Raw genomic sequence first — 57,257 nt, forward strand, 5'->3', positions numbered from 1 at the left:
GGCGCCCCAGTACGCGTCGGCTGGCACCTGTATCTCGCCGAGACTGTCCCGCTCGACGCGAAACTCGGAGTCGTCGCTCATGCGCGAGCGAACGACAGCCGGCTCGTAAAAGCTACCGCTACGCGTCCGACCCGTGTTCCGCGTACGCCTCCGGCGTGTACGTCTTCATCTCCATCGCGTGGATGTCGGTCGTCATGTGGCCTTCGAGCGCGTCGTACACCAGTTCGTGTTGCTCGACGAGCGACAGCCCCTCGAACGCCGGCGAGACGACTTCGGCGGCGAAGTGTGCGTCCTCGTGGTCCTCGTCCGGGACTCGGGGCTTGGTGACCGTCGCCTCGGCGTCCTCGATACCCTCCTCGATGAGTCGCTCGACGTCCGCAGTGTCCATACGCCTACGGGGGCGTCACGGCACAAAAACCGTCCGCTACCCGCGGCGCTCGAACGGCGAACATCGTGGGTCATATTGCAATCGGCGCCGACCACGCGTGTATGGCGACCGACGACCGAATCCGCACGACACACATCGGAAGTCTCCCCCGACCGCCGGAACTGCTCGACTACCTCCAGCGACGACAGAACGACGAGGACGTCGACGCCGACGACTGGAACCGAGCCGTCGTCGACGCCACGCACGACGTGGTCGAGCGCCAGACCGACGTGGGCCTCGACAGCATCAACAACGGCGAGCAGTCCCGCGTCTCGTTCAACTGGTACGTCGCGGACCGCCTCAGCGGTATCGACGGCACGCGCGAACAGGAACTCTGGGCGGACCTGCAGGAGTTCCCCGACTACGCCGAGGAGACGTTCAAGACAGACGTCATCGACCTCGCGGAACACCCCGTCGTCACCGGTCCCGTCGAGTACACGGGCCACGAACGGGCCACCGAGGAACTCGCGGAGTTCGAGGACGCACTCGATGCCGCCGATGCCGACGCGGAAGACACGTTCATGACCGCGGCGTCGCCGAGCGTCGTCACCGCCACCCACGTCAACGACTACTACGACTCCTACGACGAGTTCCTCTTTGCCGTCGCGGACGCGATGGCCGAGGAGTACGAACTCGTCGCCGACGCGGGACTGACCATCCAGATAGACGCGCCGGAACTGCTCACTATCGGGCACACGGCGGCCTACGCCGACGAACCGCTCGACGAAATCAAGGCCGCGACGCGGCTCCACGTCGACGCGCTCAACGAGGCGCTGTCGAACGTGCCGGCCGAACAGGTCCGGCTCCACACCTGCTGGGGGAGTTACGAGGGACCGCACCACCTCGACACCGACCTCGTGGAGATGCTGCCGGTGATTTACGAGGCCGACATCTCGGGGCTGAGCGTCGAGCAGGCGAATCCCCGCCACCAGCACGAGTATCGCGCGTTCGCCGAACAGCCGCTTCCCGACGGCTGGACGCTCATGCCCGGCGTCGTCGACGTGAAGACGAACATCATCGACCACCCGGAGACGATTGCGGACCGACTCGAACGCGTTGCGGAGGCCGTCGACGACGACACGACGCTCGTCGCCGCCCCCGACTGCGGGTTCAGCACGCAGGCCGGCCTCGGCATGGTCGACCCCGAGATTGCGTGGGCGAAGTTGGAGGCGCTGGTCGAGGGCGCCGAGCGCGCGACCGAGCGACTCAGCTAATCGAACCGTTACTGCTGATACCGCCGCTCGTCGGTCTGGTCCGTCTGTGACACGCTGTTGCCGCTCATCTCGTCGTAGGTCATCCCCGAGAGATACTCGTCGTAGGTCACGTCGTACCCCTGTCGGAGGTGGAAATCGAGGTCACCCGTGTCGACCGTCGAGCGATAGAGGGCGTGGATGGCCCGCCGGACGAGTTCGGACTCGTCGTCGGTTCCGAGCGCCGTCGACAGCATCGCGAGTTCGTTGCGCGTCTCGCGGTCCAGTTCGACGGACAGCTCGTCGCCGAGGCGGCTGTAAGTTGCGGTCACGTCCGCGGTCAGGTCGTCGAGACTCATGGGCGGGGCAACGCCCGGGCGCGGAATACGGCTTTCGACTCTACGACTCAGTAGTGTTCAGGTGAGTCGGTGTGACTGGAACCACCTCGAACGACCGGCCCTTTCAGTCCCGCCCAGCGATGGCCGGTTAGCCAGCCGGTACCGGCGGGACTGAAAGGGGCGACTCTCTGGAGGAAGGCGGCTGACGTAAGCACCGCAGGCCGAAGGCCGAGGAGCGCAGCGAGGGGCGCGCACGGCTTGCCGTGCGCGGCTCCGAGGCGGCTGTGCCGCCTCGCTACCCCCGACTCCAGAGAGTCGGGGCTTTCGAGGTATCCACAGTTCAGACGCACTCCTCTGGACAGTATCCCGCGGCTCGAACCCCACGCCTTAATCCGTCTCGGCCGTACCGATGGTCGATGACCGAGACTGGGACCGAGGACGCCCTCGAGGCGGCCGACCGCGACGCCGTCCGCGAGGCCCTCGTCGAGTGGTACGAGGCCGGCCACCGCGACTACCCGTGGCGTCGGACCGACGACGCCTACGAGATTCTCGTCTCCGAGGTGATGAGCCAGCAGACCCAACTCGACCGGGTGGTCAAGGCGTGGGACGCCTTCCTCGACCGCTGGCCGACCGTCGACGCCCTCGCCGACGCCGACCGGAGCGAGGTGGTCGGGTTCTGGTCCGACCAGCGCCTCGGTTACAACAACCGCGCCCGCTACCTCCACGAGGCCGCTGGGCAGGTCTTGGAGGAGTTCGACGGCGAGTTCCCCGAGACGCCCGACGAACTCGCGGAGCTGATGGGCGTCGGCCCCTACACCGCCAACGCCGTCGCGAGTTTCGCGTTCAACAACGGTGACGCCGTCGTCGACACCAACGTCAAGCGCGTGCTGTATCGGGCGTTCGACGTTCCCGACGACGACGCCGTGTTCGAACGCGTGGCCCAAGACCTGATGCCCGACGACGCCTCTCGCGTCTGGAACAACGCCATCATGGAACTCGGCGGCGTCGCCTGCCAGAAGACGCCGCGGTGCGACGAAGAGGGGTGTCCGTGGCGCGAGTGGTGTCACGCCTACGAGACGGGTGATTTCACCGCGCCCGACGTGCCCACCCAGCCGAGTTTCGAGGGGAGTCGCCGGCAGTTCCGCGGGCGGGTCGTCCGGACGCTGAAGGAGTACGACGAACTGGCGCTGGACGAACTCGGGCCGCGGATTCGCGTCGACTACGGCGGCGACCACGGCCAAGAGTGGCTTCGGGGCTTGCTGGCGGACTTGGCCGACGACGAACTCGTCGAAGTGGAGGGCGAGGGCGACGAGGCCGTGGTGCGCCTGCGAGCGTAGCGGGCGCGAATAATTAACATCCAGCGGCCACACGTAGTGTGCATGTCGCCGGACTCGACCGTCACGCTGGACCCACTCGACCCGCGCCCACTCGCCGACCGAACCTGCCTCGTCACCGGCGCGTCGCGTGGCATCGGCCGGTCCATCGCGCTCGAACTCGCGCGCTGTGGTGCGAGCGTGGTCGTGAACTACCGGAGCTCTGCCGCCGAGGCCGAGGCAGTCCGCGAGATAATCAAGGAGAACGGGGAGACAGCGATGTGTGCACAGGCGGACGTGTCGGAACCGGACGACGTGGCGGCGATGGCCGAGGCGGTACACGACGAACTCGGTGCCGTCGACGTACTGGTCAACAACGCCGGCATCACCATCGACCGCACGTTCTCGGAGATGTCACACGACGACTGGCAGACGGTCATCGACGTCAACCTCGGCGGGACGTTCAACTGCACCAAGGCCTTCTTCGACGACATTCGCGACTCCGACCACGGACGCCTCATCAACATCTCCAGCGTGGTGGGCCAGCAGGGCAACTACGGGCAGGCCAACTACGCCGCCTCGAAAGGGGGATTGTTCGCGTTCACGCGGACGCTCGCGCTCGAACTCGCGGCCCACGACACGACGGCCAACTGCGTCGCGCCCGGCTTCGTGACGACGGATATGCTGGAGAAGGTGCCCGAGCGGGTTCGGGAGCGGATTCGAGCCGAAATCCCGCTCGACCGGTTTGCCGACCCGGAAGATATCGTCGGCATCATCCGATTCCTCGCCAGCGACCACGCCAGCTACATGACCGGACAGGTGCTCGGCGTCAACGGTGGTCTAGAGTGGTGACTCCGACTGCCGCGGTCCGGGTGCCCGACGAATGACTACCATCGTCGCCGTGGCGGGGAGTCTGCGCGAGCGGAGTCACACGCGAGTCGCCCTTCGACACGCACTCGACGCCGCGGCCGAGAGGGGAGCCGAGACTGACTTTCTCGACCTTCGAGCGTTCGACCTGCCACCTTTGAATCCGGACGTAGCGGACCAAGGCGACAGCGCGGCGTTCACCCGGCAGGTCCGCCATGCCGACGCGATACTGCTCGGCACCCCCGTCTATCACGGCTCGTACTCCGGGGTGCTGAAGAACGCGCTCGATTACTGCGGGCGCGACGAGTTCGACGGGGCGACGGTCGGACTCCTCGCCGTCTCGGGCGGCGCGTTCCCCGTCTCGGCGCTCGACCACCTGCGAGTCGTGTGTCGGACACTCGACGCGTGGGTGGTCCCCCATCAGGCGGGCATCCCCCGAGCGTCGTCGGCCTTCGACGGCGACGACTTCGCCGACGAGCAACTCGCCGGCCGCGTCGAGACGCTGGGACGTCGAGTCGTCGAATTCGCACACATCGAGTCCCGAAGCGAATGAATCACAACGTCCATTATCGACGGCTGAGACAGGCTCACGCGTGACGACTTGGGTCGAGGACCCCCGCGGTGGTCGAGAACGCGGCCCGCGTGGCATCGCTCGCGCGTGGGTCGAAGTGCTCGGGCGGCCGAAACGCTTCTTCGAGAACGGCGTCGCCCCCGGTGACCAAGCGCCGGGACTGGTCTTTGCCGTCGTGATGGCCGTCGCGTACGCGCTCCTGTTGGCGCTGCTCGACCCGGCGGGGTTCCCGGCCTCGGGGCCGCTCCGGGCGGCAGTAATCGTGTTACTGGTCGCGCTCTTGGTCGCGCCCGCGCTCCTCCACCTCCTCGCGGCGCTGCAGACGCTGTGTCTGCTGGCCGTCGTCCGCGACCGGGCGGGGGTGAGCGAGACGGTGCAGGTGCTCGCCTACGCGGCGGCGCCCGGTCCGCTCGCGGCGGTGCCGATACCGGAGGTGCGGGTCGTCGCCTGTCTGTACGGGACGGCCCTCCTACTGGTCGGTATCGCGACGGTGCATCGGACGACGGGTGCGCGGGCCGCCATCGCCGGGGCGCTGCCGGCGGCGCTGCTCTTTGGGTATGGGTTCGGCGGCTTCGACGCGCTCGTTACCCTGCTCCGGGCGTGGTACATCATTTGACCTCCTCCCACGGCTAAAGCCGTGGGATTCCCCGAAGGGGTTGGCTTTCGCCTCGCTACCGCTGTAACGGCTCGTGGGGGGAGTCGGCCAGCCATCGAGTTGGGGCGTAGTCCCGTGTCGGTTTCCTCTCCGACCTACTCGCTCGCTACGCTCACTCCTCAAGGTCGGAGGCTCCACCTTGCATTACGCTGAGTCGATGTCGGATGCCGTATCGTTTCGACAATCGTTTTAGGATGGGGATGTTCGATTCGCTCAATGGATTGGATCACCCACGAAGAAGACGTTTGGTTTGATTTCCGCGGCTCCAGCCCGGATCAACTGGTCTCGGGCCGCTACTACAAGGGGACGGTCGACGGCTTCGCCGAATTCGGCGTGTTCGTCGACCTCTCGCCCGGCGTAACGGGACTGCTTCACCGGAGCGAACTCGACCAGCGACTCGAGAGTCTGGACTGGGACCCCGGCGACACCGTCTTCGTACAGGTAAAGAACGTCCGCGACAACGGCAACGTCGACCTCTCGTGGTCGATTCGACAGTCGGAGAGCGAGTTCCGCGGCGCCCGGATTCACGACCCCGAGGGCGACGCCGACGGCGAACCCATCGAAACCGAGGACGAGGAGGACGAAGAGTCCGGCCCCGTCCGAAAGACGCCGACGCCCGAGCGAAGCGAGAACGGCGAGGCCGAGGACGTGTCCGAAGAGGAGTCGACCGAGGAAACGTCCGCACCCGAGCCGACGACTGAGGAGACGGCGAGCGAGGAGTCGACCGAGGAAACGACGGCCGATGAGACGACCGCCGCTCCCGAAGCGACGGGTGAGGGGGAACGCGTCGACGTCGAAACGCTCGACGACCACGTCGGCGACACCGTCCGACTCGAAGGCGAAATCGTCAGCGTCCGTCAGACGAGCGGCCCGACCGTGTTCGAACTTCGCGACGCCACGGGCGTCGTCGACTGCGCCGCGTTCGTCGAGGCGGGCGTTCGCGCCTACCCCGACGTCGAAGTCGGTAGCGTCGTTCGCCTCGACGGCGAAGTCGAACTCCGCTACGACGAACTGCAGGTCGAGACGGAAGCGCTCTCGATTCTCGAAGGCGACGAGGCGGCGACGGTCGAGCGCCGACTGGCCGACGCGCTGACCGCCGAAGCCCGTCCCGACGACGTGACGCCGCTGGTCGACCACGACGCCATCGACGCGGTGGCCGACGACCTGCGCGACGCCGCAGAGACCATCCGCCGGGCCGTTCTCGAATCCCGACCCGTGGTCGTCCGCCACGCCGCGACGGCCGACGGCTACGTCGCCGGCGCGGCCATCGAGCGTGCCGTCCTCCCGCTCATCAACGAGGAACACGCGGCCGCCGACGCCGAGTATCACTACTTCACCCGCCGGCCGCTGGAGGAGTCCGTCTACGACATGGACGACGCGACCAACGACGTGACGCGGATGCTTCAGGACCGCGACCGACACGACGAGAAGCTCCCGCTGGTCCTGCTCGTCGGCACGGGCAGCACGGTCGAATCCAGCGACGGGCTGGGCCTGCTCGGCATCTACGGCGCGCGACGCGTCGTCGTCGACGCCGAGGTGGCCGACGCCGCCGTCGCCGACGACTGCGACGCCATCGTCAACCCCGGGCTGGCCGGCGCCGACGCCGCCGACCTCTCGACGGGCACGCTCGCCGCGACGCTCGCGGCGACGGTCAACGACGACGTCCAGTCCGACCTCGCGCATCTCCCCGCCGTCTCCTACTGGAGCGACACCCCCGAAGCGTACGTCGACCTCGCCGCCGAGGCGGGCTACGACGCCGACCGGACGAGCGAACTCCGCGAGGCCATCGCGCTGGAGGCGTACTACCAGTCCTACGAGGACAAGCGCGAACTCATCACCGACCTCCTGTTCGAGGACGCGGGCGGCCTCGCTGGCCACATCAGCGAGCAGTTCCGCCAGAAACTCGACGCCGAAGTTCACACCGCGACGGCCAACATCGACACTCGCGAGGAAGGCGGCCTGACGGTCGAGGTGCTGGACACCGACGCCTACACCCACCGCTTCGACTTCCCGCCGACGAGCCTCCTCCTCGACGAACTCCAGCGTCGTCGCGGTGACGACGCGGACCTGATAGTCGGCATCGGCACCGACGACCTCTACGTTCGGACCGCGGCCGACCTCGACGTGCGTGGCGTGGCGGGCGACGCCGCCGAAGCCGTCGACGACGCGGGCATCACCGCCGCGAGCATCCGCGACGGCCGCATCGAGTTCCTGTCCGGGCGCCGCGACGCCGCCGTCGACGCCGTCATCGACGCTGCTGTCGACCGGCTGGCCTGAGCCGTCCGACACCCTTAACCCCGCGACCCGCCGACGTGAGAGCGAGACGATGACCGGCACCGGGAGTGAGGTTCCATGAGCACGGACACGCCGACAGAGGAGTCCGACGCCTTCCAGCGGACCTGCGAAACCCTCGTCGAGCAGATTCTCGCGGGCGACATCGAGCGCGACGACCTCGAATCCGCGAAACTCGACGCCTGTTCGACCCACTCCTCGCCGAAGGTGCCCAAAAACGCAGACATCCTGCAGTACGCCCCCGACGATAGACGCGACGAGGTAGAAGCGGTCGTCCGGCGCAAGCCCGTCCGCACCGCCTCTGGCGTGTCGCCGGTGGCCATCATGACCTCGCCGCACATGTGCCCACACGGGAAGTGTCTCTACTGTCCCGGCGGGCCGGCCTCGGAGTTCGGGAGCGCCCAGAGTTACACGGGTCACGAACCCGCCGCGGCACGCGGCGAGCAGAACGACTACGACCCCTACGGCCAAGTGACGCTTCGGCTCGAACAGCTCAGACACATCGGCCACCCGGTCGACAAGGTAGAACTCATCCTGATGGGCGGGACGATGACCGCCCGGAGTCACGACTATCAGGAGTGGTTCGTCAAGCGGGCGCTGGAGGCGCTCAACGACTACGACACGGACTCGACGCCGGACCCGGCGGAGGGTCAGAGCTTCGCGCCCGACGAGACGCCCCCCTTCCGCTATCTGGAGGACGTCATCACCGAGAACGAGACGGCAGACGTCCGCAACATCGGCACGACGTTCGAAACCAAGCCCGACTGGTGTGACCCCGAGCAGATAAACCGGATGCTCCGGCTGGGCGGGACGAAGGTGGAAGTGGGCGTCCAGACCACCTACGAGCGCATCAACCGAGAGATGCACCGCGGCCACGGCGTGCAGGCCTCAATCGACGCCAACCGCCGGCTCCGCGACGCCGCGTTCAAAGTCGGATTCCACATGATGCCCGGCCAGCCGGGGATGACCTACGAGATGTGTCTGGAGGACTTCGAACAGCTGTTTTCGGACCCGCGCTGGCGGCCCGACTACCTGAAGATTTACCCGACGCTCGTCGTCCGCGGCACCCGCACCTACGACATGTGGCGCCGGGACGACTTCGACCCGCTCGACAACGAGGCGGCCGCAGAACTCGTCGCGGAAGTGATGGACCGCATCCCGAAGTACACGCGGCTCCAGCGAGTGCAGCGAGACATCCCCGCCGACCACATCGACGCCGGCGTCTGGAAGTCGAACCTGCGACAACTGGCCAAACAGCGGGCCGAGGAGAAAGGCATCACGCCGCGTGACATCCGCGCCCGCGAGGTGGGCCACAACGACGCCGACCCGGACCCGGAGCGAATCGAACTCGACGTGCTCACCTACGAGGCGGGCGGCGGGACGGAACACTTCATCAGTTTCGAGGACCCCGTCGCCGACCTGCTCATCGGCTTCTGTCGGCTTCGCTTCCCGAACGACCCCGTGCGACGCGAACTCGACGGGGCCGCCTTGGTTCGCGAACTCCACGTCTACGGGAGCGAGGCGGGATTCGAGGAGGCGGGCGACGCCGACTGGCAACACCGGGGCTACGGGCGGCGCCTCCTCGAACGTGCCGAGGAGATGGCGGCCGACGCCGGCTACCGCAAGGTGAGCGTCATCAGCGGCATCGGTGCCCGGCAGTACTACCGGGAGAAACTCGGCTATCATCAGGACGGCCCGTACGTCTCGAAGCGACTGGACTGATGGTCTCGTCCGAGCGGTTGGTCTGGGCGCTCGTTCTCGCGGCGGTGCCGGCCACCGTCGCACTCCTCCTCAGTCCGCCGAACCTGTACGCGTGGGCCGTCGTCGGCGGCGCCACGTTCGTCGCCGCCTTTCCCGTGGCGTATCTCCTCGCGGGCCTGTTCTAAGCAGTTCCCCAACTCTTACAGGGATTCTCTCAAGAGCCACGGGTAGTGATTTAATCGATGTGGGGAGAGCGGTCCGATGTCATGGGAATCGAACTCGTAACGGTCCTCGTTGCGACAGTCGTCGTTCTCGGCAGTCTCGGCTCGCCGCTGGTCATGCCCGCGGCCGCGGCCACCGAGAACGTCTCGGTTCAGGACGGGAATGGAAACGTAATCGACACCGCGAGCGCCGGGCAGACGGTGTACATTCAGGCGAACGTCTCGGACGTGAACGGCACGACGGAGACGGCCGTCGTGTCGAACGAGAGCGGTGGCGAAATCAACGTCGAAGTGCAGGACAACGACAGCGACGGCGAGTACAGGGGGTCGTTCACCGTCTCCGCGTCGTCGACGAGCGACACCGACGACCGACTGCGGCTGAAAGACAATGAGACGGCCACCGTGTCCGTCGACCTCGACGGCCAAGGCGACAACGGCACGGCGACGGTCACGGCCGACTACGGCCCCAGTCCGACCGCAGCGACGACGCTCGACACCGACGAGAACGGCACCGTCGACGCCGTGAACGTCACGTTCGACGAGCAGGTGAACGGCTCGGTGGCGTACTCGACGGGTGATTTCACCGTCGACAACGCGACGGTGTCGGGCATCGCCAGCAACGACGGCGACGACACACTCCGTCTCGAACTCGGTTCGGCACCGGTGAACGACACCGGGGTCACGCCCGACGTGACGGTGGCGCAGAACGCGGTCCAAGACACGAACGGCAACGCCGGTCCTGCTGGGAGTTCGGAGACGGTCACGGCGAGTGACGGCGCGGCGCCCATCGCGCTGAACGCCTCGTATCGGGATGCGAACGCCGACGGGACGGTCGACCGAGTCGACGTGCGCTACTCGGAGGACGTGTCGGCGTCGTCCTACGCCGACGGCGACTGGTCGATACTCCAGAGCGGGAGCGTCGACATCGCCAAGGACAACAGCGGAACAATCTCGACCGACGAGGTGCGCATCGACGTCACCGGCGCGGCGAACACGACGGGCGGCGCCACGTCCCCGGAAGTCGACTACGCGGGGACGAGCGTCACCGACGGACAGAACGCCGCGCCCGCACAGACGCTCACAGTTGAGGACGGGGCCGCGCCGACGTTCGACGGCGTGACGACCATCGACGCCAATCAGGACGGCACCGTCGACAACCTGACCGTGACGTTCACCGAAGCGGTCGCGAGCGGGTCGGTCGACGCCGGCGACTTCTCCATCGGCACGGCCGACGGTCTCTCGGGGACCGTCTCGGGAGTCACCGGCGACGACGGCGACGCGACGGTGAACGTGACGCTGGACCACGGGGCGCTGGGCAAACAGGCTGATACGGGAGCGAATCCGACACTCGCGTACGCCTCGGGGACCGGTGGCGTGCAGGACGCCGCCGGAAACCAGATGGCCGACGTGACGTCCGACCCCGCTACTGACGGCGCGGCGCCGTACCCCGTCCAAATCACGATGACCGACGGCCCGACGCCGGACGGGACGGTCGACAGTATCGGGGTTCTCTACTCCGAGAACGTGTCGGCGAGTTCGCCGGAGGTCGGCGACTACTCGCTCGGCGGGAGCGACGCCGACGCGGTCACCATCGACAAGGCCTCCATCACCGACCAAGCCTCGTTGAACGACTCGGCGGTCGTCCTCAACGTCACCGCGCCGGCCAACGACACCGGTCTCAACCTGACGCTCTCGTACGACGCGTCGGCGGGAACGTCGGGGAGCATCACCGACGGCTCGAACCCGGCCATCTCCGTCTCGGACCTGTCGGTTACGGACAAAGCCTCGCCGCTGATGCAGTCGGTGACGACGGAGTCGCTCGGCGGTGGGACCGTGGACCTCCTGCAAGTGGTGTTCACCGAACCCGTCGACGACTCGTCCGTAGATACAGGGGACTTCTCCCTGTCGACCGGTCAAGTCGACTCTGTCCTGAAATCGCTCTCGGTAGATAACCAGACGACGCTCGAGGTGAGTGGCTTCCCCAACGACACGAGCGTCACGCCCGACGTGACTGTCGCTGACGGGGGGGTTTACGGCGCGTCCGGAGATTCGGAAGGCAGTCCGAAACAGACGCTGACGGCGTCCGACGGCGCACCGCCGGACATCATCGCGGCGACGACGGCCGACGGCAACGATGACGGGACCGTCGACCGCATCGACCTGACGGTCTCGGAACCCCTCGACGACAGCGCGTCGACGCTCGACGCGTCGGCGTTCTCGCTCTCGTCCGGCTCGGTCGATAGCGTCGACACCGGAACGGCGGACGACGACAGCCTCCAACTGACCGTCTCCGGGCTCTCGGGGAGCGACGCGACGCCCGACGTGACCGTCGCGGACGGGACGCTCGTCGACCCGCTCGGCAACGCCAACCTCGAATCGACGTTCACCGGGACGACCAGCGGCGCGGCGCCCGCAGTCGAGTCGGTGACGACGCTCGACCGTGACGGCGACGGCGACGTCGACGCCGCGAACGTGACGTTCTCCGGCGCTATCGACGACTCGACCGTCTCGGCCGGCGACTGGACCATCGGCGGCACGACCGTCGACTCGGTCGACACGCTGTCGGCGGCGGACGACGACCGAGTTCAGCTTCGACTCACGGGAACCGGGGTGTCGGGAACCGGCACGGCGGAGGTGACGTACACGCCGGGGTCGACGGCCGACGACAGCGGTAACCTCGTCGCCGCCGTCGACGCCGGCGACGTGTCCGAGGCGGACGGCGCGACGCCGGTCGTCACGAACGTCTCGGTCACGACCATCGACGGACCCACGCGCGTCCAAGTCGAAGTGACGGCCACGGAGTCGCTCGGCGACGTGAGCGTCGACCTGAGCGGCCCCGAGTCGGCGACGCTCTCCAGTTTCGCCGTCTCCGGGAACGGGCCGTACGTCCACACGCTAACCTACGACCCGTCCAGCGAGGGGCGGTACACGGCGACGCTCCAGACTGCCGCGGATGACGCTGGAAACGACGGTGCGTCGGGCCAGCAGAACTCGACTCGCGTCTCCTTCTCCGACGGCGGCGGCGGGAGTGCCGCCCCGTCGGCGCCGGGGTCGCTCACCTCGCGTGTCTCCTCCGAGACGGTCACCGTCTTCGGCGGCACCGGCGGCGTGACGTTCGACCTCGGGTCGGGAAGCGTCAGTCGCGTCGAGGTCAGCAGCGACGCCTCGGGGACCGGCTTCGCCCGCGCGACGACGCTCGATTCGCCCCCCGAGGGCGTCTCGGCGCCCGACGACCGGACCGTCGGCGTCGTCTCGATTCAGATGCCCGACGACTGGGCGACGACGCCCGCGACGCTTCGGATGAGCGTCGACGCGTCGGCGACGGACGTCGACCCCGAGCGACTGCAGGTCGTTCACTACGACGAGTCGACCGACTCGTGGGACATCCTCGACACGAGCGTCGACAGTCAGAGCGGCACGACGACTGTTTTGAGCGCCGAGGCGCCCGGATTCTCGACGTTCGCTGTCGTCGAGACTGAGCCGTCAGCGTCGACCACCGTCGAAGTGACGACGGCGACGCCTGACGGGAGCGACGAACCGGCGACGACCGAGGACGACGCCGCGACGCCGGCCGAGGATGACTCGGCCGCGGCGGGCACGACTGCCGCCGCAGAGCCGGCGGGGACGACGACGACCGGTGACGGCGCCGGCTTCGGCGCCCTCGCGGGGCTGGTCGGTCTCGTGACGTTGCTCGCGCTCGCCCGTCGTCGGCAGTAACAAGGTATCGGGGCGCGAACCCCGACCGTGACCGATTCGGACGCCGACTGGCGACACGACCGACTCGACCGGCACCCGGCCGCCGGGCCGCGCAACTCGCTGTGGCACTGGATGCGCGCGCGGCACCCGATTCGGGTCGCCCTGAACTATCTCGCCGTCTGGCTGATTCGCGTCTCACCGAGCCTCCGGCTGAAAAACTGGCTGCTTCGCCGCCTCGGCGCGACGGTCGACTCCGGCGTCGCGTTCGGCCTCGAAGCCACCGTCGACGTGTTCTGGCCCGAACTGGTGACCCTGCGGAGCGACGCCATCGTCGGCTACGACGCCACCCTCCTCTGTCACGAGTTCCTGCAGGACGAGTACCGCACCGGCGAGGTGGTCATCGGCGAACGAGCGCTCGTGGGTGCGGGCGCCGTCGTCCTCCCCGGCGTCGAAATTGGGGCCGACGCGAAAGTGGCGGCCAACTCGCTAGTGACGGAGGACGTGCCACCGGAGACGACGGTGGCGGGCGTGCCGGCGCGACCGGTCGAAGGCGGCGTCGACCGGCGCGACTAGGAGCGGATGCGGACGAAGCCGTCGGAAAACACCTTGCTGTTCGGGAAGACGTACTCCTCGCCGTCAGTTTCGACGTGAGTGACGAACAGGTCCATCTCTTGGACGATGCCGCGAACGTCGCCGACGCGAATCTCGTCGCCGATTGTGTAGGGTTGGTTGAGGAGGAGGTAGGTGCCGACGGCGCCCGCCGAGAGCAGTTGTCGGAAGGCAAGGCCGCCGAGGAAGACGAGTGCGAAGACGTACGCCGCGAGGAGGACGATGAGCGCTGCGGTGGCGACACCAACCTGTCCGAGTGCGATGAGCGCGGCCAGATAGAAGATGCTGTACTTCGCCATCAGGGGGAGAATCCCGATTTGGGGGAGTTTCACGCCGCGGAACCGCTCCGAGACGAGCAGTTCCACCTTGTCACCGAGGAGGATGCCCACGATGAGGACGACGATGGCGAAAAACAACTGGGGGAGAAAGCCCGCGACGGCGTTCCAGAACTGCGCGACGTACTCGATTTCCGCGACGGCGACGGCGGCAAACACCGCGATGCCGAACACGAAGTAGCCCGCGATGGCCGCCAGAATCTCGACGGTCGAGGTGCCGAAATCGCGGGCGGTGCGCTCGAAGGCCGTCCCCTCGATGGCGTCGGGGACGCCGATGCGTTCGAGCGTTCGGCGTGCGGCGATGCGGGTCAACCACCCACAGAGGATGCCGACGAAAAGCGTCCCGAAGGCGAGCCAGAGCCGAACCGGGACGGCGTTGATGGCCCGGCCGAGCGTGCCGCCCTGCATCTCAGTACTCCTCCGGGTCTATCTCCAGAATCAAGTCGCCGCCTTTGAACGCCCGCACCATGCCGTCCGACTCCGAGAGGACGATGGCGATGGCGTTGGTGTCTCGCGTGATGGCGCCGCCGGCCATGTGGCGCGCGCCGAGTCCCTTCGGAATGTCGACGCCCTCGGCCGAGGGTTCGAGATAGCGGTACGCGGAGACGATTTTGCCCGCGTCGGAGACGATGAAGGCGCCGTCGAGTCGCGAGAACTCCTTGAGCATCACGTTCACGATGGGGTCGCCGACGTGGACGTGACTCTTCTCGAAGGGGTTGTAACTCAGCGGGCGCGACTTGTTCATCACCTTGCCAGCGTCGCCGACGACGAAGAGCGCGCCGACCGGCTTCCCCTTCTGCCCTTTCTTTCCGAGGTCGATAGCCACCTCGAACACGTCGCGAATGACGCCCGGTTCGGCCCGCGAGTCGGTGAACAGCGCGTAGATGCCGGAGCGAATCGACTCGTCGACGCGCACCCGAATCACCGAGTCGGCGTCGACGTCGTCGCCGAACATCGAGACGGTGCAGGCGACGACGTCGCCCTCTGTCACGTACTCGTTCTCCATCGCACCCTCGATGCCGAATTTGATTCGGTCGCGGACGTTGTCGAAATCCAAGGGGAGTTCGACGAAGGCGTCGGCGTCGACCGTGTTCTCGGCGGCAATCACGACCCGGTCTGCGTCGACATCTGCGAATCGCTCGTAGTACGCCGCCGACGGAGAGAACAGAAACAGTCCGTCGACGTCGTCGACGAGGTCGCCGAGGGAATCCCGTAGCGTCGCCATTAACGGACCGACGCGTCGCGGCGAAATAAAGGTTCGTGACCCGTCACACGCCCGTCATACGCGTCTGCTTCCGTAATCGAGCGCGCTACTCGCGCAGGTCGGCCATGTGGTCGATTCGGCGCTGGACCAAGTCGGGCGTGCCGATGTCGTGACGGACGCGCAACCCGTCGCCCGCCGCCGCAAGCGCCGCCTCCGCAATCTCCTCGGCGGCCGTGATAGTCTCGTCGACGCCGACGACGGCGAAGGCCCGCGACGTGGTGGTGTAGAGGCCGTCCTCGCGGGCGTCGACGCTCGCGTAGAAGAGGAGGGCGTCGCCCGTCTCCGTCGCCGCCGCCGCGACGCTCTCCTCGTCCACCGCGATGTGGGCGCCCGATTCGGGGTCCGTCGGGTAGCCCGCGGGCACCGCGTACTTACACACCGTCGCCCGGTCGTCGAAGGCGAGTTGCGGGAGAGATTCGCCGTCGCGCGCCGCCGTCAACACGTCGAGGAAGGGCGTGTCGAGAACCGGGAGCGTGTTCATCGCCTCGGGGTCGCCGAAGCGGGCGTTGAACTCCACGACCCGAACCCCGTCGGCGGTGAGCATGAACTGCCCGTAGAGGACGCCCTTGTAGTCGGGGAGGGCGTCGACCGTCGCCTCCAGAATCTCGACGGCGGCGTCGTAGTCCGCCGCGTCCATGAACGGGAGCGTCGGTCCCGCGTCGCTGTAACTCCCCATCCCACCGGTGTTCGGCCCCTCGTCGCCCTCGTAGGCGCGCTTGTGGTCCTGAACGGCGGGCGTCGGGCGTACCTCGCCGTTCGCGACGAAGGCCTGCACCGTGAACTCCTCGCCGACGAGTCGCTCCTCCAAGACGACGCGGTCGTAGTCTTCCTCGCGGAGATACGCCTTGGCTTCGGCCTTGGTCACTTGGTCGCCCGTGACGCGGACGCCCTTGCCGCCGGTGAGACCTGCAGGTTTGACCGCCAAATCGCCGTCGTAGGCGTCGATGTAGTCGCAGGCGGCGTCCATATCCTCGAACGTCTCGAAATCCGGACAGCCGGGGATGCCCTCGTCCTGCATGAAGCGTCGCTGATAGGCCTTGTCCGTCTCGATGCGAGCCGCATCGGATTCGGGTCCGAAAGTGTAGATACCGGCGTCGTCGAGGGCGTCGGCGACGCCCGCCGCGAGCGCCGACTCCGGGCCGACGACGGCGAGGGTCGCGTCGATTTCCTCCGCGAAGGCGACGATATCCTCGACGTCGCGTTCGTCGACGAGCCGAATCTCCTCGGCCAGCGCCGCGATGCCGGGATTGCGGTTACTCGCACAGGCATAGAGGGTTGCGTCCGGCGTGACCGCTCGCGCGATGGCGTGTTCCCGCCCGCCGCCACCGACGAGAAGGACTGTCTCTGACATAGTGGCACAACCCCGCGGAATCGGCCTAAACGTTGCCCTTTACTCCCGTTCCCGCAGTTGCTCGCGATGGAGCGAGAGTATCAGGTCGGCGAGCATCCCGAACATCAGGAGTTGGACGCCGACGAGGATGGCGAAGCCGGCGACGACGGCCAACACCTCGTGAGACACCTGTCGCGTGACCCACTCGACGGCGACGTAGATGGCGACGAGAACGCCCGCCACCGTCGACAGCGTGCCGAGGCTCCCGAAGTAAAACAGGGGGTTGTTCGTCTTCGCCCGCCGGTAGAGTTCGAGGAAAATGATTCCGCCGTCGCGAACGGGGTGGAGGTTGGTGTTCGACCCCGCGGGCCGGGGGTAGTACGTCACCGGCACCACCGCCGTCGGGATGTCGCGTTTGGCACACTCGACGGCCATCTCCGTCTCGATGCCGAAGCCGTCGGCGGTCAGGTGCATCTGGTCGAACGATTCGAGGGTGAACGCCCGGTATCCAGAGAGGATGTCGTCGAACGACTCGCCGTGGATGAAGCCGAAGGCGCGGTTGATGAGGCGATTGCCGATGCGGTTGAGTCGCGTCATCGCGCCCGAGCGCATGTCGGCGAATCGGTTGCCGATGACGTGTTCGGCCGTCCCCGACCGGAGCGGTTCGAGCATCGTCTCGGCGTCGTCGGCGCTGTACGTGCCGTCGCCGTCGAGCATGAGGACGTTCGGCGCGTCGACGTGTTCGGTCACTGCCTCTCGGACCGCCTGCCCCTTGCCCACACCCGTCTGCTCGACGACGCGCGCCCCCGCCTCGCGAGCGATGGACTGCGTGTCGTCTCTCGACCCACCGTCGACGACGAGGATGTTCTCGTACCCCGCGTCGCGGAAGTCTCGGACCACGTCGCCGATGGTTTCGGCCTCGTCGAGGGTCGGAATGAGGACGCAGACGGAGTCCATTGTTGGGATTGGGACCCGGCTCGATAAAAGTGGTTCCGGAACACTCTCGAACGAGAGAGTCGCTCGGAGCGTCGGCAGACGTGGCGAAAACTCCCGAACCGTCGGTGTTTTTATTCTGGTCATTGAAGGGGGAGGTATGCGAAGGCTCGTTCGGCGGCTCATCGCCGCTATTTCCGTACTTCTCTCTCTCACTGGCCTCCCCTACGCCGTGTATCTCCTCTTGGCAAAGGTGTGGAATCCGCAGGGGTCGCCCGCCGAGAAACGCCCGGCAGAGCCCGCCGTGAGTATCGTTCTCCCGACGTACAACGAGGAACGCATCATCGAGAACAAACTCGAAGACATCGTCGCCCTCGACTATCCGATGGACCGAGTCGAAGTCGTCATCGTCGATTCGAGCGACGACGGCACCCGCGAGACGATTCGGACGTTTTTCGCCGACCGTGAGACGCCCGAACTGACGCTCATCGAGGAAGACGAGCGGCGCGGGCTGGCGCCGGCGCTGAACGACGCGTACGCCGAAGCGTCGAACGAGATGGTCGTCAAAACGGACTGCGACTCGAAGCTCGCGCCCGACGCGCTCCGCGAGGCCGCCGCGAACCTCGCGGACCCGGACGTTGGCGCCGTGACTGGCCGGAACGTCGACGTACTCGGCGGCAGCGACGTGGAGGAGAGCTACCGCGACGTGCAGGCGACCATCCAGACGCTGGAGTCACACCTCGATTCGACGCTCATCTTTCACGGGCCGTTCTCCGCGTTCGAGAACGACGAGATAGTGCCGATAGACCCCGATTCAATCGCCGACGACACCGAACTCGCTCTGAAGATTCGAAAAGGGGGCAAACGCGCCGTCTTCGACCCGGCGATTCAGTACAAGGAAGCGTCGCACTCGGAGTTCGGGAAGCGCCGCACACAGAAAGACCGTCGGGCGATGGGACTGATACGCCTGCTGCTCCGAAATCGGGATATGCTCGGCGGCTATGGCCTGTACGGCCGAGTCGTGCTGCCGTTCAACTGGTGGTTCATGCTCGTCTCGCCGTGGCTGTTGGCCGGGGGCATCGCGCTGGCGACGGTGGCCGGCCTGCTCGCTGGCGGGGTGTTCGGCGTGGCCGTCCCGGCGGGGGTCGGTCTGTTCACGCTCTTGGGGTCGCGAGACCGGCTGGGACCGCTTCAGCCCATCTACGCCGTGTTCGATACGCAGGTGTCGCTGCTCTTTGCGGCGATAAAGCTGTGCCGCGGCGAGGGGTCGGCCATCTGGGACGTCGACGAGGAACTTCGCGACGCCTACGAGTGACTGCCGATGAAGATTCTGCAAGTGACGCCGCGGTATCCGCCACAGTCCGGCGGCGTGGAGACACACGTCGCGGAGATATCCGAGGACCTCGTCGAACGCGGCCACGAGGTGGTCGTCGTCACGGCCGACGCGGGGCAAGACGGCAAACGGCGGGAACGCCGTAACGGGGTTTCGGTCCGCCGATATCGGGGTGTCGCACCGGGTGGGGCGATGCACGTCTGTCCACAGATTTCGGCCGCGGTCCGCCGGTCGGACGCCGACGTCGTCCACGCGCACAACTACCACTCGTTCCCGCTGTTTTTCGCCGCGCTGGGCGCGGGCACGAGTCGCTTCGTCGTGACGACACACTACCACGGCGGGAGTGCGAACTCGCTTCTGGACCGGCTACTGTCGCTGTACCGGCCAGTCGGTCGGTGGGCAGTCCGACGCGCGGACGAGGTCGTCGCCGTCAGCGAGTGGGAGCGCGACCAGTTGGCGTCGGATTTCGGCGTGGACGCCACGGTGATTCCGAACGGGATAGACGTCGAGCGATTCGCCGACGCCGACCCCGTCGAGCGAGAGCGGCCGTATCTACTGAGCGTCGGCCGTCTGGAGGCGTACAAGGGCGTCCAGCATCTGCTCAGAGCGATGCCCGAACTCCCGGAGTACGAGTTGTTGGTCGCCGGGAGCGGACCGTATCGAGGGGAACTGGAACGAATCGCTCACGAGGAAGACATCGAGGACCGAGTCGAGTTCTTGGGCTACGTTGACGAGGAAGCGTTGCCCGGGTTGTACGCGGGGGCCGACGTGTACGTGACGTTGAGCGAATTCGAGGCCTACGGGATGACGGTTGCAGAGGCGTTGGCCGCCGGAACGCCGTGTGTCGTTCGAGATGCCGGTGCGCTGAGCGATTGGGTGGCGGCCGAGGGCGTGCGTGGCCTCGGCGAGACGGACCCACTGACAGTGGCACGGGCGATTGGTTCGATAGACGGTACTCAGCCGTCGCCGACCAGACTCGTTTCGTGGCAGGAAGTGACGAATCAGCTTCGTCGGGTGTACGAGTCACCGTGACGTGCGGCCCGAGGCGACGCGATTGCGAGAGCGGCTGACGGACAGGAATTGGTGTGTCAACCTCAAACCGGGGTTCGGCTGGCGACGACTACCTGCTTCTCCGGTGGCGCCCCCGGTTTGTGCTGTCTGGTCTCGACATTCGAATACTCAGGGGTGAGTCGGTCCACGACGGCATCCGTCGGAGCGCCGTGAGCAGGATGTGTCTCGACGATGACGGTCGTCGGCCACGTCCCAAGACCATCTAATATTTGCAGCTCTGCACCCTCAGCATCCAGAATCAGAACATCTCCCGTGGCCAGATCAGCTGGAGAGATTCGTTTCGCCCCCTCAGCAGACCCGAAGACGTTGACAGCTTCCCCGACAAGGGCGTGTTCGACCGAAATTCGAGACCTGTCACACTTGTTCACCTCCAGTGTTGTTTCTGCCTCCCGAATCATCTCGCTAGCTGCTTCGTATCCGGTGACGTGTGTTGCACCGGCCCAGACCGCATGGATTGCGCTGACCCCACGGCCGAGTCCGACGATTTCGACTTCCTGTCCCTCCACATGTTCGTGGATTGCATCGAGTAAACCCTGTTTGTAGTCCGGGTCTCGTGCTTCGAGGTCAAGGAGACGAGCGTTTTTGACAGAAACTCCTCGATATATTGCCCACGTTCGGGGTAAATAATCTCGAATGGTCCGGTTGTAGATGTCTTGAACTAACCGATAGAAGGCAGACATACTTCGAATCACCTCGCTCAGGAAAATAACTGTTTCCCAAAGGTACGAACCTCAGGAAGTACGTGTTCGGTCAGGAGTCGGTCGACGAGCCTGACTCGTCATCGAGGGTGTCCGCCATCTCGTCAGCGAGGCGTTGCTCAGCCTGTTCGCGGTCCTCGGGATAGCCGACGTCGATGCGCCAGCCGTCGAGTCGGATGGCGTCGATGGTGCGTCCGGACTGGATGAGGAGGTCGATGGCGTCGGGGAGTTCGTACTCGCCGCGGTCGGAGGGCTGGACGAGATGACACGCGTGGAAGATGGCCGGCGAAAACGTGTAGAAGCCCGTCATCACGAGATTCGACGGCGGGTCGTCGGGCTTTTCGAGGACCTCGATAATCTCGCCGTACTTGTTGGTGTTGCACACGCCGTATCGCGAGGCTTCCTCCATCGGGACCTCCTCGACGAGAAAGGCGGCGTCCGCGCGGTCTTCCTGCTGGCGATTGACGACGTCGCCCAGATTTCCCTCGAAGATGTTGTCGCCGAGCATCAGCATGAAGTCGTCGTCGACGTACGGCTCGGCGGTGAGGAGGGCGTGAGCGAGTCCCTTCTGCTCGCGCTGATGGGCGTACGTGATTGGGACGCCCCGGTACTCGTCCCCGTAGCGCTCCATAATCTGCTCTTTGAGGTAGCCGACGACGACGATGAACTCCTCGACGTCGAGGTCGATGAGGTCGTCGAAGACGTGTTCGACGAGCGGCGTGCCGTCGACTTCGACGAGGGCTTTCGGCGTGTCGTCCGTGAGTGGGCGGAGACGAGTCCCTTTGCCGGCAGCGAGAACGACTGCTTGCATATCCCCCTAGAGCAGTTTGGAGGGGTAAAAAGGGTCGAAACGGTGACGCGGACCTGATAGTTATATCCGTTCGGGCGAACTCCGTGCGACAAATGCCATCGGTAACCGGGTCGAACGGCTCGTCTGCGACGCGAGAGACACGGAATGGAAGGGCCACGTTCTGCCTCGGGGTTCGATACGATGGGTGAGCCCCACGTCGCGCTCGTCACTTCGTGGAACCGGAAAGGCGGCATCGCCGACTACAGCGAGCGGTTCGCCGGCGCGTTACGCAGAGCCGGCGCGGAGGTGACGCCGGTCCCTATCGAGCACTCCGACACCGCGAATCCCCGCCGGTTCAACCGCATTCTCGACCAGATTCCGTCGGACGCAGACGTCATCCACGTCCAGTTCGAGGCGGGCCTGTTCGGACGACTCGGAATGAGCGGCGTCTGCGCGCCCTCGTTCTTCCGGGCCGCCGCGTCCATGACACCACCGGTCGTCACGACGCTTCACGAAGTCCACCGCACCCACTCCCATCAGAATCCGATTGGGGACCGGCTGTTGCGAGCCCGGGATTTCGTCATCGAGCGCGCCGCTATCCGGGCCTCGGAGCGGACCGTCGTCCACACGAAGACGGCGAAAGACATTCTGACGGACCGCCACGGCCGGGCGGAGCGAATCGTACAGATGCACCACCCCGTCGAAGTCGACGCGACGCCGGTCGACCAGTCGACGGCGCGGTCGGAACTCGGATTCGACGGGCCGCTACTGCTCACGTTCGGCTGGATAGAGGAGAAGAAAGATTACGAGCAGGTGGTCGACGTGCTTCCGGACCTCCCGGAGGCGCAGTATCTGATTGCCGGTGAGCCGAGAGACGAAGCCGCTGGCGCCGTACTCGAACGGACGCTGGACTTGGCGGAGCGGCGGGGCGTCGCCGACCGGGTCCATCACCTCGGCTACGTCGACGACGACGACGTGCAAACGCTGTTCAGCGCCGTCGACGTCGTCGTGCTTCCCTACAACCGGGTGAGTCAGAGCGGGACTCTCAACATGGCGCTCGGCTACGAGCGTCCGGTCCTGACCACGGCGCTCGACCCGTTCGAGGAGCTACGGGCGGAGTTCGGCTGTCCCGAGACGTACGAAGGAACGGACGAGTTAGAGCGAACACTGGCCACACTTCTCTCCGACAGCGAGAAGCGAGCCAACCTCTCGGAGCGGGCCGCGGCGTACGCGCGGGAACTCACTTGGGACCGGTTCGGCGAGGAATCGGTCGCCCTGTACCGTCCCATTTTCGACGCCGACTGACCCCGATTACTGCCGCTTGAGCGCCTGAATCGTGACCGCCCCCGTCACGAACGGGACCTGTGTTAGTGCGTGGGATAGGGCGGCGTTGCTGACGGTGAACGAGATGCGCCGCGAGCCGGCGACGATGGTCGGCGCGCTCAGTTCGGCCCACGTCTCGACGTCCCACTCGAGGTCCGGCCAGTACTGCTGGCTCCCGCCGTCGAAGTACCGACGAACAGCCGGGGTCGTGCCCCCGGTGCCTCGGTGTGTGAGGTCGGTCTGTGCGGATATCGTCCCGGCGTGTGGCAGTTCGATGTGCAGCAGTCCTCCAGCGCGGAGCACCCGGTCGCACTCCCGGAACAGGAATCCGACGCGGTCCGGGGGGATGTGTTCGAGAACCTGAAACATCACGACGACGTCGAAGGATTCGTCGTCGACCGGAATCCGGTCGCGTCCCACGTCGACGCCGCCGACGTCGATGCCGTCTACGTCCTCTCTGATGTCCATGGTCGTGTCCGCTTGGGGGTACGGCGACTCGCCGGCCCCCAGTTCGAGGACCTGCCCCTGACGCGCACGTTGGTGTAGATTCGCCATCGCTTGCTGGTGTCCTCTCTCCCCGGTGCTAAAACATCACCGTCGCGGACCGAACGTCATTCCATGTATCCGAGTTCTCGGAGCCGGTCCTGTACGTCCGCACCCGTCTCGCCCTCGAAGTCGAACGAGCGGTCCGCATCGGTGCGCCGATACCGGTCGTGATTGTCGGCTGGCGTCCCGACTAGCTCGGTGATGCGGGTCTGGAGCTGTTCGACCCGCTCACGATTGTCGTCGGCGATGTCCTCCGTCTCCGCCTCGTCGGACACCATATCGTACAGTTCCACGCCCGACACGGCGTTCCAGAGCAGCTTCGTTCCGTCCGTCACGAGCGCGCACTCGTACGCCCCCCACTCCGCTTGGTCGACGTTCGGATACTCCTCCCACGGCACGAACGAAAGCTGTGTGTCGAGCCCGTAGTACTCGACGAGCGCCTCGCCGCGCGGGTCGAGTTCCGTCTGCTGTCCGTTTCCGAGGTCCGTCAGATGCTGGCACAACTGTTTGAGTTCGGCGACGCCCGTCTCCGTTCGCCCCGTCTCCCACGGGTAATTTATCACGAGCGGGACGTGACAGACTTCGTTGTACACGCGACCCTGATGCCCCCAGAGGCCGTGTTCGCCGAAGAAGTCGCCGTGGTCCGAGATGATGACGAAGACGGTGTTCTCGGCGGAGCCGTCACGCTCCAGAAACTCGTAGAACGACCGAATCAGGTCGTCGACGTAGGCGATTTCGGCGTCGTAGAGACCCTTGAGTATGTCGCGCCGGGCCGGCGAAATCTCGTCGAGGCCGAGCGTCGCGCGCACCGAGGAGTATTCGAGCGCCGCCTTGATTTCGTCGAACGACACGTCATCGGGGAGGAACCGGCGGATGTAGTCCCGTGGCGGCCGATACGGGTCGTGGGTTTCGACGAAGTTGAGAAAGAGGAAAAATGGCTCGCTGGTGTCGCGAACGACGGACTTGGCCCGTTCGATGGCTTGCTCCCCGCCGTCGTCGTCCCACCATCCCCAGTCGCGTCTCTTTTTCCGGTAGAGCTGTGCGCCGCCGTTGACGATGCTCTTGTAGGACGGATGCCGGAGCAATAGTCGCAGAAAGTAGGTGTATTTCTCGCGCTCGGAGTCCCACCCCTCTTTGTTCCCGTATTCGGACATCTTCTCGGTGACGGGGTCGTCCTCAAAGACGAGGTCACGCGAACCGACCGACACCATGTCCACCTCGTCGAAAGCCTCCCCGATGCCGAACTGGTCCGAGACGAGATGCGTCGACACCGCACGGGTCGCGTAGCCCGCGTCGTTCAGGTTCGAGACGAGCGTGTTCTCGTCGATACGCTGTGACCAGTCGACAGCGCCGTGTTCCGAGGGGTACTCGCCGGAGAAGATAGACCCGTACGACGGCAGGCTGAAAATCGAGTTCGAGAACGTCCGCGAATACCGGACGCCATCGGCCGCGAGACTGTCGATAAAGGGCGTCGTCGAGTTCTCGTGACCGTAACAGGAGAAGTGGTCCGCTCTCGCGGCGTCGAGAAGGAGAAAGACGATATTCGGTGGCATAAGCCCGCATACTTGACGTGCGAAGTTGTATATTCCGGTTGCCTCACTGCCGGTCAGAAAAACCCAAACACTCACTTCCGCACTGTCACAATGGCCCGTAAGATGGCCCGGGATTCTCTCTCGATTCTCGTTATCAACGACTACTGTGACGTTCGAGGTGGGGCAGAGGAGATACTTCACTTCCAGACGGAGCTTCTCGAATCGGCCGGACACGACGTGACGACGGTCGGATTCCGCCGCCCCGGTGGGGACTGCGAAGAAGTGACCGACCACGTGCTGACCGAGTCGTCGAACCGCGTCCGCCGCATCGCCGAGAAAGTCGTGTTGCAACCGGGGATATATCGTGACCTCCGGCACCTCCTCGATTCCGTCTCGCCGGACGTCGTCCACGTTCACAAGAACGTCAACTACCCGACGACGGTCCTCTTGGCCTGTCGAAACTACCCGGTCCTCAAAACCCATCACGACTTCACGAACGTCTGTCCCTCGGGGTGGGCGGTGTATCAGGACACGAACGAAATTTGTCCCGGCGGACCGGGGCCGAAATGCGTGCGTCACGGCTGTAAATCCGCGGCCGAGATGGCGATGTACCACGGCCCACGCCACGCCGCGCGGCTGCCGTTGCAACGGCGAGTCATCGATAAACACGCCGCACCGAGCCGCGCACTCGGGGAGTATCTGAACCGGTTCGGCCTCGACACGCAGACGCTTCCCAATCCCCGCTCCCGGAAGTTCGACCTCGACCCGTCGTTCGAGGCCGGCGAGGAGTACTTCGCGTACGTCGGGACCCACGCCGAGAAGAAGGGGATTCAAAACCTCGTGCGGGCCGCGGAGTGGGTGGCCGAGGAGCGCGACCGGTCGCTCCGGGTCCGGATTGCGGGGGACGGCCCCCTCAGGGAACAGTTGGCGACTCGAATCGAGGACGCGGGTCTGGGCGACCACGTCACCCTCGAAGGCTATCTCTCGGAGGCAGAACTCCGGTCGCTGGTCGCGAACGCCCGCGCGGTGGTCGTCCCCTCGATATGGATGGAGAACTTCCCGACCGTGATTTCGGAGGCGTTCTCGCTGGGTCGGCCGGTGATTGGAAGCGACCGTGGCGGCATTCCGGAGATGCTCGACTTCGGGGAGCGCGGCATCGTGTACCCGGCAACCGATATCGAGCAACTGGGGACCGCGATGCTCGAACTCCTCGATGACCCCGACCGGGCGGCCGCACTCGGGCGCGCGGGCTACGAGTACGCCGCGTCGGACCTCGACCCAGAGCGCCACCGGGAGGGACTCGTCGACCTGTTGCGCTCCGTGGCCGGCGACCGCACGTGACCCTCAGTCGCCCCGGTCGAGCGGTCGGGACCAGCCGTCCAGAAACGACTGCGCCACGCTGTCGATGTGGAACCGCTCCTCGACGTTCTCCCGGCCGTTCGCCCCCATCTCTCGCCGCCGGTCGGGAGAGTCGGCCAGTTCGCGAAGCGCCTCGGTAACGTCGTCGACCGACCCCTCGGGCGCTAACATCCCGTCGACGTCGTCTCGGACGACCCACGGAATCGCGCCGGAGTCGCTACCGACAACGGGGAGTCCGGAGCTCATCGCCTCCGCATACGCCACCCCGAAGTACTCCTCCCACGTCGGCGTTTCCAGCGAGTGGAGGGCGAAGACATCAGCCGATGCGTACGCCTCGTGTATCTCCTCGTGTGGAATCTGCCCGTGCAACGTGACCGTATCTTCGAGCCCGTGTTGGCTGACGAACGTCTGCAGCCACGACTCCAGTTCGCCGCTGCCGACGATGTCCCACTGGACGGCGACGTTCGTCTCGTGGAGCCGCTGCATCGCTTCCGCGAGCACCTTGTACCCCTTCCGTTCTTCGAGCACGCCGACGCTGAGAACGGTAACTGAGTCGCCGTCTGGGCGCGGCTCCTCGTAGGAGAACAGGTCGGTGTCGACGGGGTGGCCCGTGTACACGGCGCGGTCGTCAGACGCGTCGAGATACCCCTGCTCGACGTAGCGGTCGTGAGTCATCGGGGAGACGAAGAGAAATCCGGATGCGTAGTCGACGACGGCCTCCGTTTTGGCGCGTGGCACGATGTTGGGGAGGTGTTTCGTCGCCGACGCGCGTGACACGAGCGGCGTCCCCGTTTCCCGACAGGCCGTGTACGCCGCGTGCGCGCCGGGGTACAGCGTCGGGTCGGCTGTCTCCACCACGTCGAAGTCGGCCGCCCGAATCACGGTCGCGAGTTCGGAGAACGCGGGCATCACGACGCGGTCCGCGCCGGTGAGTCGCTTCGTCCCCTGTCGCCACAGGTGACGGCCCCGTTCCAGATACGTCTGCGAACAGGTCGCTACCTCGACGTGGTCAGTGCGTAACGAGTGACCCTCCTGAGCGATGACGGTGATGTCGACGTCTCGCTCGCGGACGAGTTGCTCGTAACACCGCAACTCGCCTTCGAACGCGGTGTTCGCGCGAGCGTCGACGGGCCGGGCGATGGCCACATCCATGGTGGGTGCGATGGAACGGGCGGGCATTACAGTATCGACTCGGTCCGTCGACCGACGACGGCCCAAGTATCGGCCGACTCGCGAGTTGCTGTCAGGTGCGACAAGGAAAGAGTTAGGTTGGTATCGGACCTACGCGCAGCTAACGAGGGAGCTATGGACGACAGAACACTTCTGGTCACGGTCGATTCTCTCAGAGCCGACCATCTCGAGCATATGCCGGCCACCCGCTCATTTCTCGACAAGTTCCACGACCGGGCGTTTGCGGCCTGTACCGCGACGCTCGGGTCGTTTCCCAGCATCATCGGCGGCGAGTACGCCACCGACGGGGCGCTGACAGCCGGCACCAGCGTCGCCAACGAGTTCCAATGTCACACCGTCGGCATCACGACGAATCACCTCCTCTCGCCGCCCTACGGCTACGACGAGGGGTTCGACGCGTTCACGTCGCCTCACAACGACGAGACGACCAGCGTGCTGAAGGAGACGCTGGCAAAGCGGTTCACGATTGGCAGTCGCCCGTATCGGCTCGCAAACCGACTCTGGGGAGAGATTCAGAACGTCCGCGAGTCGCTCGGCGGGGTCGAAAAGTCGTTCCGACCGGCCGACAGCGTGGTGTCCGAGTTTCTCGACAGCGTCGAGCCCCACGACGAGTGGTTCGGCTGGCTCCACCTGATGGAGCCACACTACCCTTACGACCCCGATGGAATGTCGTTGAGCCGCGCCAAAGCCCAACAGCTCACCAGAACAGTGATTTCGGGGGACGGAACGGACGAGGAGGAAGAGCGCGTCCGGGAGTTGTACCGACAGGAGGTCGAGGAACTCGACGAGCGCCTCGCGACGCTCTGGGAGTCGATTCCGGACGATACGCGCGTCGTGTTCTGTGCCGACCACGGGGAGATGCTCGGCGAGGACGGTCTGTGGGGGCATCCGGGCGAGCCGCGGTCGGAACTCCTCCGTATTCCCTTCGGAACGCGGAACGCGCCGTCCGTCGGGGAAGTCGTCTCTCACGTCGACATCCCGACGATACTTCTCGGCCGTGAACACGGTGCGGGAACGTTCGACCGCGCCACCGCCTTCGCGACGTACGCCGACATGAAAGCGGCGATGAACGCGGAGCACATCGCCACCACCGACGGCGTGTGGACCTTCGACGGTGACACCGCCGAGGACCCCGACCTAACCCGAGAGCTGGAGCGGTTCGAGAGCTCCGGTGTGATGAAAGAGGACGCCATCCGCGACGATCTGGAGGCGCTCGGCTACGTGTGACTCTGGTAGTGTTGGGGCTCGACGCGCTCGATGCCGGACTGATAGACCATTTCGGTCTCGACGGCTTCAAACTCGAAACGTCGGCCGAAATCGAGACGTACGCGTACAGCCGGGACGTGCCGTACACTCTGGAGGTCTGGCCCTCAGTCGCGACGGGCGTTGGCCCGGACGAACACGGCATCGTCGACGCCGGGACGAGCGAGTGGTCCAACCCCGTACTCGAACTCGGGTCGCGCGTCACCGGCCGTCTGGCCGAGGGGACCAGAGGAAAGCTCGGTCGCCTCGTCAGAAACTACACGGGCGAGCGCGAGCAGTTGGCGACCACCGACGTAGCGAGTATCTTCGACGAGGAGGGAGCCGTGGTCCGCAACTGGCCGGGCGTCCACGGGGGGTCGGACCTCCAGTACGCGTGGGACCTCATGTACGACGTCGCCGAGGACATGCCGAAAGACGAGTTCGAGCGGAAACTGCTCGGTCTCTGTGCCGAGCAGTTCGGCTGGGCACGGGAGATGCTCCACCACGAGGTCCGACTCGCCGGCGTGCACATTCACACGCTCGACGCCGCAGGACACGCCTACGCGGGGTCGGAGTCGGATTTGGAGGCCATGTATCGGCGGACGAGCGAGTTCGTCGCGGAACTGGTCGCGGCGCTCGGCCCGGACGACGACGTGCTCATCGTGAGCGACCACGGCATGCACACGCCCTTCTACGACGGCGAACGGGGACACTCGTGGCGGGCGTTCGCGAGCACTACGGCGGATTCGGTGCCGGAAGACGTCATGGACGTCGCCGACTGGGTGCGGACGCGGCTCCCGGAACACGACGTTCGACCGGACCGCGACGACGTCGACCTCCCGATGCAGGAACTCCGGGACTTGGGATACGTGGAGTAGCCACCCGTACGCGGCCCAACGCGTATCGAGAGTCGGAAGAAATAACATCGCCAGCGGACGATACCTCGGCATGATAATTCTCGGGTTGGACGGCGCCACGCTCTCGCTGTTGCGTCCGTGGGCCGAGGCGGGCGAACTGCCGACCTTCGAACGGCTGTTCGAGGAGAGTGTCCACGGCGAACTCGAGAGCACCGAGCCACCGGTCACGATTCCGGCGTGGCTGACCTTCGCCACGAGTCGGACTCCGGAAGACCTCGATATGTACGGGTTCACACATTTCAACCGCGAAACTCGTGAACTCGAACTCACCCACGACGAGTACGTGTCGGGAAAGCTGTGGGACGTGGTGAGCGACCAAGGGGGACGGTCGGTGGTCTTCAATATTCCGGGGTCGTACCCGTGGCAGGAGATAGACGGGACGATTATCGCCGCTGCGCCCGAGTACAAGGAATCGTACGCCTATCCGGAGGAGCGCTGGGACGAACTCGTCGACCTCGTGGACGGGTACAAACTCCGTATCGACGCCGAATCCGGAACCGACGAGTACGTCGAACAGGGACTCGACTTGGTCGAGAAGCGGTTCACGGCGTTCGAGCATTTCATCCAAGAGGAGGACCCCGACCTTGCCGTCGGCCTGATACGGGCGACCGACCGCATCGCACACCACTACTGGGACGAGGAGGTGTCCGAGGACAACGACCTGCTCGACGTGTACAGGGCCGTCGACCGTCGGCTCGGCGAATTCCTCGACCGTCACGAGGACGAGAACGTGGTCATCATGAGCGACCACGGCTTCGAAGCCATGGACACGTACTTCGCGGTCAATCACGTCCTCGAACAGCGTGGCTTCGCGACGCTCACCGAGAGCGGCAGTACCGGGCGCGCGGCCCTCGGAAAGTTGCGCGTCGCCGCGCGGCGAGCGCTCTCGAAAGTCGGACTGCTCACGTTCGTCCGGCGCCACGTGCCCGAGGAGACGGTCCGGAGCGTCCCCAGTGGGAGCACGCTCGGCCTCGACAACGCCCTCAGTCTGGGCCGCATCGACTGGGACGAGACCGTCGCGCTCGCCGACTCCGGGGGGAAGACCGCTCTCATCTACGCGTTCGAGGACGATGCAGACGAGCGTGGGCGCGTCCTCGACGAGATAGAGTCGGCACTCGGAGACGCCGCTGCCGCCGCAGGGATAGACGTGACGTTCACGCGCACGGAGCGGACGGGCGTACACACGCCCGACCTCAAGATGACCGTTCGAACGAGCGGCGTGTACACCTCCTCGCGATTCGACGTCGACGGCCCGGTCTTTCACGAGGATTCGAGCGGCCACGCGATGAACGGCATCTTCTTCGCTCAGGGTCCCGACTTCAGAGACGGCACCCTCGCCGACGCACGCCTCATCGACGTCGCGCCGACCGTACTCCACGGACTCGGGATGCGGATTCCGGAGTACATGTCCGGTACTGTTCTCGACGTGTTCGACTCCGAGAGCGACGCCGGACAGCGAGAGAGTGAACGATACGAGTTCACCGGCGAAGACGCCATCGCCGAAGGAGGGGTGTCGGGCGACGAAGAGCGCGAGACGGAGGTCAAAGACCGACTGCGGGACTTGGGGTATATCGACTGACGAGTCGACAGAGGGATGGAAGCAGTAGATTAATGCTCGTGCCGGCGTACCGGAGTATAAGAACTCCGATACATCCCGTATTTCACCGGCGTATCGGAAGATGAGGCATACATGAGCGTCAAATCACGCAACAACGAGCGAAAGATAGAGGCAAAATACTCCGTGATGGAACCACATCTTCACGGGAAAGTGCTACACATCGGCTGTATCGGACCGGGAGTGGATGAGAGCTTGGACTGGTTCCACCGCTGGCTCGGGACACAAGCCGAAGAGATCGTCGGTATCGACCTTGATGAAGAGGGCATCGAACGAGCCCGAGAGGAGGGGTATGACTGTCGGGTTGAGGACGCACAGGACTTCGACCTCGGCGAGGAGTTTGATACAGTCGTCGCGGCAAACGTTATCGAACACCTGAACTGCCCTGGAAATATGATCGATTCTGCGAAGGACCATCTCACGGATGAGGGGCAACTCGTCATTACGACGCCACGCACGTTCACGCCGCAGAATCTGCTCCGAGAGCTACACGGAGGCATCGACCCCAATCATGACCATGTCGCGTGGTATTGTAAAGAAACCCTTCGTCACCTGTTGAATCGATATGAGTTGGAGATGACAGCCTACGAAGCGTGGGGTTTCGACCGTGTCGGCGTGACACCCCTCGATAGGGCATGGCGGCAGGTAGAACGAATACTCGCTCGGGTTCCGGGACTTGAGAAGATAGACAAGTATCAACACTTGGTCGTGGCGCAGTAAGCCCTCTCCGACGACTGATTTCTCGCTCTCGTTCGAGAGTGGTAAGGCTCATTTAGATAGATGACAAGGGCAGTGATAGAATGACCACCGCAACGGCCGTCGGCGAAACGGGGGAGCCCCCAAGCGTCGCACTCGTCGTTCTCGACACGCTCCGGGCGGACACCTTCAGGGAACACTTCGACTGGATGCCCGGCGAGACAGTCGAGCACGCGTGGTCGACGAGTCACTGGACCGTTCCGGCGCACGCGTCGCTGTTCACCGGCCAGTATGCGGGCGAACTCGGCGTTCATAGCCTGAATCCCCGACTTCACGACGAGGTGCCGACGCTCGCAGAGCGGCTTCAGTCCAGCGGCTACGAAACCGCCGGATTCAGCTGTAACCCCCACCTGAGCCCCGAGTTCGGATTTACGCGGGGATTCGACGACCTGCGCCGAAACTGGGTCGGGCGCCGACTCGACAGCGACATCTACCCGTGGGGCGAGTTCGTCTCGAACAAGCGCTTCGACGGCCCGCTTCGGTATCCGGAGGCGCTGTATCGGCTGTTCACCTCCGACCATTCGGTGTGGAAATCGCTGGACGACGGCGTTCGGCGAAAGCTAAACCACACGTCGTTCGACCTTCCCGACCGATATCAGGACCACGGCGCGCAGGCGGTTCTGTCTGACGTTCGGAACCGAGACTGGGACGACGGACCGTCGTTCTACTTCGCGAATCTGATGGAGGCACACATTCCGTACAACCCACCCGTCGAGTACCGAACCGACGGCATCGACAACGGCGGATACTCGTTTGCCACGCTCATCGAACGGGAGAACTTCGACCCCGAGATAACTCGGCAGGCGTACGACGACTGCGCGCGCTATCTCTCGGACGTGTACCGAGAGATATTCTCGGAACTCCGGGCGGAGTTCGACTACGTCATAACGGTCAGCGACCACGGCGAACACCTCGGCGAGGACGGGATGTGGGGCCACAACTTCGGCGTCGCACCCCCACTCACGAACATCCCGCTTCACGTCGCCGGGGAGCGGGACCTCGCTATCGGCGACGCGCCAGTCAGTCTGCTCGACGTGCACGCGACGATACTGGACCTCGCCGGGTGCGACTCGGAGACCCGCGGAACGAGCCTGTTCGAACCGCGAGAGAGTGACGCGGCAGAGCGTCGGCTCGTGGAGTATCACGGAATCTGTAACGAGCCGACGTACGAGCGACTCCGGGACGCGGGGGTCCACGAGGAGACTATCAGAACGTACGACTCACGGTACTGTGGCGTCGCGCTTCCCGGCGGATACTACGGCTACGAAACCCCCGACGGGTTCGAGGAGCGGGGCACGACAGACAGGGACGCCGAGGCCGAACTGAAAGCGCTGAAAGAGGACGCACCGGTGACGCCGATTGGGGACAAAGGTGGCTACTCCGAGGAGATGACTTCGCAGCTAGAGGCACTTGGCTACGTGTAGCCACGTTTCAGTGCAGAGGGCGATACGCGTCTACTTTTCCGCGGTGATTTCGTCGATGATTCGCTCGTAGGCCATCGCGTTGTTCCGGATGTCGTCGGGCGTGACGGTCATCTGGTCGGGGTCGCCGCGAGCGAGTTCGGACAACTGTTGGTAGTGCCCGGAGGTAGCGTACGCGCCGTCAAGCGTGACGCCGAAGTCGGCCAGCTTTCGGAGCGCGACCGTTCGGGCGTGAATCCCCGCGCGTTTCGCGCTCTGAGAGAGGATTTCCATGACCTTCTCGATGTTCCCCTGAAGCAGTTCCGAGCCGCCGTCGGGCTTGTCGAGGGTGATGGCGATACGAGAGGACATGTCCATCAGGAGCGTGCGACGGCTTCCGATGATGAGAAACACGTTGGGACAGCTCGACCGGAAGCTCATGGTGAGATAGCCGGAAGCGTCCCCGGCCCGCACGAGCGCCGTCGCCTCGGCGGTGTCGTAAGGCAGGCCTTCGATTTCGGTCACCGAATCGACGAGCGAGGCGTCCGTGATGTTTCCGATGAAGTTCCGCGTGAGATAGATGCGGTGTTCCATGTCCTCGCCGAACCGCTCGCCGTCTATCTGTGTAATCCAGTCGGCCTTCACGGTGTCCGCGCCGGCAGCCTCGTTCACGCCCACGTAGGAGATGACGGCGTTGACGTCACCGACGTAGCCGTTCTGGACGCGCTCGGTCACCCACCGAACGAGCGGGCGGAACAGTTGGTTGTTTATCTCCGTGATAGCCGACCCCGACTGCTCGCAGGCAGCGAGCATCTCCTCGGCGTTGGCGAGCGTTCGGGCGAACGGTTTCTCGACGAGAATGTCCACACCGGTCGGCGCGATGTCGGTGACGACGCCGTGGTGAGTTCCCGGCGGCGTCGCGACGCTCACGGCGTCGAGTTTCTCTGACTCTATCATTTCGCGAGCGTCGGTGTACGCCGCGAGGCCGAACTCGGTGGCCGTGTCGCGAGCGACCGTTTCGTCGAGGTCACAGACAGCGCGAACGGACAGCTTCGGATGAGAAACCGCGTTGGAGAGATGGCGGTTGACACCGGCACCACCACAGCCGATCACGCCATACCGTCTTGCCATACGGGTATCTCAACCAAACCAAAGTTAACACTTTCTCTTGTCACCGGCAGGAACTGATTCCACAGGCCGGTAAACGGTGAATTAAGACGGGATACGCTTGACTGGCAGGTGTGTCGGGGCACGACCGCGTGTCTCCGGGACAGCCTACGTGACCGAAAGCGATGAGTGACACGGAAGCCAGCGACGTGAGCCTCGGGGGCGAGACGCTGAAGGCGACGCTCGCGAAGTTCACGATGGCGGTCGCCGGCCTCGTCGGAACGATAGTCTTCGCTCGCCTCCTCGGTCCGGTGGGTATCGGTGGCTACTATCTGCTCATGACGGTCATTCGGCTGAGTACGCGACCCGTCGGTGGGCTCAGCACCGCCGTCCAGAAGCGCCTCTCGGAATCCGGGTTTGCGGTCGGCGAGGCGATGACGATAACCACGTCCGCGGCGCTAGCGTGGACCGCACTCAACGTCGGCGTCGCGTATCTCCTCCGCGAACGGCTCAAGTCGTTCGTCGGCTTCGAGGACGCGGTGCTTGCCTTCGGCGTCTTGCTCGGAACGCTGAACCTGTTCATTCTCTATCAGGGGGCAATCTCGGCCACGGGTCGAATCGGCTGGTCCCGGTGGATAGACACGACCCGGTCCTATCTCACGCTCCCCGCACAACTCGCGCTGGTGTGGGTTGGGCTCGGTGCCGCGGGGATGGCGTACGGCGAGGCCATCGCGACGGCGATACTTCTGGTCCCCATCTTCAACGCCGCCGCCGCGTTCGAACGGCCAACGCTGGAGACAGCCAAGTCCATCTGGGAGTACGCCAAATACAGCATTCCGAACCGCTATCTGAGCCGGGCGTACTCGGAACTCGACATTCTCATCCTCGGCGTGTTGCTGACGGAGACGGCGGCGGGCCACTACGGAGTCGCTTTCCGACTCTCGATTCCGGCGATGTTCATCGCGATGGTGGCGAGTTCGGGGCTGTTCTCTCGGGTCAGCAACCTCCGCTCGAAAGACGAGCCGATTGCCGAGGACGTCCACAACACGCTGTCGTTCACCAGCCTGTTCGCGATTCCGATGCTGTTCGGCGGCGCAGTCCTCGACAGACAGCTCATCGTGACGCTGTACGGCAGCGAGTTCGGCCCCGCCGCACCGCTTCTCACCGGACTGCTCCTCTTCCAGCTTGTCAGGACTCAGTCCAGCCCGCTCGAGAAAGTCGTCGGCGCGCTCGACCGGCCGAACGTGATGACTCGCGTGTACGCGTTACTACTCGTCGTGAACACGATTATCGGGGTCGGGTTCACGCTCTGGCTCGGCGCCATCGGCGTCGTCATCGCGACGATACTGGCTGAGACGCTCCGATACGCGGTTCTGGCCGTGTATCTCCGGCGCGACCAGCCCGTGTTCTCCCTGTTTCCGCGAGCGCTCATCGCCCAACTGTTCAGTGGCGTGTTGATGGGGAGCGTCCTCGTCGGGGCAAAGACGGTCGTCCGGGTCGACTCGTGGCTGATTCTCGGTGGGATGATTGGCGGTGGGGCGGTGGTTTACTTCACGGTCCTGTTCGCCGTGAGCCGTCGGTTCCGAGAAACCGTCCTCGGGACGCTCGACGACCTGTATCCGGCGTGGCGCGACGTGCTGAACGTCGAGTGACGCCGGTGGGGGGGACCAGCCCCACTCTCACACCGCTACCGTGTCGACTTGGCCGTACTCGCGGCGATACTCGTGTCGCACACGAAACCGGTCTAGCGCCTCATTCCGCCCCAGATAACAAGGTTTATGCCCGTAATCCCAGACCGTTCGGCCAATGAGTGACGATAAGAGTCAGGGGTCCTCGTCAGTCGTAGACCTCTTTTTCGACTGGTATCACGTCCCCGCGCTCGTCCTCGTTATTGCGGGGATGCTCGCCATTCGACTCCAGACGTACGACAACTTCGTCCAGAGCGGCCAAGTGTATTTCTCCGGGAACGACGCCTGGTATCACCTCCGTCAGGTCGAGTACACGGTGCAGAACTGGCCCTTCACGATGCCGTTCGACCCGTGGTCGAACTTCCCGTACGGAACGAATCAAGGGCAGTTCGGCACGCTGTACGACCAGATTATCGCCACGGCGGCGCTGGTCGTCGGTCTCGGAAGCCCATCGAGTAGCCTGATATCGAAGACCCTCCTCGTCGCCCCCGCGGTGTTCGGCGCGCTCGTCGCCGTGCCGGTGTACGCCGTCGGGAAGCGCCTCTCCGGGCGTCTCGCCGCTCTGTTCGGCGCTTTCGTCCTTCTTCTCCTCCCGGGACAGTTCCTCCGGCGCGGCCTCGTCGGCTTCGCCGACCACAACGTCGCCGAGCCTCTCTTCCAGACGATTGCGGTGCTCGGACTGATGGTCGCACTCGCGGTTGCCACGCGCGAGAAACCCGTGTGGGAACTGGTGCTCGACCGAGATATCGATGCCCTCCGCCAGCCCCTCCTCTGGAGTGCCGGCGCCGGCGCCGCCGTCGCCGTCTACATGTGGGTGTGGCCGCCGGGCGTTCTGCTCGTCGGCATCTTCGGCGTCTATCTGCTCTATCAGTCGACCAGCAACTACGTCGCCGGCGACTCGCCAGAACCGGTCGCATTCGTCGGCGTCGTGTCGATGACCGTGGCGTCGGTCCTGATGCTTCTCCAGTTCGAGGAAGTGTCGTTCTCGCCGACGGACTTCGGCCTGCTACAGCCCAGCATCGCCATCGGCGTCGCCGCCGGAGCCGCCTTCCTCGCCGGGCTGGCGCGCCTGTTCGACGACCGAGACATCGACCGTCAGTACTACCCCGTCGCGGTGGTCGGGTCCGTCGTCGTCGCTATCGGCGTCGTCTCCATCGCGCTCCCGTCGCTGTTCGGGTCGATTCAATCGAACGTGCTTCGAATCGTCGGGTTCAGCGCCGGCGCGGCGACCCGGACCATCTCGGAGGCACAGCCGTACCTCTCGCCCGACGTACTCCAGCAGAACTACATGACTCCGACGGGGCGTATCCTCTCGAATTACGGATTCACGCTCTTTACTGGCGTGGCCGCCGTCATCTGGCTCCTCGCGAAACCGCTGGTTCGTGACGGCGAAACCGAGCGAGTCGGCTACGTCGTCGGTAGCCTGGCGCTGATTGGGCTGCTGTTCGCCGTGCCGGGGCCGTTCCGAGCTATCGGCGACGTGTTCGGTGTCGTCTCCGAAATCGTCGGCATCGCGCTGGTCGCAGCCATCCTCTTCGGCGCCGTCCTCCAGCACGACTACGACCCCGAGAAACTCCTCTTCGTCGTGTGGGCGGCCTTCATCACCTCGGCGGCGTTCACGCAGGTTCGGTTCAACTACTACCTCGCGCCCGTCGTCGCCATCGCCAACGCCTACCTCCTCGGACAGGTGCTCGCCTACCTCGATTTGGACACCGCGTCGCTCGACACCGTCCGGAACATCCAAGGATATCAGGTGTTTGCCGTGTTCGCGGCGGCGATGCTCATCGTGACGCCGGTGTTGCTCGTGCCGATGAGCGTTCGCAACACCGGCAACCCGTCGTTCGACCAGAGTAGCACGGCGTGGGAGTCGGCCCAGTCGAACCAACCAGACGCAGTCACGGAGTGGGACGGCTCGCTCCAGTGGATGGAGTCGAACACGCCCGCGCCCGGAACCTTCGGTGGGGCCGATAACGAGATGGAGTACTACGGCACCTACGACAAGACGAGTGACTTCGACTATCCGGCGGGGACCTACGGCGTGCAGTCGTGGTGGGACTACGGCCACTGGATAACCGTCCGCAGCGAGCGAATCCCGAACGCCAACCCGTTCCAGCAGGGGACGACCGACGCCGCGAACTTCCTGCTCGCACCGAACGAGACGGCGGCCCAGCAGGCCCTCGGCGAGCGCGACCGGGAAGCCGCAGGAACGCGCTACGTCATGGTCGACTGGCAGATGGTCAACCCGCAGGCGAAGTTCGGCGCTCCGGTCGTCTTCTACGACGCCGCGAACGTCTCGTCGTCGGACTTCTACAACCCGGTGTACACCAACAACTTCCGGGGGCAGTTCCTCGTCCGCGACCAGCGCTACTACGACAGCCTGATGGTCCGGCTCTACGCCTACCACGGGAGTTCGATGTCGCCCCAGTCAGTCGTCATCGACTGGGAGGAACAGCGAGCCCAGACCCAGAGCGGTGAGACGGTTACCGTCAACGCCGTTCCGGAGGGTGAGTCGCCGATACGGCAGTTCAACAACATGTCTGCCGCAGAGGCCTACGTCGCCAACGACAGCACGTCACAGATTGGTGGCATCGGGCCGTTCCCCTCCGAGCGAGTGCCCGCGCTCGAACACTACCGGCTCGTGAAGGTGAGCAATTCGTCGGCCACCTCGTCGTCGCAGTACCAGTCCACGACCCGTCGAACCTTCTCGTCGACGGGCGTGCCGCCGTCGAGTCAGCGGCTCTACGAGCCGTCGTGGGTGAAGACCTTCGAGAAGGTGCCCGGAGCGACGGTCACCGCCGACGACCTGCCACCGAACACCTCGGTTCGTGCCAGCGTCCCGATGCGGGTGCCGACGACGAACGAGACGTTTACCTACAGCCAAGAGACGACCACGAACGCGGACGGCGAACTGGAGATGACGCTGCCCTACGCCACGACGGGTTACGACGAGTACGGGCCGTCTAACGGCTACACGAACGTCAGCGTCCGCGCCACCGGGCCGTACACGTTCGAATCCGCACTCGCCACCCAGAACCAGTCGCTCGTCCAGTACCGCGGCGAGGTCCAGATTCAGGAGGGCCGCGTCAACGGCGACATCGACGGCGCCCGAGACGTGTCGCTGGACCAGACGAACCCGCTCCAGAATCTGAGCCTCGGCGGCGGCAACGAGTCCGCCGAATCGCTCCGGCCGGTCGAGCCGACGACGGGTGAGACGTCCGACTCGACGGACGGGTCCACCCCCGATTCGACATCGACCACCGCCGACCGCGCGGCAACCACGCAACTCGCCGCCGCCGTTCGAGAGTAGCGGATGCACCCGCTTCGCTCCCTGCTGGTCGTCTACTGCAAGGGCGTCTGCATGGGAGCGGCCGACGCCGTCCCCGGCGTCTCGGGCGGGACGATTGCGCTCATCACCGGCATCTACGAGCGCCTGCTCGGTGCGCTCACGGCCGTCACGCCCGGGCGGATTCTGTCCGTCCTCGCCGCGCCCGTTCCGGGGCGACGTGATGACGCCCGCACCGCCTTCTTCGCCGTCGACGGCCCCTTCCTCCTCGCGCTCGGGTGTGGCGTCCTCACCGCCGTCCTCGTCGCGACGCGCGTCCTCCACGTCGCGCTCGAATCGGCGCCAGTCCCCACCTTCGGGTTCTTCTTCGGCCTCATCGCCGCCTCGGCCGTCGTCCTCGCCGACCAAGCGTCGCTCGACACGCCCGGCCGCGTCGCCGCCGCCGTCGCCGGCTTTCTGCTCGCCTTCCTCTCGGCAGGACAGGCCGCCGCGGCGCTACCCTCCTCGCCACTCGTGACCGTCGCCGTCGGCGCCGTCGCCATCAGCGCCATGGTCCTGCCCGGCATCTCCGGCTCGCTCCTTCTCGTCATCCTCGGGCAGTACGCCTTCCTCGTCGAGCGGCTAACGGCCTTCGTCGACGCCCTGTTCGGTCTGCTCGTGGGCGGGTCGGTCGAAGCGGTCCTCGACCCCGCGACGACAGTCGGCGCCTTCCTCGTCGGCGCCGTCGTCGGCCTGTTCACCGTCGCGCACGTGGTCCGGTGGGCGCTCGTCAACTACCGGTACGCGACGCTCTCCTTTCTCGTGAGCCTCGTGGTCGGCGGGTTGCGAGCGCCGGTCGTGAAAGCGGCCGAAGACCTGCCCGCCGGGTGGACGACGGAGGCGCTCCTCGCCTTCGGCGTCGCCGCGCTCGTTGGCGCCGTACTCATCGCGGTGGTCGAACACTACACCGACAGCATCGCCGTCTCGGCGTAACTCACGTCTTCAGTCGACCCACCGTGACGAACGTCTCGGGGCGTTGCTCGCGCGCTGGAACGGCCAGTATGAGACAAAATTAAATCCCCGCCAGATGCTAGTCGGCGTATGGGCGTCACTATCAGGAAGCCGACTGAGCGGCAGTGTGAGCGCTGTGGTCGGCAGGAGGTCTGGAACGACACGACGAGTACGTGGCGGGTCGCGCGCGACGACGACGGCGAGCGACACACCGGGCGCGTGTACTGCATCCACGAGTGGGATATCAACGGCACGTTCGTCCCGCTAGAATCGAACACCGACGCCGCCGACGCGTAGGATGGCGGCCGACGCGCCGGTGACCGCGTACGTCACCGCGCCCCGCGACGCCGCGACCGACCTCGCGCGCCGCCTCGTCGACGAGCGACTCGCCGCCTGCGTCAACGTCGTCCCCTGTACCTCTACCTATCGCTGGGACGACGTGGTTCGGGAGGACGAGGAGTCGGTGTTGCTGGCCAAGACCACCGACGAGCGCTACCCCGAACTGGCCGAGCGACTGGTCGCGTGGCACCCCCACGACGTCCCCTGTGTCGAACGCATCGACGCCGACGACGCCACCGACGACTTCGCCGCGTGGTGTGCCGACGCCGTCGAAGATTAGTCGACGAGTCGCTCGAATCCAGCGATGACGACGTGGTGGACGACGACGAGAACGACCACGCTCGCGACGATAATTGCGACTTGTGCCGGCGTCGACAGCAGGCCGAGCGAGACGATGAGCGTCGTCGCACACGCCGGCGCGTGGTTCGTATCGGTGGCTATCAACCCCCAACTCGTGAGGACGATAGAGCAGACACCGCTCGCGACGAGATGCAACCCGGTCGCCGAGTGCGGCGGGGGCGTCGCCGTGAGCGCCGCACCAGCACCCAAAAGGGAGTACGCGAGGAGGCCGGCGACGCCACCGATACCGTGACTCGCGACGATACGCGCCAGTCGTCCCCGGTCGCCCGTCCGCTCGAACGCGAGGAGAAAGGCCGAGGGGCCGAGACTGGGGAACACGAACGGCTGGCCGCTGAGCCACGCGACAGCGCCGAGGACGGTAAACAGGACGCCCGCGTAGAGGCTGGTCCCGAGGCGACGGCGACTTAGCATCGGTCGAGCGTCGAGAGCGCGTCGAGCGTGCCGTCCATGTGCTCCCCGTCGGTGACGTGGTCGGCGGCGGCCCGCGCCCGGTCGTCGGCGTTGGCCACCGCGAAGGACTCGCCCACCACGTCGAACGTCGACACGTCGTTCTCGCTGTCGCCGACGGCGACGAAGTCGGCGGGGTCGATGCCGAGCGCCGCCGCCACCGCCTGCACGCCGTCACCTTTCTCGACGCCCGGCGTCTTGAGGTGGTAGGCGTAGCCGGTGTCGACCACGTCGAGGCCGAACTCGTCGGCGACGTCGCGAAGCAACCTCTCGTCGGCGTCGAGGCTGACCGCCACCTCCGTCTCCCGCCAGCGGTTGACGGTGTCGGCCCCGCCCCATCCGAGGTCGCCACCGCGCTCGACGAACGCCCGCGCCGCCGCCTCCGGGCGCTCCGAGTCGACCGTCACCCGCACCTCGTCGTTCGCGTAGACGACGCCGCCGTGTTCGGCGACGACGAGTTCCGGCATCGCGAGGAAGTGACAGAGCGCGACGGGGTAGGGAAAGGCCTTGCCCGTCGCGAGGACGATGGGGGCGTCCCACGCCGGCAACGCCTCGAACGCCCGCGGGTCCAGCCCGCCGGCCGGCGTCGTGAGCGTCCCGTCGATATCGAGTACGAGCGGCGGCACCATATCCGACCCTGTAGCGGGGGCGTGATAAACGACGCGTCACACGGCGAGCGACGCCGTGAAGTGCCGCGGCCACGCACGCCCCGCCATGCACACGACGGTCCTCGTCATCGGCGGCGGCGCGACGGGCGTCGGTATCGCCCGTGACCTCGCGCTCCGCGGGGTCGACACCACCCTCGTCGAGCGAGGCGCACTCGCCGCGGGGACGAGCGGCCGGTCACACGGCGTCCTCCACAGCGGCGCCCGGTACGCCGAGGCCGATGCCGACGACGCCGCGGCCTGTCTCGCCGAGAATCGCATCCTTCGAGAGATTGCTCCGGACTGCATCAGCGAGACGGGCGGCTACTTCCTCCATCTCGACAGCGACGACCCGGCGTACTTCGAGCGCAAGCGCGAGGCCTGCGAGGCGCTGGGGATGGCCGTCGAGACGCTGTCCGGCGACGAGATGCGAGCGCGCGAACCGACGGTGAGCGACCGCGTCGAGCGCGCACTCGCCGTGCCCGACGGCGTCGTCTCGCCGGCCCGTCTGCTCGTCGCCACCGCCGCCGCGGCCCGCGAGGCCGGCGCTCGGCTCTACACCCACTCGCCGGTCGAGAACATCCACGTCGCGGAGGGTGCGGTCACCGGCGCCACCGTCGGCGGCCGCCTCGATACGCGGGTCGACGCCGATATCGTCGTGAACGCGACCGGCCCGTGGGCCGAACGGTGTGCCGCGCTCGCGGGCGTGAGCGTCCCGATGGCGCCGACTCGCGGCGTGATGGTCGCCGTCGACAACCCCGGCGTCGACGCCGTCTTGAACCGGTGTCGACCGCCAGCCGACGGTGACATCGTCGTCCCGCGCGACGGGACGGCCGTCCTCGGGACGACCAGCGTCGCCGTCGACGACCCCGACGATTTCGAGCGGACGGAGGCAGAAGTCGAGCGCACCGTCACCGAGTGTGCCGCCATGTGTCCCGGCGTCGACGGGCCGGTCGAGCGGACGTACTGGGGCGTCCGCCCACTCTACGCGCCGGACGAGGCGGCCCGCGGCGACGCCCGCGCCATCTCGCGCGGCTTTGCCCTCCTCGACCACGCGGACGAGGGCGCGGCCGGACTGGTCACCGTCGTCGGCGGCAAACTCACCACGCACCGTCGGATGGCGGCAGTGACCGCCGACCGCGTGTGCGAACGGTTGGGCGTCGACGCGGCCTGTCACACCGTAGAGCGACCGCTTCCCAGTGCCGACGACCCCGTGGTCGACGCCGTTCGAGCGGACTTGGGCGTCGACGCGCCCGCGAACTGACGCTCGGCGGATGGATAGTGTTCAGATTAGCGCGCTCGAACTGAAGACACCTCGAAAGCCCCGACCCGCTGGAGTCGGGGGCCTCGCTGCGGTCCTCGGCCTACGGCCTGCGGTCCTTGTGTCGGCCGCCTTCCTCCAGCGGGTCGCCCCTTTCAGTCCCGCCCGGCGGCAGCCGGTCAGCCAGTCGACCCGGGCGGGACTGAAAGGGGCCGGTGTCTCGGCGTACCCGGACGTTCACGAGAGCGGAGCTCTCGTGAGCAAACCAGAACGCGGAGCGTTCTGGTGACGGTCGTCAGACCGAAGGTCTGACGAGCCAGACGGATCGCTTTGCGATCCGTCGACGACGCAAGCACCGCAACGGAGTGAGGAGCGTGGTTCGAGAGAGCGAAGCTCTCTCGTCATTACCAGAACCCGTCGGGTTCTGGTTAGCAGTCAGAACTCTACGAGTTCTGACGACATCACGAAAGAGTGCGTTGCACTCTTTCGAACGACAGCGAGTCCCGGGAGTCGAGACGCCGGGGGCTTTCGAGGTGGTTCCAAATTCATCCACTTATCTGAAGATTACCGGCAGACGCATCCGAACCCTCTTTGCCCCGGCAGGTCCCACCCGTACACGATGCAGATCGGTATCGTCGGGAGCGGCTACGTGGGAACGACCGTCGCGGCCTGTCTCGCGGATTTGGGCCACGACGTGATGAACGTCGACATCGACGAGTCAATCGTCAGGGCGCTGAACGATGGCGAGGCGCCCGTCTCGGAACCCGGCCTCGAATCCCTGCTCGAAAAACACGCCGGGTCGTCGCTGTTCGCGACGAGCGACTACGAGGACCTCGCCGACTTCGACCCTGACGTCGTTTTCCTCGCACTGCCGACGCCGGCGAACGAGGACGGCAGCATCGACACCAGCATCGTCGAGGCCGGCGCCGAAGCGCTCGGTGAAGTGCTCGCCGACATCGACGGCTTCCCCGTCGTCGTCGTCAAGAGTACGGTCGTTCCCGGCACGACGGAAGACGTCATCGGGCCGGCGCTCGAACTCGCGTCCGGCGGCCGAATCGGCGAGGACTTCGGCCTCGCCGTCAACCCCGAGTTCCTGAGCGAGGGCAACGCCGTCGAGGAGTTCTCGAACCCCGACAAACTCGTCTTCGGGACGGACGACGAGCGAGCGCGCGACGCCCTCGAAGGCGTCTACGCCTCGCTCATCGAGGACGGCGCGCCCGTCGTCGACACCGACCTCTCCACCGCCGAGATGGTCAAATACGCCAACAACGCCTTCCTCGCCGCGAAGGTGAGCCTCGTCAACGAACTCGGGAACATCTGCAAGGAGTTCGGCATCGACGCCTACGAGGTGACAGACGCCATCGGCCTCGACGCCCGCATCGGCGAGCAGTTCCTCCGCAGCGGCGCCGGCTGGGGCGGGAGTTGCTTCCCGAAGGACACGAACGCCATCGTCGCCGCCGCCCGCGAGCAGGGGTACGACCCCGCGCTCCTGCAGGCGGCCATCGACGTGAACGACCAACAGCCCCAACGGATGCTCGACCTGCTCGACAGCCATGTCGATGTCGAGGGCGAGCGCGTGGCCGTCCTCGGTCTGGCGTTCAAGCCCGGCACCGACGACGTGCGCTCCTCGCGCGCCATCCCCATCATCGAGGGGTTGCAAGCGCGGGGCGCGGAGGTCATCGCCTACGACCCCAACGCCGCCGCGCGTGACAACATGGCCGAGCGATTCCCGGACGTGGAGTATCTGGCCTCCGCGTCGCCGACGCTCTCGGGAGCAAAAGCGGCCCTCGTCGTCACCGACTGGCCGGAGTTCGCCGACCTCGACCGGGAGTTCGACCTCATGTCCAGCGACGTCGTCATCGACGGTCGACACATCATCGAACGCCGCGACGGCCTCACGTACGAAGGCCTGACCTGGTAACTCGCGGCGTCACTCGTTTTGGGCCGCCCGCTGCTCGGCCGCCAGTCGCTCGATGCCGATAGTGACCGTCGTGTCCTCGACGTCCCACGCCTCCACCAAGTCGTCGGCGTCGGCGTCGAACGCCTCGGTCCGCGTCTCCTCCGCGATTAGCTCGCGATGCTCGTCGACGAAGGCCGCGATTCGGTCGTCCTCGACGTCGATGCGGGTCCGGATGCCCTCCTCGACGTCGAGGTCGAGGCGCTTGCGCATCTCCTGAATCCGCCGAACCACGTCGCGGGCGTAGCCCTCCGACTCGATGTCGTCCGTCAGCGACGTGTCGACGTAGACGGTGCCGCCGGTGTCGGCGTCGACGTCGAAATCCGTCCCCGTGACGTTCTCGGGTGGCTCCGACCGGAACGACACCATCTCGTCCGTGAGTTCGTAGCGCTCGCCGTCGACGTCGACGGCGTAGCCGTCGGCCGTCTCCAGTTCGTCGCGACGGGTGCCCTCCACCGCCGCCATCACCTCCTGTGCGTCGCCGCCGAAGGCGGGGCCGATGGCGCCCATCTCCGGCTCTGCGTACTCGACCAGTTCGTCGAAGGTGTCGACCACCTCGATTCGCCGGGCGTTCACCCGCTCTGCGAGCAGGTCCGACAGCGACTCGACCGCCGACGCGACGCCGTCGTCCTCGGTGGCGACGACCACGCGCGGGACGGGCCAACGGAGTTTGCGCCCGCCCTGCTGGCGGGCGTTCGCCGCCGCCTCCTCCACCGACCGGAGGACGGCCACCTCCGACTCAAGGTCGGGGTCGTGCCACGACTCGTCGGCCGTCGGGTAGGCGAGTTGGTGGACCGTCGTCGCCTCGCCGTCGAGGGTCTGGTACATCTCCTCGGCGAGATACGGCGTGATGGGCGCGAGCAGTCGAATCACCTCGTCGAGGACCGTCGCGAGCGTCGCGTAGGCGCCGCGTTTCGACGCCGAGTCCGCGTCCTCCCACATCCGCTCGCGAGTCGCCTTCACGTAGAATCGGGAGACGTCCTCCGTGACGAACTCGAGGACGGCGTTGAGCGCGTCGTGGACGGCGTACTCGTCCCACGCCTCGGCGGCCTCCTGCTCGACGGACTGAAGCCGCGACAGCACCCACTCGTCGACGACGGTCAGTTCGCCATCAGTGAGGTCGGCGTCCGCGGGGTCGTAGTCGTCGAGGCGCATGTACTGGAGTGGGAACCGGAAGACGTTCCAGAAGATGTTGAGCGTCGACTGGGTCTCGCCGAGTCCCTCCCACTCGAAGGAGAGGTCGACGCCGTGTTGGTCGTGGCTCATGAGATACGCGCGGAGCGGGTCGCGCCCGAAGCGGTCGATGGCTTCCTCCGGCGTGACGATGTTGCCGAGCGACTTCGACATCTTCCGCCCCTCGCTGTCGTTGGCGAAGCCGTGCATGACGACTTCGTCGTACGGAATCTCGCCGAGCGCGGCGGTGCCCATGCCCAACTGCGACCAGAACCAGCCGCGGGTCTGGTCGTGCGCCTCGACGATGAGGTCCGCGGGCCAGAGGTCGTCGAACCGGGAGTCGTCGCTCGGGTAGTCGAGGGTGCCCCACGTCGCCACCGAGGAGTCAATCCAGACGTCGAAGACGTCGGGCACGCGCTCGTAGGTCGTGCCACCCTCCGTGATGGTGAGGGGGTCGACGCTCGGCCGGTGCAGGTCGATTGACTCGGGATCGACGTCTTGGTCGACGCGCTCGGCCAGTTCCTCGCGCGTCCCGACGACGAGGATGTCCTCGGCGCTCGGGTTCGGGTCGTCTTCCGGCACCCACACCGGGAGCGGGATGCCCCAGTAGCGCTGGCGGGAGACGTTCCAGTCCGGGGCGTCTTCGACGAAGTTGCGGAAGCGGTTGTCCCGCGCCCACTCCGGATGCCACTCGCTGTCGTCGATGTTGTCGAGGAGGTCCGCTTTGACGTCGGTGACGGTGATGAACCACTGGTCGGTCGCGAGATAGATGATGTCCGTATCACAGCGCCAACACTGCCCGTAGCGGTGGGAGTGGGTCCCCGACGCGAGCAGTCGGCCGTTCGCCTCCAAGTCGGCGATGATGTCGTCGTTGGCGTCGCGGACGAACTCGCCGGCGTACTTCCCGGCCGCGTCGGTGAACGTGCCGTCGCCGGCGACGGGCGAGAAGATGGGAAGGTCGAGTTCCTGCCCGCGGGCGAAGTCCTCCTGCCCGTGGCCGGGGGCGGAGTGGACGAGACCCGTGCGGTCGGCCTCGACGTACTCCGCGCTGTACACCTGCCCGACGCCCTCTCCGGTGGCGTGGTCCGGCACCTCGTCTGCAAGGGGGTGGTCGTACTCCCAGCCGACCAAGTCCGCGCCGCTCAACTCCTCGCGCACCTCGTAGTCGTCGTAGCGACCCTTCTTCAGGACGTCCTCGACGCAGGGTTCGGCGATGTAGAGTACCTCTCGCTCGCCGTCTCGCTCCGCGTCGACGGCCTGATAGGTCATGTCGGGGTCGACGGCGACGAACTCGTTGGCGGGGATGGTCCACGGCGTCGTCGTCCAGATGACGAGCGACCCCTCGCGGCCCCGCAGGGGGAAGGTGACGTAGATGGAGGGCGAGTCGATTTCGTGGTACTCGACCTCGTTGTCGGCGATGGCCGTCTCACACCGGGGACACTGGCTGATGGCGCGCTTTCCCTGCTCGACGAGGCCGTTCTCGTGGACCTGCTTGAACGCCCACCACGTCGCCTCCATGTACTCGGGCGAGACGGTGCGGTAGGGGTCGTCCCAGTCCATCCACGCGCCGATGGATTGGAAGTCCTCGTCCATCTTCTGCCGGTTCTCCTCCGCGAAGGACTTGCACTCCTCGATGAAGGCCTCCATCCCGTACTCCTCGATATCTTTCTTGGAGTCGAAGCCGAGTTCCTCCTCAACTTTCACCTCGATGGGGAGGCCGTGCATGTCGTAGCCGGGGCGGTCGGTCACGTCGTATCCCGACATCCGCTTGTGGCGGAGGATGGCGTCTTTGAGCGTCTTGTTCCACGCCGTGCCGAGGTGCATCTGGCCGCTCGTGTAGGGCGGCCCGTCGACGAAGAAAAACGTCGGGTCGTCCGCGTGGGCCTCCGTCGCCGCCTCGTAGGCGTCGTGTTCGTCCCAGTACGTGTTCACCGAGGATTCGACGTCCTCGGGGGTGTACTGGTCGCTGACGTCGTCGACATCGTCCATACCCGACCCAGTTTCCGCGCGTATATCAAAACGGTGGTCGCGCGCGGGCTTACATCTCCTGCTGGGTCGGCCGAATCAGCATCTCGTTGATGCTGACGTGTTGGGGCTGGCTGACGGCGAAGCGAATCGAGCGGGCGATGTCTTCGCCGGTGAGGGGGTCGATAGAGTCGACCCACTCCTCGGTCTGGGACTGAATCTCCTCGTCGGGGATGTGGTCGGCGAGTTCGGTGTCGACCAGTCCCGGCTCGATAATCGTCGTCCGAATGCCCTCGTCGGTCACTTCCTGCCGGAACGCCTCGGTGAAGCCGTTGACGCCGAACTTGGTGGCGTTGTAGCCGCTACCCGTCGCCATCGCCTTCCGCCCCGCGATGGAGGACACGTTGACGACGTGGCCGCCGCCCCGCTCTTTCATCGCCGGCAGGGCCGCCTTCGTCGCGCTCATGAGACCGGTGAGGTTGACCGCAATCATCTGCCGCCAGTTGTCGGTGTCCGCATCTTCGACGGCTTCGAGAAGCATCACGCCCGCGTTGTTGACGAGAATATCGAGGCCGCCGAACTCCGAGACGGTGGCGTCTATCATCGACTCGACCTGCTCTTCTTCGGTGACGTCCGTCGGCACCACGAGCGCCTCGCCGCCCGCCGATTCGATACCGTCGGCGACGGTTTGGAGTTCGGATTCGCGCCGCGCCGCGAGTGCGACGCTCGCGCCCGCGTCGGCGAGCGCTTCCGCCGTCGCTTCGCCGATACCGGAGGATGCGCCAGTTACGAGAGCGACCTGTCCGTCGAGTGGAGTTGCGTCGAGAACCATCGATTCGGGATGGGGTGCCGACGCCGAAAAGACTGTTCGAACCGGAACCCCCCGTCGCGCGGTGACACGCACCGAACGCCTTTACCGCCGCCGTCGCCCACTAGACGGTATGACACTCGACGTCGAGGTGCCACCTCCGCCAGAACTGGACCACATCGACCCGAACGAGTACGACGACGCCGACGTCGTCGGTGAGACGGACTACCGGCGCGACGAACTGGAGGCGTTCCTCAAGGAAGGAGCGTGGGAGGAGGCGTTCACCGAGTGGGCCGACGAGACTGACCTCGACGAACAGGAGTTCGACATCGTCACCGACCTCGGGATGCTCCGCCAGTTCGACTTCTTCTGGGACTCCTTCGCCGAACGCGTCGGCTACCACGCGCCGGGCATCCCCGAAGACTGGAAGGAGCGAGACTACCATCCGGACCTCGACTCGTGGGGCACCGTCTCCGCCATCAACGCGACGATGACCGAACTCGGCCAACTCGTCTGTGACGTCCTCCTTGACGAGTACATCGACTGGGAAGGCGACTACGAGGCGCCCGACGACCTGCCCGACTTCGAGTGATTAACTCACGTCGTGGCCGGGGACGGAGAGTTCGATGACGCTTCCCTCGGTTCCGGTGGTCGCGACGTTGAATCGGCCGCCCGCCTTCGTGATGACCCAGTAAATCATCCAGAGGCCGAGGCGTTCCGCGTGTTCGAGCGGCGTCTCTCCACCTTTCAACACCGCTATCTCGTGGTCCGGGATGCCCGGCCCGTCGTCTTCGATTTCGATGTCTATCCAGCCGTCGTCGCGTTTCGTCATCCGAACGGCCACCCACGGCGTCGGCGAATCGTTGTGTTTGATGCCGTTCTCGATTGCCTCCTCGATTGCGGCCACGATGCCCGGTAGCTCGACCAGACACTCCTCGTCGGGCAGGTCCGTCGAAATCGTCGCGTCGGGATAGTGGTCGCTGAGCATGTCCACGATGCGGAGGACGTCGGCCGTCAGGTCGATGGCGGCCGGCGACGACCCCTCGACGGAGATGATGCGCTCTATCTCCTGGACGGATTCGGCCAGCCCCATCAAATCGACCGCCGCGTCGGTGACGATATCGAGCGACCGGGGCTCCTCCCCGTCGGCGAACTCGTCGCGGAGCAGTTCCACGTGCCCCTCGATGACGTTCATCTTGTTTTTCAGGTTGTGGCTGAGGACGCGGTTCAATACGTCGAGACGGCGTTCCTTGAGCTTCCAGTCGGTGATTTCTGACTGAAAGCCGACGAAGTTCGTCACCTCGCCCTCGTCGTTGTGGACCGGCGAGATATCGATGTTCTGCCAGATGCGCTCGCCCGTCTTGCGGTAGTTCACGATGTCGACAGAGACTGGCTCCGCCGCGTCGATGTGCTCTCTGAGAACCCGCCGCGTCTCGGGGTCGGTGTCTTCACCCTGCAGGAAGCGACAGTTACGGCCGAACGCCTCCGTACTGTCGTAGCCCGTAATCTCCTCGAATCGCTCGTTCACGTAGACGATGGGGTTATCCTCCTGATGCGGGTCGGTGACGACGATACCTATCGTCGCCTCATCCATCGCCCGCTCTTTCAGTCGGAGGTCCTCGACCACCCGTTCGAGTTCTCCCGTTCGCGCGGCGAGTTCCGCGGCCGTCTGGCGCCGGTCGATTTGGTTGCCGATTCGGGTCCGCAGCGCCGCCTTCGCCACCGGGAGTTCGATGACGTCGTCGACGTACTTCCAGACTGACGACCCCATCGCGTCGGCGTCGCTTTCGGGCACCAACAGCACGAACGGGAGGACGTGGTCGGCGCTCTCCCGTTCCTGCTCGATGGCGCTCGCGATGCGGGAGAACTCGGTGTGGCCGACCAGACAGCAGTCGAAGGCGCTGCCGAGGTCCGAGGGGTCCGTCGTCGTCTCGATTCGATACCGGTCGCCGAGCGCGTCGAGCAACAGCTTGCGGTTCTGCCCCTCGCGCATGAACAGCAGGACCCGTGGCTTCTCGGCGGCCCCTGCACCGTCGTCGCCAGCGGTCGTCGGCTGGTCCGAGCGGTTCGACATGTGTGAGCTGGAACCGGTCCGTGTCCATCCAGACAGTCCGGACCCCTAACTGTTGTTGCTATACGAAATACATGAACGGTAGTTCGGTTCGAACGTGTTTCTCGCGCGGGTGTCTCACAGGTCTGCTGTCACCGTTCTAGATACATGGCCGACAAGTCAGTCCCTACTTTATGGCACTGGGTGCGAAAGGCACCGTCATGACCACAGCCCCGACTGAACGACTCTCGACCGGTATCGAGGGACTGGACGACATCCTGCGCGGTGGCTACCTCCCCGGTCGAAACTACATGCTCTGTGGCCCGCCGGGGTCCGGGAAGACGATGCTCGGCCTGCACTTTCTGGACGCCGGCCTCGACGCCGGTGAGACGGGGCTGTTCATCAACTTCGAGGAGCATCTGACCGACCTCATAGACAACGTCGACTCGCTCGGCTTCGACACCGACCGCATCGACTTCCTCGATTTGAGCCCGACGGCGGACGTCTTCGTCGAGGGCGGCGCCTACGACGTGTTCGACGCCGCGGAAGTGGAACAGGAACCGCTCCGCGAGGCAATCGTCGAGGCGGTGAGCGAACTCGACCCGGACCGGGTGGTCGTCGACCCGCTGACCCAACTCCGCTATCTCTCGCCCGACGACTACCAGTTCCGCAAGCAGGTCGTCGGCTTCATGCGGTATCTCAAGGCCGCGGGCGCGACCATCGCCTTCACTGTCCAAGAGACCGGCGACAACTCGACGCGGGACCTCGAGTTCATCGCCGACGGGACGATTCGACTGTCGACGGACGGCGACAGGCGACAGATATCCGTGCCCAAGTTCCGGGGGTCGGGCACTCAGAGCGGCGACCACGCCTATCGCATCACCGGTGAAGGGATGCACGTCTACCCCGCGCTCGCGCCGGGCGAGTACAGTCAGCCGTTCGAGGCCGAGCAGCTATCCGCCGGCGTCCCGGAAGTCGACTCCCTCCTTCACGGCGGACTCGAACGGGGGACGGTCAGCGTCATCAGCGGGCCGACGGGCGTCGGCAAGACCACCCTCGGCACGCAGTTCATGAGCGAAGCCGCCAACCGGGGCGAGCGCTCCGTCGTCTACCTGTTCGAGGAGAATCACGGCACCTTCCTCCGGCGGTCGGAGTCGATTGGCATCCCGGTGCGAGAGATGATAGACCGCGGGACCTTGGCGGTCCGGGAAATCGACGCGCTCGAACGCTCGCCACAGGAGTTCGCGCAGATGGTCCGAACCGACGTCGAGGCCGAGGACACCCGAATCGTCATGATTGACGGCATCGCGGGCTATCGCCTGACCCTCCAAGGCGCGTCGGAGACGGTGCTCGAACGACTCCACGCGCTCGGTCGCTATCTCAAGAACGTCGGCGTGACTGCTATCTTCATCGACGAGACGAAAAACATCACGGGCAGTTTCAACGCGACACAGGAAAACATCAGCTACCTCGCCGACAACATCGTCTTCCTGCGCCATCTCGAACTACAGGGCGAACTGCGGAAGGCCATCGGCGTGTTGAAAAAGCGAACCAGCGACTTCGAGCGCACGCTCCGCCGGTTCGAAATCACCGACGAAGGCATCGTCGTGGGCGAACCCCTCACGGGGATGCGGGGTATCCTCCACGGGATGCCGGAACTCGTCGACGATTAGCGGTCCAGCGACTCGACTTGCTCGACGAGGCGTTCGAGTTGGGCGGCCCGGTCGTCGAGCGCCGCGTCGCGAAGTCGGCGTTCGCCCTCGGTCGGACACTCGAGGTCCGGAACGGGCGTGGGGTTGCCGTCGTCGTCGACGGCGACGAACGTGAAAAACGAGGTGGTGGCGGTGTGTTCGGTGTCGGTCCGGGGGTTCTCCGCCTGCACTTCGACGGCGATGTCGATGCTCGTTCGGCCCGCGTCGTAGACGTAGGCCTCGACGACGACCACCTCGCCGAGGTCGATTGGGCGTTTGAAGTCGACGTGTTCCATCGACGCCGTGACGACGCCCTCGTTGGCGAAGCGCATCGCCGAAATCGCGCCACACACATCCATCCAGTGGAGGACGACGCCGCCGAGCGCTCGCCCGTGCGTGTTCGTGTCGTTGGGGAGGACCATCTCCGTCATCTCGGTGTGCGATTCCGCGAGGGTCGCGGTTTCGTCGGCCATGACTGACGGGTCGGTGTGGGCCGTGAAAAGTCCCGCCAATCGTCACCGCGGGTCGTCGTCGAAGTCGTCGACGCGCTCGGGTTCGAACTCGTCGGCCGGTCGGCCGGCGTGGTCGAGAATCTCGTCTGTGACGGTGATGGGACAGTCGACGCGGACGGCGAGGGCGATGGCGTCACTCGGGCGCGCGTCGAAGACGAACTTCTGGGGCTCGCCCCGGTCGTACTTCTCGACGTCGACCTTGGCGTAGAAGGTGCCGTCCGCGAGGTCATCGATGCGGATGCCGTCGATGGCGCCGCCGAATTCGGTGAGCATCTGCACCAGTAGGTCGTGTGTGAGCGGGCGCTCGAACGGTTCGCCGGAGAGACCGAGTTCGATGGCTCGCGCCTGATCGGCGGTGATGACGATAGGGAGATACTCATCGCGGGCGGCCAGCAAGACCGCCGGGACGTTCGACCCATCCTCGCTCGTGCCCACCCCGATTCCGGTCACTTCGGCGGTGTGCTCCATACCCTCCGCTTGGGCCGGGGAGTATGAATAGGTACGGGCGGCTATCGCGGAAGTGTTCAGATACGCGGATGAAATCGGGACCACCTCGAAAGCCCCGACTCGCTGGAGTCGGGAGTAGCGAGGCGGCAGAGCCCCTCGAAGCCGCGCACGGCACGCCGTGCGCGCCCCTCGCTGCGCTCCTCGGCCTTCGGCCTGCGGTGCTTGCGACGGCTTCCTTCCCCCAGCAGCGAGGGAGCGAAGCTCCCTCGGGCAATCGGGCGGCGAAGCCGCCCGATGACGAGTCGCCCCTTTCGAGGTGTCTTCAGTTCGAACGTACTACACTGAACCGTATCGCTATCGCCGGACGTACCACGCCACGCCGATGACGGCGAGGACGAGGAGGCCGCCGAGGAAAAAGACGAGTCCGGGCGGCGGGCCGGACGAAGCGGCGGCCGTCGTCGTCTCCACGCTCATCGTCGAAACCTCGCTGCCGCCGTCGGCGCTACCGGTCTGACCCAGCAGCGGGGGACCCTCAACGTACCACTGCACGAGGAGGCTCCCGATGCCGAGCAAGCCGATGGCGCCGAGGAGGTTGGTGAGCGCGCTCTGGAGGCCGCTGCTCTCCTCTTCGGGGCCGGCGAAGACGACCAGCGGGCGGTCGGCGGGCGCGTAGCGATTCATCTCGCGACCCTTCTCCGAGTAGACGGTGTCGACCACCTCGATGAGCCCCGCGTCTTCGAGGTTGCCGAGGTGATACTGGGCGTTCTGGAGGGAGGTGTCGACACGGTCGGCCACGTTCGACGGCGTGTCGGGCTCTTCGTGGAGGGTCGCGAGCACCTCGCGGGCGGTGTCGGAGGAGAGCGCCGAGAGCAAGTCGTCGGCGTCCTCGCTGTCGAGGCCGATGACGCGGGGGTCGGCCTCCTCCGCCGCGGCGGTGTCGGGACGTGAGGGCAGCAAGTCTGCCATACGTCCGGCTACACTCCCGGGGGGTACAAATCTTCCTCTCTGCGCTCGGACACGCCGCATGAGAGCGGGCCGTAGAGAACCTGAATGTGTCGAATACCGCCGCCTCAAACCGTGGCAAGCGCTCACAGCGAAAAAGGGTAAGTGGGTGGAGGTCCTACGTGAAGACGTAATGAGCACGCAAGAGTCCGTCCGACAGCAGGCCGGTACCGTCGAAGCCAGCGAAGCACTCCGACTCGACCAAGAGAAGACCGAACAGCTCGTCGAGGCACTCAACACCGACCTCGCCGCGACGTACGTCCTCTACCACCAGCTGAAAAAGCACCACTGGAACGTCGAGGGCGCGGAGTTCCGTGACCTCCACCTCTTCCTCGGCGACGCCGCGGAGGACGCCGAGGAGGCGGCGGACGAACTCGCAGAGCGCGCACAGGCGCTCGGCGGCGTCCCGCTCGCCGGCGGCAAGAACCTCGAGGAGAACGCCCCCGTCGAACCCGAAGGCGACGACGTCTACGACATCCGCACCTCGCTCCACAACGACATGGAGATGTACGGCGACATCATCGAGACGGTGCGCGACCACGTCGAACTCGCCGAGGGCCTCGGCGACCACGCGACGGCCGAGATGCTCCGCGAGCAACTCGTCGAACTCGAGGAACACGCTCACCACATCGAGCACTACCTCGAAGACGACACGCTAGTGTTGGAGTAATCGACCAACGGCTTGCAGACGAACGGGGCTCAGCTCGCTACCGATTTTTCGCGCTTACTCGACGACCAGCACTCGCAGGTCGTTGACGTTCGTCCCCGTCGCACCCGTCTCGATGACCGCGTCGCGACCGTCGAGATAGCCGTAGGCGTCGCTCTCGCCCAACGCCTCGCGCGCGTCGCGGGCGCCGTCGACGGTGTCGCCATCGACGACTGCGCCAGCGAAGTCACTGCTCCCGTCGTAGCCGTCGGTGTCGACGCAGGCGAGCGTCGACGATTCGGGGAGTTCGATGGCGGCGGCGAGGGCGAACTCGGCGTTCGGGCCGCCGACGCCGTCGCCGCGAACGGTCACCGTCGCCTCGCCGCCTGAGAGGACGACGGCCGGCGCGTCGAGCGGGTTCGCCGTCGAGCCGATTTCCTCCGCGACGGCGACGTGAGTGAGGGCGGCCTCGCGGGCCTCGCCCCGGACCGACGACGAGAGGACGCAGGTGTCGTAGCCCCGGTCGGCGGCCACCTCCCGCGCCGCCTCGATGGCCGTGAAGCCGTCGGCGAGGATGTGGTTCGTCACGCGGTCGAAGACGGGGTTGTCCGGGCCGGGCGTCTCGGACAGGTCGCCCGCGGCGCCCGCCTCCAGTCGCTCCCTGACCGCCGCCGGCGGGTCGACGTCGTAGCGCTCCAACACGTCGAGCGCGTCGGCAAAGGTCGATTCGTCCGGGGCGGTCGGGCCGCTGGCGATGACGCTCAGGTCGTTACCGACCACGTCGCTGAAGGCGAGGCTGACGACTGTCGCCGGCGCGGCGAGTTCGGCGAGGCCGCCGCCTTTCAGCGTCGAGAGGTGTTTGCGGACGGCGTTGAGCGCCCCAATCTCCGCGCCCGCATCGAGAAGCGCGTTGGTCGTCGTCTGCAGGTCGTCGAGCGAGATATCCTCGGCGGGCGCGGGCAGGAGGGCGCTCCCCCCGCCGGTGATGATGGCGATGACGAGCGTTCGCTCGTCCGCGTCGGCGACGAGTTCTCGGATGCGGTCGGTGCCGTCGACGCCCGCCTGACTCGGGACGGGGTGGTGGCCCTGCAAGCGCTCGATGTGCTCGCCGGTTCCGGGGTCGGGCGTGACGACGGCGCCGGCGCTGAGGCGGTCGCCGAGGGCGGTTTCGAGGGCGTCCGCGACGCCGTCGGCCGCCTTCCCGCCGCCGACGGCGATGATTCGGTCCACGTCCGTCAGGTCGTACGTCGCGTCCGCGACGTGCAGTTGGTCGCCGTCGAGACGGACTGACTCGGCGACGACGTGTCCCGGACGGGCGGCGTCGATGCCCGCGCGGACGCAGGCGAGGGCCGTCTCTCGCCCACGGGTCGAT

51 protein-coding genes (2 of these 51 only partly in view) are annotated in these 57,257 nt (G+C 65.9%); 29 read left to right on the plus strand and 22 right to left on the minus strand.

What is annotated here, in order from left to right:
* Together ACQUSQ_RS08685 and ACQUSQ_RS08690 are read right to left on the minus strand one after the other, a co-directional pair.
* Positions 1-81: the 5' end (the start) of a class II fumarate hydratase gene (locus ACQUSQ_RS08685; RefSeq protein ID WP_435068323.1), read on the minus strand. Its footprint begins 1,344 nt before the window's first position; the window shows 81 of its 1,425 coding nt (coding positions 1-81); it begins with the start codon at positions 79-81; its stop codon lies beyond the left edge, outside the window.
* A gap of 37 nt (positions 82-118) precedes the next feature.
* Positions 119-388: a BolA family protein gene (locus ACQUSQ_RS08690; RefSeq protein WP_435068324.1), complete on the minus strand. Its 270-nt coding sequence runs from the start codon at positions 386-388 to the stop codon at positions 119-121.
* 101 nt (positions 389-489) lie between these two features.
* Between ACQUSQ_RS08690 and ACQUSQ_RS08695 the strand changes: the two genes are divergently transcribed.
* On the plus strand, positions 490-1,641 hold the full coding sequence (locus ACQUSQ_RS08695; RefSeq protein WP_435068326.1) for a methionine synthase: 1,152 nt from the start codon (positions 490-492) through the stop codon (positions 1,639-1,641).
* Positions 1,642-1,649: 8 nt separating this feature from the next.
* On the opposite strand, the gene ACQUSQ_RS08700 is transcribed toward ACQUSQ_RS08695, so the two are convergent.
* Positions 1,650-1,976: a hypothetical protein gene (locus ACQUSQ_RS08700; protein WP_435068327.1), complete on the minus strand. Its 327-nt coding sequence runs from the start codon at positions 1,974-1,976 to the stop codon at positions 1,650-1,652.
* A gap of 395 nt (positions 1,977-2,371) precedes the next feature.
* Here ACQUSQ_RS08700 and ACQUSQ_RS08705 point away from each other — a divergent pair, with 395 nt between their 5' ends.
* The 9 genes from ACQUSQ_RS08705 (at position 2,372) to ACQUSQ_RS08745 (ending at position 13,844) form a co-directional block, all read left to right on the plus strand.
* The gene (locus ACQUSQ_RS08705) at positions 2,372-3,292 is read left to right on the plus strand and encodes an A/G-specific adenine glycosylase (protein WP_435068329.1); all 921 of its coding nucleotides are present in this window, start codon (positions 2,372-2,374) and stop codon (positions 3,290-3,292) included.
* A 42-nt stretch (positions 3,293-3,334) separates the two neighbouring features.
* Positions 3,335-4,120, plus strand: coding sequence for a beta-ketoacyl-ACP reductase (locus tag ACQUSQ_RS08710; RefSeq protein ID WP_435068331.1), 786 nt, complete (start codon positions 3,335-3,337; stop codon positions 4,118-4,120).
* Positions 4,121-4,151: 31 nt separating this feature from the next.
* On the plus strand, positions 4,152-4,688 hold the full coding sequence (locus tag ACQUSQ_RS08715) for an NADPH-dependent FMN reductase (protein WP_435068332.1): 537 nt from the start codon (positions 4,152-4,154) through the stop codon (positions 4,686-4,688).
* Between the two features lie 40 nt (positions 4,689-4,728).
* A complete protein-coding gene (locus ACQUSQ_RS08720; RefSeq protein ID WP_435068334.1) occupies positions 4,729-5,322 on the plus strand; it encodes a YIP1 family protein in 594 nt (197 codons plus the stop codon).
* 255 nt (positions 5,323-5,577) lie between these two features.
* Positions 5,578-7,638, plus strand: a complete 2,061-nt coding sequence (locus tag ACQUSQ_RS08725; protein WP_435068336.1) for a DHH family phosphoesterase — start codon at positions 5,578-5,580, stop codon at positions 7,636-7,638.
* 75 nt (positions 7,639-7,713) lie between these two features.
* Complete coding sequence (locus ACQUSQ_RS08730; RefSeq protein WP_435068338.1) at positions 7,714-9,375, plus strand: tRNA uridine(34) 5-carboxymethylaminomethyl modification radical SAM/GNAT enzyme Elp3; 1,662 nt, start codon at positions 7,714-7,716, stop codon at positions 9,373-9,375.
* Positions 9,375-9,539 (plus strand): hypothetical protein, encoded by a 165-nt coding sequence (locus ACQUSQ_RS08735; protein WP_435068340.1) that lies wholly within the window; start codon positions 9,375-9,377, stop codon positions 9,537-9,539. Before ACQUSQ_RS08730 ends, ACQUSQ_RS08735 begins: the two co-directional genes overlap by 1 nt.
* An 81-nt stretch (positions 9,540-9,620) precedes the next feature.
* Positions 9,621-13,292 (plus strand): beta strand repeat-containing protein, encoded by a 3,672-nt coding sequence (locus tag ACQUSQ_RS08740; protein ID WP_435068342.1) that lies wholly within the window; start codon positions 9,621-9,623, stop codon positions 13,290-13,292.
* 27 nt (positions 13,293-13,319) lie between these two features.
* Entirely contained in the window at positions 13,320-13,844 is a 525-nt protein-coding gene (locus ACQUSQ_RS08745) for an acyltransferase (RefSeq protein WP_435068344.1), read from the plus strand.
* Here ACQUSQ_RS08745 and ACQUSQ_RS08750 read toward each other — a convergent pair.
* The 4 genes from ACQUSQ_RS08750 to aglJ all read right to left on the minus strand — a co-directional run bounded on the left by ACQUSQ_RS08750 (position 13,841) and on the right by aglJ (position 17,766).
* Complete coding sequence (locus tag ACQUSQ_RS08750; protein ID WP_435068346.1) at positions 13,841-14,623, minus strand: mechanosensitive ion channel family protein; 783 nt, start codon at positions 14,621-14,623, stop codon at positions 13,841-13,843. The two genes, ACQUSQ_RS08745 and ACQUSQ_RS08750, sit on opposite strands and share 4 nt — an antisense overlap.
* Before the next feature lies 1 nt (position 14,624).
* Positions 14,625-15,440 carry a diadenylate cyclase DacZ gene (gene dacZ / locus ACQUSQ_RS08755; protein ID WP_435068348.1) on the minus strand — a complete coding sequence of 272 codons (816 nt, stop codon included), beginning with the start codon at positions 15,438-15,440 and terminating at the stop codon, positions 14,625-14,627.
* Between the two features lie 85 nt (positions 15,441-15,525).
* Positions 15,526-16,830 (minus strand): phosphoribosylamine--glycine ligase, encoded by a 1,305-nt coding sequence (gene purD / locus ACQUSQ_RS08760; protein WP_435068349.1) that lies wholly within the window; start codon positions 16,828-16,830, stop codon positions 15,526-15,528.
* 39 nt (positions 16,831-16,869) lie between these two features.
* Positions 16,870-17,766 (minus strand): S-layer glycoprotein N-glycosyltransferase AglJ, encoded by an 897-nt coding sequence (aglJ, locus tag ACQUSQ_RS08765; protein ID WP_435068351.1) that lies wholly within the window; start codon positions 17,764-17,766, stop codon positions 16,870-16,872.
* A gap of 136 nt (positions 17,767-17,902) precedes the next feature.
* On the opposite strand from aglJ, the gene ACQUSQ_RS08770 reads away from it, so the two are divergent.
* Entirely contained in the window at positions 17,903-19,057 is a 1,155-nt protein-coding gene (locus ACQUSQ_RS08770; RefSeq protein ID WP_435068353.1) for a glycosyltransferase, read from the plus strand.
* Between the two features lie 6 nt (positions 19,058-19,063).
* Complete coding sequence (locus ACQUSQ_RS08775; RefSeq protein WP_435068355.1) at positions 19,064-20,107, plus strand: glycosyltransferase family 4 protein; 1,044 nt, start codon at positions 19,064-19,066, stop codon at positions 20,105-20,107.
* 62 nt (positions 20,108-20,169) lie between these two features.
* On the opposite strand, the gene ACQUSQ_RS08780 is transcribed toward ACQUSQ_RS08775, so the two are convergent.
* Positions 20,170-20,826: a hypothetical protein gene (locus ACQUSQ_RS08780; protein ID WP_435068357.1), complete on the minus strand. Its 657-nt coding sequence runs from the start codon at positions 20,824-20,826 to the stop codon at positions 20,170-20,172.
* Positions 20,827-20,896: 70 nt separating this feature from the next.
* Positions 20,897-21,655: a UTP--glucose-1-phosphate uridylyltransferase AglF gene (gene aglF / locus ACQUSQ_RS08785; RefSeq protein ID WP_435068359.1), complete on the minus strand. Its 759-nt coding sequence runs from the start codon at positions 21,653-21,655 to the stop codon at positions 20,897-20,899.
* A gap of 180 nt (positions 21,656-21,835) precedes the next feature.
* Between aglF and ACQUSQ_RS08790 the strand changes: the two genes are divergently transcribed.
* On the plus strand, positions 21,836-22,939 hold the full coding sequence (locus ACQUSQ_RS08790) for a glycosyltransferase (protein ID WP_435068361.1): 1,104 nt from the start codon (positions 21,836-21,838) through the stop codon (positions 22,937-22,939).
* A 6-nt stretch (positions 22,940-22,945) separates the two neighbouring features.
* Here ACQUSQ_RS08790 and ACQUSQ_RS08795 read toward each other — a convergent pair whose 3' ends face one another.
* Entirely contained in the window at positions 22,946-23,512 is a 567-nt protein-coding gene (locus ACQUSQ_RS08795) for a methyltransferase domain-containing protein (protein ID WP_435068362.1), read from the minus strand.
* Between the two features lie 56 nt (positions 23,513-23,568).
* Entirely contained in the window at positions 23,569-25,056 is a 1,488-nt protein-coding gene (locus ACQUSQ_RS08800; RefSeq protein ID WP_435068364.1) for a sulfatase, read from the minus strand.
* 102 nt (positions 25,057-25,158) lie between these two features.
* On the opposite strand from ACQUSQ_RS08800, the gene ACQUSQ_RS08805 reads away from it, so the two are divergent.
* Positions 25,159-26,376 (plus strand): glycosyltransferase family 4 protein, encoded by a 1,218-nt coding sequence (locus ACQUSQ_RS08805; RefSeq protein WP_435068366.1) that lies wholly within the window; start codon positions 25,159-25,161, stop codon positions 26,374-26,376.
* 3 nt (positions 26,377-26,379) lie between these two features.
* Here the strand turns inward: ACQUSQ_RS08805 and ACQUSQ_RS08810 are convergent, their stop codons facing one another.
* Positions 26,380-27,573, minus strand: coding sequence for a glycosyltransferase family 4 protein (locus ACQUSQ_RS08810; RefSeq protein WP_435068368.1), 1,194 nt, complete (start codon positions 27,571-27,573; stop codon positions 26,380-26,382).
* Between the two features lie 126 nt (positions 27,574-27,699).
* Between ACQUSQ_RS08810 and ACQUSQ_RS08815 the strand changes: the two genes are divergently transcribed.
* The 5 genes from ACQUSQ_RS08815 (at position 27,700) to ACQUSQ_RS08835 (ending at position 33,539) form a co-directional block, all read left to right on the plus strand.
* A complete protein-coding gene (locus ACQUSQ_RS08815) occupies positions 27,700-28,812 on the plus strand; it encodes a sulfatase-like hydrolase/transferase (RefSeq protein ID WP_435068370.1) in 1,113 nt (370 codons plus the stop codon).
* On the plus strand, positions 28,809-29,705 hold the full coding sequence (locus ACQUSQ_RS08820; RefSeq protein ID WP_435068372.1) for an alkaline phosphatase family protein: 897 nt from the start codon (positions 28,809-28,811) through the stop codon (positions 29,703-29,705). Before ACQUSQ_RS08815 ends, ACQUSQ_RS08820 begins: the two co-directional genes overlap by 4 nt.
* A gap of 70 nt (positions 29,706-29,775) precedes the next feature.
* On the plus strand, positions 29,776-31,323 hold the full coding sequence (locus tag ACQUSQ_RS08825) for an alkaline phosphatase family protein (protein ID WP_435068374.1): 1,548 nt from the start codon (positions 29,776-29,778) through the stop codon (positions 31,321-31,323).
* A gap of 111 nt (positions 31,324-31,434) precedes the next feature.
* A complete protein-coding gene (locus ACQUSQ_RS08830) occupies positions 31,435-32,079 on the plus strand; it encodes a class I SAM-dependent methyltransferase (RefSeq protein WP_435068376.1) in 645 nt (214 codons plus the stop codon).
* 80 nt (positions 32,080-32,159) lie between these two features.
* Positions 32,160-33,539: a sulfatase-like hydrolase/transferase gene (locus tag ACQUSQ_RS08835; RefSeq protein ID WP_435068378.1), complete on the plus strand. Its 1,380-nt coding sequence runs from the start codon at positions 32,160-32,162 to the stop codon at positions 33,537-33,539.
* A gap of 30 nt (positions 33,540-33,569) precedes the next feature.
* Here the strand turns inward: ACQUSQ_RS08835 and ACQUSQ_RS08840 are convergent, their stop codons facing one another.
* Positions 33,570-34,646 (minus strand): Gfo/Idh/MocA family protein, encoded by a 1,077-nt coding sequence (locus tag ACQUSQ_RS08840; RefSeq protein ID WP_435068380.1) that lies wholly within the window; start codon positions 34,644-34,646, stop codon positions 33,570-33,572.
* Positions 34,647-34,807: 161 nt separating this feature from the next.
* On the opposite strand from ACQUSQ_RS08840, the gene ACQUSQ_RS08845 reads away from it, so the two are divergent.
* The 5 genes from ACQUSQ_RS08845 to cutA all read left to right on the plus strand — a co-directional run bounded on the left by ACQUSQ_RS08845 (position 34,808) and on the right by cutA (position 41,202).
* Positions 34,808-36,274, plus strand: coding sequence for an oligosaccharide flippase family protein (locus tag ACQUSQ_RS08845; protein ID WP_435068382.1), 1,467 nt, complete (start codon positions 34,808-34,810; stop codon positions 36,272-36,274).
* Between the two features lie 154 nt (positions 36,275-36,428).
* Positions 36,429-39,617 (plus strand): oligosaccharyl transferase, archaeosortase A system-associated, encoded by a 3,189-nt coding sequence (locus tag ACQUSQ_RS08850; RefSeq protein ID WP_435068384.1) that lies wholly within the window; start codon positions 36,429-36,431, stop codon positions 39,615-39,617.
* Between the two features lie 3 nt (positions 39,618-39,620).
* Complete coding sequence (locus tag ACQUSQ_RS08855) at positions 39,621-40,565, plus strand: DUF368 domain-containing protein (RefSeq protein WP_435068385.1); 945 nt, start codon at positions 39,621-39,623, stop codon at positions 40,563-40,565.
* A gap of 108 nt (positions 40,566-40,673) precedes the next feature.
* Positions 40,674-40,880 carry an HEWD family protein gene (locus ACQUSQ_RS08860; protein ID WP_435068387.1) on the plus strand — a complete coding sequence of 69 codons (207 nt, stop codon included), beginning with the start codon at positions 40,674-40,676 and terminating at the stop codon, positions 40,878-40,880.
* Position 40,881: 1 nt separating this feature from the next.
* On the plus strand, positions 40,882-41,202 hold the full coding sequence (gene cutA / locus ACQUSQ_RS08865; protein ID WP_435068388.1) for a divalent-cation tolerance protein CutA: 321 nt from the start codon (positions 40,882-40,884) through the stop codon (positions 41,200-41,202).
* On the opposite strand, the gene ACQUSQ_RS08870 is transcribed toward cutA, so the two are convergent.
* Positions 41,199-41,693: an HPP family protein gene (locus ACQUSQ_RS08870; protein ID WP_435068390.1), complete on the minus strand. Its 495-nt coding sequence runs from the start codon at positions 41,691-41,693 to the stop codon at positions 41,199-41,201. The two genes, cutA and ACQUSQ_RS08870, sit on opposite strands and share 4 nt — an antisense overlap.
* A complete protein-coding gene (locus tag ACQUSQ_RS08875; RefSeq protein WP_435068392.1) occupies positions 41,687-42,358 on the minus strand; it encodes a phosphoglycolate phosphatase in 672 nt (223 codons plus the stop codon). Before ACQUSQ_RS08875 ends, ACQUSQ_RS08870 begins: the two co-directional genes overlap by 7 nt.
* Before the next feature lie 85 nt (positions 42,359-42,443).
* Between ACQUSQ_RS08875 and ACQUSQ_RS08880 the strand changes: the two genes are divergently transcribed.
* Entirely contained in the window at positions 42,444-43,637 is a 1,194-nt protein-coding gene (locus ACQUSQ_RS08880; protein ID WP_435068394.1) for an FAD-dependent oxidoreductase, read from the plus strand.
* 616 nt (positions 43,638-44,253) lie between these two features.
* Positions 44,254-45,555: a UDP-glucose 6-dehydrogenase AglM gene (gene aglM, locus ACQUSQ_RS08885; RefSeq protein WP_435068396.1), complete on the plus strand. Its 1,302-nt coding sequence runs from the start codon at positions 44,254-44,256 to the stop codon at positions 45,553-45,555.
* Positions 45,556-45,564: 9 nt separating this feature from the next.
* On the opposite strand, the gene ileS is transcribed toward aglM, so the two are convergent.
* Complete coding sequence (ileS, locus tag ACQUSQ_RS08890; protein ID WP_435068397.1) at positions 45,565-48,753, minus strand: isoleucine--tRNA ligase; 3,189 nt, start codon at positions 48,751-48,753, stop codon at positions 45,565-45,567.
* A 49-nt stretch (positions 48,754-48,802) separates the two neighbouring features.
* On the minus strand, positions 48,803-49,561 hold the full coding sequence (locus ACQUSQ_RS08895; protein ID WP_435068399.1) for an SDR family NAD(P)-dependent oxidoreductase: 759 nt from the start codon (positions 49,559-49,561) through the stop codon (positions 48,803-48,805).
* A 109-nt stretch (positions 49,562-49,670) separates the two neighbouring features.
* On the opposite strand from ACQUSQ_RS08895, the gene ACQUSQ_RS08900 reads away from it, so the two are divergent.
* Positions 49,671-50,129: a hypothetical protein gene (locus ACQUSQ_RS08900; RefSeq protein WP_435068400.1), complete on the plus strand. Its 459-nt coding sequence runs from the start codon at positions 49,671-49,673 to the stop codon at positions 50,127-50,129.
* On the opposite strand, the gene ACQUSQ_RS08905 is transcribed toward ACQUSQ_RS08900, so the two are convergent.
* Entirely contained in the window at positions 50,130-51,611 is a 1,482-nt protein-coding gene (locus tag ACQUSQ_RS08905; protein WP_435068402.1) for a PAS domain-containing protein, read from the minus strand.
* Between the two features lie 197 nt (positions 51,612-51,808).
* Between ACQUSQ_RS08905 and ACQUSQ_RS08910 the strand changes: the two genes are divergently transcribed.
* Positions 51,809-53,260, plus strand: coding sequence for an ATPase domain-containing protein (locus ACQUSQ_RS08910; RefSeq protein ID WP_435068404.1), 1,452 nt, complete (start codon positions 51,809-51,811; stop codon positions 53,258-53,260).
* On the opposite strand, the gene ACQUSQ_RS08915 is transcribed toward ACQUSQ_RS08910, so the two are convergent.
* From ACQUSQ_RS08915 to ACQUSQ_RS08925, 3 genes are all read right to left on the minus strand, one after another.
* A complete protein-coding gene (locus tag ACQUSQ_RS08915; RefSeq protein WP_435068406.1) occupies positions 53,257-53,751 on the minus strand; it encodes an acyl-CoA thioesterase in 495 nt (164 codons plus the stop codon). The two genes, ACQUSQ_RS08910 and ACQUSQ_RS08915, sit on opposite strands and share 4 nt — an antisense overlap.
* Positions 53,752-53,793: 42 nt before the next feature.
* Positions 53,794-54,258, minus strand: coding sequence for a bifunctional nuclease family protein (locus ACQUSQ_RS08920; protein ID WP_435068408.1), 465 nt, complete (start codon positions 54,256-54,258; stop codon positions 53,794-53,796).
* Positions 54,259-54,591: 333 nt separating this feature from the next.
* Positions 54,592-55,203: an ArsR/SmtB family transcription factor gene (locus ACQUSQ_RS08925; RefSeq protein WP_435068409.1), complete on the minus strand. Its 612-nt coding sequence runs from the start codon at positions 55,201-55,203 to the stop codon at positions 54,592-54,594.
* Positions 55,204-55,372: 169 nt separating this feature from the next.
* Here ACQUSQ_RS08925 and dpsA point away from each other — a divergent pair, with 169 nt between their 5' ends.
* A complete protein-coding gene (gene dpsA, locus ACQUSQ_RS08930) occupies positions 55,373-55,909 on the plus strand; it encodes a DNA starvation/stationary phase protection protein DpsA (protein ID WP_435068410.1) in 537 nt (178 codons plus the stop codon).
* Between the two features lie 54 nt (positions 55,910-55,963).
* Here the strand turns inward: dpsA and ACQUSQ_RS08935 are convergent, their stop codons facing one another.
* Positions 55,964-57,257, minus strand: partial view of a glycerate kinase type-2 family protein gene (locus ACQUSQ_RS08935; protein ID WP_435068685.1) — the 3' portion only. 23 nt of this gene lie beyond the right edge of the window; the window shows 1,294 of its 1,317 coding nt (coding positions 24-1,317); its start codon lies beyond the right edge, outside the window; it ends in the stop codon at positions 55,964-55,966.

The sequence above is a fragment of the Haloplanus sp. C73 genome (assembly GCF_051195115.1).
GTDB lineage: Archaea > Halobacteriota > Halobacteria > Halobacteriales > Haloferacaceae > Haloplanus.

Coding starts and splice junctions, on each gene's coding strand:
- ACQUSQ_RS08690 (WP_435068324.1), bottom strand. CDS start 388: ATGGACACTGCGGACGTCGAGCGACTCATCGAGGAGGGTATCGAGGAC.
- ACQUSQ_RS08695 (WP_435068326.1), top strand. CDS start 490: ATGGCGACCGACGACCGAATCCGCACGACACACATCGGAAGTCTCCCC.
- ACQUSQ_RS08700 (WP_435068327.1), bottom strand. CDS start 1,976: ATGAGTCTCGACGACCTGACCGCGGACGTGACCGCAACTTACAGCCGC.
- ACQUSQ_RS08705 (WP_435068329.1), top strand. CDS start 2,372: ATGACCGAGACTGGGACCGAGGACGCCCTCGAGGCGGCCGACCGCGAC.
- ACQUSQ_RS08710 (WP_435068331.1), top strand. CDS start 3,335: ATGTCGCCGGACTCGACCGTCACGCTGGACCCACTCGACCCGCGCCCA.
- ACQUSQ_RS08715 (WP_435068332.1), top strand. CDS start 4,152: ATGACTACCATCGTCGCCGTGGCGGGGAGTCTGCGCGAGCGGAGTCAC.
- ACQUSQ_RS08725 (WP_435068336.1), top strand. CDS start 5,578: ATGGATTGGATCACCCACGAAGAAGACGTTTGGTTTGATTTCCGCGGC.
- ACQUSQ_RS08730 (WP_435068338.1), top strand. CDS start 7,714: ATGAGCACGGACACGCCGACAGAGGAGTCCGACGCCTTCCAGCGGACC.
- ACQUSQ_RS08735 (WP_435068340.1), top strand. CDS start 9,375: ATGGTCTCGTCCGAGCGGTTGGTCTGGGCGCTCGTTCTCGCGGCGGTG.
- ACQUSQ_RS08740 (WP_435068342.1), top strand. CDS start 9,621: ATGGGAATCGAACTCGTAACGGTCCTCGTTGCGACAGTCGTCGTTCTC.
- ACQUSQ_RS08750 (WP_435068346.1), bottom strand. CDS start 14,623: ATGCAGGGCGGCACGCTCGGCCGGGCCATCAACGCCGTCCCGGTTCGG.
- dacZ (WP_435068348.1), bottom strand. CDS start 15,440: ATGGCGACGCTACGGGATTCCCTCGGCGACCTCGTCGACGACGTCGAC.
- purD (WP_435068349.1), bottom strand. CDS start 16,830: ATGTCAGAGACAGTCCTTCTCGTCGGTGGCGGCGGGCGGGAACACGCC.
- aglJ (WP_435068351.1), bottom strand. CDS start 17,766: ATGGACTCCGTCTGCGTCCTCATTCCGACCCTCGACGAGGCCGAAACC.
- ACQUSQ_RS08770 (WP_435068353.1), top strand. CDS start 17,903: ATGCGAAGGCTCGTTCGGCGGCTCATCGCCGCTATTTCCGTACTTCTC.
- ACQUSQ_RS08775 (WP_435068355.1), top strand. CDS start 19,064: ATGAAGATTCTGCAAGTGACGCCGCGGTATCCGCCACAGTCCGGCGGC.
- ACQUSQ_RS08780 (WP_435068357.1), bottom strand. CDS start 20,826: ATGTCTGCCTTCTATCGGTTAGTTCAAGACATCTACAACCGGACCATT.
- aglF (WP_435068359.1), bottom strand. CDS start 21,655: ATGCAAGCAGTCGTTCTCGCTGCCGGCAAAGGGACTCGTCTCCGCCCA.
- ACQUSQ_RS08790 (WP_435068361.1), top strand. CDS start 21,836: ATGGGTGAGCCCCACGTCGCGCTCGTCACTTCGTGGAACCGGAAAGGC.
- ACQUSQ_RS08795 (WP_435068362.1), bottom strand. CDS start 23,512: ATGGCGAATCTACACCAACGTGCGCGTCAGGGGCAGGTCCTCGAACTG.
- ACQUSQ_RS08800 (WP_435068364.1), bottom strand. CDS start 25,056: ATGCCACCGAATATCGTCTTTCTCCTTCTCGACGCCGCGAGAGCGGAC.
- ACQUSQ_RS08805 (WP_435068366.1), top strand. CDS start 25,159: ATGGCCCGGGATTCTCTCTCGATTCTCGTTATCAACGACTACTGTGAC.
- ACQUSQ_RS08810 (WP_435068368.1), bottom strand. CDS start 27,573: ATGCCCGCCCGTTCCATCGCACCCACCATGGATGTGGCCATCGCCCGG.
- ACQUSQ_RS08815 (WP_435068370.1), top strand. CDS start 27,700: ATGGACGACAGAACACTTCTGGTCACGGTCGATTCTCTCAGAGCCGAC.
- ACQUSQ_RS08825 (WP_435068374.1), top strand. CDS start 29,776: ATGATAATTCTCGGGTTGGACGGCGCCACGCTCTCGCTGTTGCGTCCG.
- ACQUSQ_RS08830 (WP_435068376.1), top strand. CDS start 31,435: ATGAGCGTCAAATCACGCAACAACGAGCGAAAGATAGAGGCAAAATAC.
- ACQUSQ_RS08835 (WP_435068378.1), top strand. CDS start 32,160: ATGACCACCGCAACGGCCGTCGGCGAAACGGGGGAGCCCCCAAGCGTC.
- ACQUSQ_RS08840 (WP_435068380.1), bottom strand. CDS start 34,646: ATGGCAAGACGGTATGGCGTGATCGGCTGTGGTGGTGCCGGTGTCAAC.
- ACQUSQ_RS08845 (WP_435068382.1), top strand. CDS start 34,808: ATGAGTGACACGGAAGCCAGCGACGTGAGCCTCGGGGGCGAGACGCTG.
- ACQUSQ_RS08850 (WP_435068384.1), top strand. CDS start 36,429: ATGAGTGACGATAAGAGTCAGGGGTCCTCGTCAGTCGTAGACCTCTTT.
- ACQUSQ_RS08855 (WP_435068385.1), top strand. CDS start 39,621: ATGCACCCGCTTCGCTCCCTGCTGGTCGTCTACTGCAAGGGCGTCTGC.
- ACQUSQ_RS08860 (WP_435068387.1), top strand. CDS start 40,674: ATGGGCGTCACTATCAGGAAGCCGACTGAGCGGCAGTGTGAGCGCTGT.
- cutA (WP_435068388.1), top strand. CDS start 40,882: ATGGCGGCCGACGCGCCGGTGACCGCGTACGTCACCGCGCCCCGCGAC.
- ACQUSQ_RS08870 (WP_435068390.1), bottom strand. CDS start 41,693: ATGCTAAGTCGCCGTCGCCTCGGGACCAGCCTCTACGCGGGCGTCCTG.
- ACQUSQ_RS08875 (WP_435068392.1), bottom strand. CDS start 42,358: ATGGTGCCGCCGCTCGTACTCGATATCGACGGGACGCTCACGACGCCG.
- ACQUSQ_RS08880 (WP_435068394.1), top strand. CDS start 42,444: ATGCACACGACGGTCCTCGTCATCGGCGGCGGCGCGACGGGCGTCGGT.
- aglM (WP_435068396.1), top strand. CDS start 44,254: ATGCAGATCGGTATCGTCGGGAGCGGCTACGTGGGAACGACCGTCGCG.
- ileS (WP_435068397.1), bottom strand. CDS start 48,753: ATGGACGATGTCGACGACGTCAGCGACCAGTACACCCCCGAGGACGTC.
- ACQUSQ_RS08895 (WP_435068399.1), bottom strand. CDS start 49,561: ATGGTTCTCGACGCAACTCCACTCGACGGACAGGTCGCTCTCGTAACT.
- ACQUSQ_RS08900 (WP_435068400.1), top strand. CDS start 49,671: ATGACACTCGACGTCGAGGTGCCACCTCCGCCAGAACTGGACCACATC.
- ACQUSQ_RS08905 (WP_435068402.1), bottom strand. CDS start 51,611: ATGTCGAACCGCTCGGACCAGCCGACGACCGCTGGCGACGACGGTGCA.
- ACQUSQ_RS08910 (WP_435068404.1), top strand. CDS start 51,809: ATGACCACAGCCCCGACTGAACGACTCTCGACCGGTATCGAGGGACTG.
- ACQUSQ_RS08915 (WP_435068406.1), bottom strand. CDS start 53,751: ATGGCCGACGAAACCGCGACCCTCGCGGAATCGCACACCGAGATGACG.
- ACQUSQ_RS08920 (WP_435068408.1), bottom strand. CDS start 54,258: ATGGAGCACACCGCCGAAGTGACCGGAATCGGGGTGGGCACGAGCGAG.
- ACQUSQ_RS08925 (WP_435068409.1), bottom strand. CDS start 55,203: ATGGCAGACTTGCTGCCCTCACGTCCCGACACCGCCGCGGCGGAGGAG.
- dpsA (WP_435068410.1), top strand. CDS start 55,373: ATGAGCACGCAAGAGTCCGTCCGACAGCAGGCCGGTACCGTCGAAGCC.